Below are 42,860 nucleotides of genomic sequence, written 5' to 3' on the forward strand. Positions count from 1 at the left end.
GGCCGGCGGGTGGCGCGGTGCCCCGCGTGTCGGGGTGACGGGGCCCGGGTGCGGACGGGTGGGCGGGCGGATCGGCTCGGGCGCCGTGCCGGGCGCGACGCACCGGCCGGTCGAGGGCTCACGGGTGCCGGGTGTGCGCGGGGACGGCGCCGGCCCGCGGGCTGGGGAACGTCGCCCTCCCGGGTCACTCCTCGGGGCGCTCTCGCGGGGCCGGGTCCGGCGCTGACAGTCCTTGGCGCACCCGTGTGTGCAGGCATACCGTCAGCAGGTCGGTGGGCAGCAGCTCCCGGCCCGGTGCGGGTGGCTCCGCCCGCCGGACCACGGCCCGTACCCGCGTGGCGAAGCCGGAGTCGCCGGCCGTGAGCCGGGCGAGCGGGAACATCCCGGCCAGCGTCCGGAGGCCCGGCGTGTCCGAGGCGGCGGGCAGTACCGCGCACACGCCTTTGTCCGTCGCGGCGACCAGCACCGGCCCCAGGGACGACGACGCGACGGTGTGCCGGATCGTGACCCCTGGGCCGCCGGAGCGGAACTCCTGCGGCGTCATGCCGAGGATCGTGGGGGAAGCGGCGTAGAACCGGCCGTTGGAGCTGAAGCCGGCGCTGTAGATGGCGTCGGAGACGGTGCGCGCGTGGGCCAGTTCGTGACGGACGCGGTGAGCCCGTACCCCTGACAGGTAGGCGTGCGGCGTCACCCCGGTGAGGGTCTTGAACATCCGGTGGAAGTGGAAGCGGCTGTAGCCCGCGGTGTGTGCCAGCTCCTGCAGGCTCAGCGGAGCCGCCGACTCGTCCATCAGCCGGCAGGCCCGGGCCACGGCGAGGGCGTGGAGCCGGTCGGGGTCCGGGGCGTCGGGCCGGCAGCGGCGGCACGAGCGGTAGCCGCCGGCGCGCGCCTCCTGCGTGGTCGACAGGAACGTGACGTCCTCGCGTCGCGCGGGCCGCAGCACGCACGACGGTCTGCTGTAGAGGCCCGTGGTGCGTACCGCGTAGTAGAAGTGGCCGTCCGCGTCCCGGTCGTTGTCCCGTAGTGCCTGCCAGCGCTCTTCGTCGCTGGTGTAGTTCCTGGTGACGTCACGTGCGTACGTAGCGGCGCCTGCCATGGTCGCTCTCGTTTCTCTTGTCGTCGCCCGGACGCCGCGGGGCGGGGCGGGTGAACCAGCCGTGGTCGTGCAGCCAGGCACGGTCGCGCAGCACCTTGCCGCTGACCGTGCGGGGAAGTTCGGGGACCAGGTGGAGGCAGGGCAGGGCCCGGGCGGGGTCCAGGAAACGGCGGCACCAGGCGTCCAGCTCGGTGCGGGTCAGCCCCTGGGCGCACGCCACCAGCGCTTGCGGAGGATCGGCCCCGAGCACCACCGCGTCGGTGACGTCCCGGTGGGCGCGGAGCACGGCCTCGATCCGCAGCGCGTCGACAGCGCCCGGCTCGCAGCTGTCGACCCGGCCCCGCAGGTACAGCACGCCGGTCGCCGGGTCACGGGTCACCAGGTCCTGGGTCGCCAGCCAGCCGTCGTGCGGACCACCGTGGTGCACGTACGGCGGCTCGGCGAGACGGACACCGAGGACACCTCCCAGGATGCGGGTGCGGACACCGGGCACCGGGGTGCCGATCGACCCCGGGCCCGCCGCGCCGGACAGGTCCGTCGACACGATGCCGGTCTCCGTCATGCCGTACCCCTGACCCACCAGGACCCCGTAACGGCGTGCGAAGGCCCCGGCAACGGCGGTGTCCAGCACGTCCCCGCCCGACACGGCCAGGCGCAGGTCGGGCAGGCGGGTCCCTTCCTCGGCACGGGCCAGCGCCGCGAAGTGCCGGGGCCCGCCGATCACCACGTGCGAGCGGCGGGCCGCCTCCACGAGGTCCTGCGGCGCCTGCGTCGCGGGAAAGACCACGGTCGCTCCCGCGCCGAGCGCGTGGAGAACACCCGCGACCAGGGCGAAGGAGTGCGCGAGCGGGCCCAGTACCGCGACCCGTTCCCCCTCACGGGGCATCTGTGGCAGCAACCGCAGCCGGCCCAGTTCGGTCAGCAGCGACTGCGCGGTACGGCCCGCCGCTTTGGGCCGGCCCGTGGTACCCGAGGAGAACTGCACAAGGCAGTGAGCGGTGCGCGCCGGGCGGCCGGGGCGCCTGCGGCGCACGAGGACCTCGCACTCGCCCACGAAGAGGTCCTCCCTCTCGTACAGTTCCCCGATGGTCACGACGAACTGCGGCGCGCACAGCTCCAGCAGGGCTTCGCGCTCGGCCCGCGCCGACCGCGGCTCCAACAGGACCACCTGGGCGTTCAGCGACCACAACGCGAACAGCGACCACAGCTGGGTGTAACTGGGCACACCGTGCAGTGCGACGGTGCTGCCCGGCCGGATCCCGTAGCAGCGAAAGGTACGCGCGAGGCGATCCCGGTGCTCCTGGAGCGTGGCCGCGTCGACTTCCGTGCCAGGTCTGGACGCCTGGGCCCAGACCGGACCCCGGGCATGGTCCGGTAGTGACCACAGCTCCTGCCAAGGCTGTCGCGACATCGTCCCTCCCCTCTATCTTTTGCGGGCCCGGTGACCGGCCCACGGCTCCCTCTGCCAACATCCCGGACAGCCGCGACCCAAGGGCGCCGACGCACCCGGCCCCGGACAACACCCGCCCCGCCAGGGGGGGCAGGAACGCGGTCGCCGGCCACGTGAACCACCGCAGCGGACACCACACCACCGGCCCGCGCGCAACGCAGCGCCTCCACAGCGCAGGCCCGCCCCCGCACCCGGCCCCCCACCCGCCCCGCGCGGCATCCCGCACCGTGACCCGGAACGCTCCGCCGCCCAACGAGCGAGAACGCCTGCCGGTAGGAGGCGCGTGCCACAGCCCGACCTCCGAGCCGCGCGCAGCGTCAGTGGCCGGCATACCTCCTCAGGCGCCCGGCGGCGGTCCGCGCGCTCCCCGAGCCGCGCCCGGGATCGGGGGCAGGTACGGACGCCGATCGGCCGCCGGGCCTGGCCGATTCCGGTTGCGGAAGGTCGGCGCGGCCCCACCGGGAGGAGCACGGCCCCCGGGCGGGGCCCTGTGGCCGGGCCCGGGGGCCGTGCTCCGGGCCGCGCCCGGCGGCGGTCCGCCCGCTCCCCGAGCCGCGCCCCAACCTCACAGGTTCTTGCGTACACCCTTGAGCCCCTCGAACGAGTCGAGGTCGGGCACGGTCCAGCCGTCCAGGTCGTACTCCGCCAGGCACTGCTCCGCGAAGCCCTTGTAGGCCGCCACCTGGCCACTGGCCTCCTGCGCCTGGAGGATGTCGGTGCGCACCGCCTCGTGGTTACCCGAGTAGTTGCGCTCGTACAGCTCGTGGCGACCACCGAACTCGGTGCCGACCGCGTCCCACAGCAGTTTCATGAGTTTGACGCGGCTCACCGCGTCGTGCCCGCCCGAACCGCGCAGGTACGTGTCCAGGTACGGCCGCATCTCGGGGTTCTTGAAGTCCTCGGCGCTGGAGGTGGTGTAGATGAGGCCGCTGGCGACGTCCTGCTCGATGATCTCCTTGATACGCGGGTAGCCGATCGTCATGAACCAGCGGTAGGCCATGCCGTAGTCCAGCCGCGGCAGCAGAGCCCCGTTCTTCCACTCCTGCGGGTTGCGGGCGGCCGCGTCGCTCAGGGCCCAGAACATGTTCCGCCACGCCAGGACCTCGCCAACCCGGGACCGGACACCCCGGAAGTCGCTGACACCAGTCATCTCGACCGCCTTGAGCAGCAGCCCGGCGATGAAGTCGATCTTCACGGCGAGACGGATCGAGCCGTGGAAGGTGAGGCGCTCCAGGAAACCGGACTGCGGCGCGAACCCGTTGACCTTGTCCACGTCCCCGTACAGGAAGACGTTCTCCCAGGGGATCAGGACCTTGTCCATGACGAAGATGGTGTCGTTCTCGTCCAGGCGGCTGGAGAGCGGATGGTCGAACGGGCTGCCCATGACGGCAGCCGTCGCGGCGTACGACGGCCGGCAGATCAGCTTCAGGCCCGGCGACTCCATCGGAACCGTCGCGACCAGCGCGAACTCCTTGTCCTTCAGAGGAAGACCGTAATGCGAGATGAAGTTGAAGTGCGTGATCGCCGAGCCGGTGGCCACTACCTTCGCCCCGCTGACGATCAGCCCGTTGTCAGTCTCCTTCTCCACGTGGACGAAGACGTCCCGGACCTCCTCCGCGGGCCGGTCACGATCGACAGGCGGGTGGATGATCGCATGGTTCCAGAAGAGCACCTTCTCCTGGGACTCCCTGTACCAGCGCTCGGCGTTCTCCCGGTACGGCGCGTAGTACTCGCTGTTGGCGCCCAGAGTCCCCAGGAACGCCGCCTTGTAGTCGGGACTGCGGCCCATCCAGCCGTACGTCATCCTCGCCCACTCCGCGATCGCCTCACGGTCGTGGACCAGGTCCTGCACGGAGCGAGGCGTCCGGAAGAACGCGTGCGTGTAGCCGTCGCTGCCGGTGTCGGTGCGGGTGGTGAGCACACCGCGCCTGGCCGGGTCGTGGAGGGCGTCGTAGAGCCGCGCGGTCATCAGCGCCGAATTGCGGAACGCCGGGTGTGCGGTCACGTCCTTGACCCGGTCACCGTAGAGGTAGACACCCCGGCCGTCGCGCAGGGACTCCAGGTACTCGTCACCGGTCAGCGGGCGTGTCACCCGTGCCGCGGAGCCCGTGCCCGCGGCCTCTGCAGCCGCACCTGCCGTCTCACCCTGCTTGAGCGTCATGTTCGTTTCCTTGTCCGGTCGATGGCCCCACGAGGGCCAGTGGTGAGAGGAAGCCCGGGGATCAGCGACCGCCGGCGCCGAGTGCCGCAGCCCCGCGCAGGGCGTGGAAGGCGCCGCCGTGAAACACCAGCGGCTCGCCGCCCGGGGCGTCGAAGCCCAGCACCTCGCCGATGTACAGCACATGGTCACCACCGTCGTGGGCGGCCCACGGCGCGCAGGTGAAGTGAGCGACAGCCCCGGCCAGCCGCGGCGCGGGGCCGCCGTCCTGCCACTCGACGTCCTCGTCGACCGGGCCGCCCCTGCCCGCGAAGCGGAGCGCAAGCCGGCTCTGGCCCGCTGCCAGGACGTTCACCCCGAACGGCCCGCCCGCCAGAAGCGCGCTCAGCCTGCTGCGCCGATCCAGCGACACCATGACCAGCGGCGGCCGCAGCGAGACGGAGGTGAAGGAGCTGACGGTGGCACCGTGCACCGCCCCTCCGTCGCCGCACCGGGTCGTGACGACGGTGACACCGGACGCGAACTGCCCCAGGCAGTCCCGGAGATTCCGCTCGCCTGCGCTCACGAGAATTCCTCCACCTCGGGGACCCCCACAACAGATAGCGACATCGAATGCGGAAGCGCCGGCACCCCGAAGGGCCAATAACCTCTTCGCATTCAGGTGACGATGCGACCAGTGTCGCAGGGGTTCCTGAAGAATCAATCAAGAAAACACCGGAGCCATTCCCGCTTGACAGGCATGCATGCCGCCGTTCTAATCGTTGTGCCATCAGAGGTTATTTCGCGTAAATGCATGCCCGTGGGTGTGGGCACATCATCGAGGGGATCCAGCATGAGAATTCAGGTCGAGCTGAGCGACGCCGTGCAGGACTATGTCGCCGACGTCTCCCTGCGCGAGCCGGACCTGCTGCTCGAACTGAGGGAGGAGACCTCCCAACTCCCCCTGCACCTGATGCAGATATCGCCCGAGCAGGGCCAGTTCCTGGCGCTTCTCGTGAAAGCGACCGGAGCCCGGCGCACACTCGAGATCGGCGTCTTCACGGGCTACAGCCTGCTCGCCACCGCGCTGGCCCTGCCCGACGACGGCTCCGTCGTGGCCCTCGACCTCAACGAGGAATGGGCAACGACAGCGATGGAGTTCTGCACACGGGCGGGAGTGGCCGACAAGGTCGACCTGCGGATCGGCGACGCACGTGAGACCCTCGCCGGCCTGCTCCGCGAGCCCGGCGCGCCGGGCTCGTTCGATTTCGTGTTCATCGACGCCGACAAGGAAGGCTACGCCTCGTACTACGAGGCGGCCCTCAAGCTCCTTCGTCCCGGCGGCCTCGTCGTGGTCGACAACGTGTTGTGGCACGGGGCCGTCGTCGACCACGAGGCGCAGGACTCGGAGACGCGGGCACTGCGTGAGTTCAACGCCAAACTGCGTGACGACAAGCGGGTGGACCTGAGCCTGCTGCCGTTTGCGGACGGCCTCACCTTTGCCCTGAAACGCTGATACGCCGACGCTGCTGCGTGCGCCGGCCCCATCGGCGCGCACGCAGCAGCGTTTCACGTGATCGATCAGGACGGCAGCCGGACGGACTGCCGGTGCCGGAAGAAGTCTTTCGGGTCGTACGCTTTCTTGACCTGCTGAAGACGCGCGTAGTTGCCCTTGTAGTACAGCTCGTGCCAAGGGACCGCGGAGGTGTTGCGCCGCGCATCGCCGAGGTCGACATCCGGGTAGTTCACATAGCAGCCGTCGGTGACGCCGTTGGGCACCGGGACGCCGCCGGTATCGGCATACAGATCCTCGTAGAACTCCCGCAGCCAGCCCACCGACCGGGCCTCGTCCGCCGGGTCGGTCCACCAGATCATCCAGGCCATCTTGAACAGCGCGCTGCGGTGGGGGAAGGCGGTCGCATTGGCGGGAACAGCGTTGGCCCGGCCGCCGTGGGAGCTCAGCATCAAAGAAGCGGTCGGGTTGTCGAGGTCCCCACGCGACAGGTGCTCGTACAGGACACGCAGATGCCGCTCCGGGAACGAAGCACGCATGTACGCGGACTTGAAGTCACCCTTCAACGTCGGGTTGTTGGTCGTCGCGTTGGCGGTCCCGATGTACTGGGTCGCCTGCATCCACGGCAGGCGCTGCGGCTGCGCGAACTCCGGCATCGCCGCGAACTCGCCCATCTGCGTGGTGACGGGCCCGGTCCGGGCCCGCACACCCTTCGTCACCGCTGCCATGAACTCCGCGTGCAGCCCCTCGGCGTCACGCACGGACGCGTCGACCTGGGTGACGATACCGACAGCCCCGTTGGAACGGTGATTGAGGGAGAGGAGGCTGCAGATCGCGGTACGCGGATCGTCCGGCTCACCGTGGGCCACGTGCCAGTTCGCGAAGTTCTTCACCAGACGGACGAAGTCCGCTTCCCCGAGATCGTCCCAGGCCCACGAAGCGGCGCTGATCAACACCTCGGCCGGCGGCTGCGGCAGCAGGCTCTCCGGCCTCCTGCCGGGCCTGCCGGGGCTGCGGAACCAGTACCGGGTCACGACGCCGAAATTGCCGCCACCACCACCGGTGTGAGCCCACCACAGCTCACGGTTCGGGTCGTTCTTCTCCCGCGTGGCCACCACCGTACGCACCTTGCCGGAGGCACCGACGACCACGACCTCGACCGCGTACAGGTGGTCGACCACCAGGCCGTCCCTGCGCAACAGCATCCCCCAGCCGCCGCCGCTGACGTGCCCGCCCACCCCCACGGAGTAACAGGTACCGGCAGGGATCGTGACGCCCCACATCCGGTACAGCCGCTCGTACACATCCAGCAGACGCGCCCCGCCCTCCACCGAGAACGCGTGCAACCCCGGGTCGTAGCGCACCGCCGCCATCTCCGACATGTCGACGACGACATCGACCTCCGGGTTGAAGACGAAGTCCTCCCAGCAGTGACCACCCCCCCTGACTGTCAGTCGCTTGCCACGGTCGGCCGCCAGCTGCACGACACGCGCCACTTCCGCGGCCGACCTCACCACATAGACGGCCTCCGGCGCGCCGACCCACCGCTGGTTCCAGCCCCGCACCAGGTCGAGATAGCGCCTGTCGCCCGGAGTGACCGCCACCGGCGCAGCGGACCGGGCCGTCGACGGCGCGTTCGCGACCGCCGCCGACCCGGCCGCGGTAGCCGCCCCCGCGGCCACCGTGCCCCCGACCGCAGCGGCCCCCGCCGCTGCCGCACCGGCCGCCAAGAACCTACGCCGTTCAAAGCCGCTTGTATCGCGCACTCGTCGAACCCCTTTCTGCACGTCAGTGCGGACAACGCTAGGTGCCGCACCGGCCCGCGGGATCTCCGATTATTGCGGTCTTCCATGAGGCGCGGGACGAAATCAGAGATCTCCCCGAACCAAAACCGATGGCACCCGCCGGCGAACGCGCAAACAAGCCCAGAAGCAGGCCGTTCCCCTGGCGCAAGGAACAGGAACCGACCTCGGCACGCCCTCCCCACCTCCGCCGGAACCACCGCCGGCCCCGTTGACCACAACGATCACTCGGAACAACTCAAAGAGAACCGAGTACCACCTCCCAGACGTCACGGAATCGAGCAACCGCCTGAACCGGAACAGTTCACGACGGGAGTCGAATAGCCCTTGACAGGCACCGGCCCCCTGGCTCTAATTATCGCCACGTCGGCCGAAAAGTGACACGCTCTCACCGGCCCCGCACCTCAAGGGCTCCGGCGACGCGCCTGCACCACCAGCGTCACACAAACGCAGGCGAACACACACAAGCAAACGACTCGATACGACGTGCCATCGTCGGTATCTCGCCGTGGGGGGACGGCATAGGGGGGACGGCCACCGCGCACCGTCAACAAAAACGCGCGCATCATCGGGAAACATCCCCGGTCCACAGAAGACCGGTCTTGTTTCTCCACGCTCCGAGAGTTCCTCCGGCATGCGCGAAAACAGACCGCGCACCACTGCGGAACCACCGAGCGCGTCGAGGCGTCCCCCAGGAATCACAGCAATTGCTTCGACTTCGAAAAGGAATGAACATGATGCAGCGCGCAGCGGGTCTCGGGCGGCGAAAGTTCCTGACCGGCGCCGCAGCCGGACTCGGTGGAACGGCGTTGGCGGCGGCCGGCGGACCAGCCGTCGGGGCCAACCGCAACCCCGCGACCGGCGCGGCGGCCCCGTCCATCGGCCCGGTCACCGTCACCCCGGCCGACCAGCAGTACCCGGACGTGGTCAGGGCCATGAACGCCCGATACGTCGCCCGGCCGGGGTCGGTGCATTTCGTGGACGCTCCGGAACAGATACCGGCGATCGTGGAGCGAGCAGTCAGAGAACGAAAGCGCCTTACCGTACGCAGCGGCGGGCACTGCCTGGAGGACTTCGTCTACAACTCCACCGTGCAGACCGTCCTCGACGTCTCACACATGAACGCCGTCTACTACGACTCCACCCACCGCGCAGTCGCGGTGGAGTCCGGCGCCACACTGCTCGACCTCTACGAGACGCTCTACCAGGCATGGGGAACAAGCATCCCCGGCGGGATCTGCTACTCCGTAGGCGTGGGCGGCCACGTCAGCGGCGGCGGCTGGGGCATGCTCGCCCGCCGCGACGGCCTGGTCGTCGACCACCTCTACGCGGTCGAGGTGGTGGTGGTCGACACCGCAGGCACCGCCAGGACGGTGCTCGCCACCCGCGACAAGGGCGACCCCAACCGCGAACTCTGGTGGGCCCACACCGGCGGCGGCGGCGGCAACTTCGGCGTCGTCACCCGCTACCTCTTCCGCTCACCGGACGCCCGCGGGAACGACCCGCGGACCCTGCTGCCCAAACCGCCGGCCGAAGTCCTGCTGAGCGCGGTCTCCTGGCCATGGAGCCGAATCACCAAGAACGACTTCGCACGACTCGCCCAGAACTACGCCTCCTGGCACGTCGCTCACAGCGCGGCACACAGCCCGCAGCGATTCCTCTCCAGCTTCCTCCTGCTCAACCACCAGGCCAACGGCCAGATCGGCCTGGTCACCCAGGTCGACGCATCAGCCCCCCGGGCACAGCAGATGCTCAAGGACTACCTCACCTACATGAGCACAGGCGTCACCACCCAGCAGAGCGCCCTCACCCTGCAGATGGGGGACATCGGCCCCATGCCGCAGTTCGCCGCTCCCCGCCGACTGCCCTGGCTGCAGGCCACCCGCTTCGTGGGCACGACCAACCCGCTGCTGAACGACCCCACGCTGCGCGCCGAGTACAAGTCCGCGTACATGCGTGCCGCGTTCCCCCGGCCGCACCTCGACGCCATGTACAAGCACCTCACACGGACCGATGTCGCGAGCCCCAACCTGAACATCCAGCTCACGCCGTTCGGGGGAGCGGTCCGCAAGGTCGGACCGTACGACACCGCCGCCGTGCACCGGGCAGCCGCGTTCAAGATGCTGTGGTCGGCCCAGTGGAACGACCCGGCCGACGATGCCAAGTACGTGGCCTGGGCCAGGGAGAGCTACCGGGAGGTGTACGCCGGGACGGGCGGCGTGCCGGTGCCCGACAACGTCACCGACGGCTGCTACGTGAACTACCCGGACGCCGACCTCAGCGACCCCAGGCACAACAGGTCCGGCGTTCCCTGGCACACGCTCTACTACAAGGACGCCTACCCGCGGCTGCAACGGGTGAAGAAGAAATACGACCCCAGGAACGTCTTCCGGCACCGGCAGTCCGTGGAACTCCCCGGCTGACCGCCCCCGGGGCCGCGAGCGTGCCCGTGTCCGGCGCCCCGGACACGGGCACGCTCGGACAGGACCGGCGCACACCTCAGCGCGTGTGTGAGACCCCACGCCGGGCCCGCGACGCCGGCTACGGCCATCTGCTGCGTTGTCAGGAACACCCGACTACAACCCGGTATGAGGGTGCCCCTCCGCCGTGCAGCTGACCGCATCTGGCGCCGCGAGCCGATCCGACGTGGGGTCTCAAACACGCTCTGAGTGAGCGTTTGGTTCGCATATAGCAGGCTTTGCTGCGGTCTCACGAGTCCATTCCCCGGCGGAACGTATCCGGTTTGCCCCGACATGACACCAACGGCGCTGAGCGGCCACCCGCCGGGCGTGACGCTTTGCCCGGAAGTACGCCGTCTCATTTAGCGATGCCCCAGCCCGCCCCGATACCTCCACCACATCCCGTGCGCCCTGCCCACCAACGAATCCCTGCCGTATCCCGGCAGTATGCAACCGCGACGACGCTATCCCAGCGACCTGTCCGACGCCCGGTGGGAGCTGATCCGCCCCACCCTGGAAACCTGGCGGGCGGCCCGGGCCGGCATCCGCCGCCCCACCCACGACCTCCGCGACCTGATGGACGCCATCCTCTACGTCGACCGCACCGGCATCCCCTGGCGCTACCTCCCGCACGACTTCCCACCCTGGCAGAGCGTCTACGGCTACTTCGCCACCTGGCAGAAGGACGGCGTATTCGACCGGCTCACCGGTCTGCTGCGTCGCCTGGCCCGCGAAGCCGAAGGCCGCAGCGCCGAGCCCAGCGCCTGCCTGCTGGACTCCCAGACGGTGAAGACCTCCGCCACCGTCCACCTCGCCGACCAAGGCTTCGACGCGGCCAAGAAGATCGCCGGGCGCAAACGGCACCTCGCCACCGACACCCTCGGTCTGCTCCTGACCGTGCTCGTCACCGCCGCCGGCGTCCACGACTCCACCGGCGGCGGCCACCTCCTGGACCACCTCGCCACCCACCACCGAACCATCACCAAGGCCTGGGCCGACGCCGGCTACAAGAACACCGTCATCGAGCACGCCGCCACCCGCGGCATCGACCTCGAAGTCGTCCACCGCACCACCCACAGCCGCACCTTCACCATCCAGCCCCGCCGCTGGGTCATCGAACGCACCCTGGGCCGGCTCATGCACCACCGCCGCCCGGCCCGCGACTACGAAACCCTGCCCGCCCGCTCCGAAGCCATGATCCACATAGCAGCCATCGACCTCATGAGCCGCCGCCTCACCGGCGAAGCCACCCCCAACTGGCGCGGCACCTGAACCACAAACCAAACGGACAACCCAGAACCAAACGCTCACTCAGAGGTGGCCCTGGACGGAGGTGCCCCCGTGAAGACGCGACAGGACCTCCCCGGGAAGCTCCTCCAGCTCTGCCGTCTCCCACGGGCGCCGCTGAAGATATTCGGGATTGCATCCGCGGTAGCCGAGAAGCCGGGCCACGGGGGCGAGGGCGCCGTTGATCATCCGCTGCACCGGCCAGGGCCGGTCGCTGAACCGGAGCACGTCGGAGAACTCGCGCATGGTAATGGCGCTCTGCAGCAGGTTGGGGCGCCCCTCCTCGTTCGTCTTGCCGTCCTGGGCGAGACCGAAGAGCTGCCGGCAGATCAGTTGCTCGAAACGGTCCGCCTTGTTGCTCAGCTCCACCACCACGAACGTCTCCTCGGTGTCGCTGTGGGCGAACCAGCGGTGCACGGTCCCGGGAGGAACGAGAACGCTCTGCCCCAGCTTGTCGAGTACGACATCCCTGCCCGCGATGTGCACCCGCAGCTCTCCGCGCACGAGAACGAACAGCTCCGAGCTGTACGGGTGGGTGTGATATCCCGCCGCGAATCCGCCGGGCTCCACATACATGTCCATCACGGCGCGTTCCCCACCCGTATGGGAAGCCGGCGTCCTGATGACCAGTTTCTCCCGGCACAGAGGGTTGTAGTAGGCCTCGCCCGAACGGACAGTCATGACGTTTCCTCCCGCGGATTCGATATCCGGTCCCTGACGTGGAGTCGGTTCTCCCACGCGCTCCGAACAACGAGGGTCTCGTACCCGCCCTCCCCTCGGCACCGCCGTTATTTGCTCTCCTCCTGATCCTCCGCCCGCTGCACCAGGCGGGCCGCTACATTCGAGTCCCGCCGCTGACGTCGATGTGCTGACCGGTGATCCAGCGCCCCGAATCCGACGCGAGGAGAGCCACCGCGTCGCCGATGTCCTCGGGCTCCCCGACCCGTCCGAAAACGGACTTCGCCGCGGTCTCCTCCCACGCGTTCTCGTCATGGCGCAACCAGTCGGCGTTCGAGTCTGTGTCCACGTACCCGGGCGCGACCACATTGACGGTGATCCCCCGAGGCCCCAGCACCTTGGCCAGAATCCGGCTGAAGCTGTCGAGCGCCCCCTTGGACGCACCGTAGGCGATGACCTCGGGAAGACCGAGGCGGGTTACAGCCGAGGATATGTTGATGACGCGCCCGCCGTCCCGAAGCCGGCCGAGAGCATGCTGCACGATGAAGAAAGGCGCACGGATGTTCACCGCCATCATCCGGTCGAAATCGGCAGACGTCGCATCCTCGAACTGGTCCCGCAGCGCCACCGCGACATTGTTCACCAGAATGTCCACCCCGGTGTCCCCGTCGTCGGAGAACGCACGCCTCTGCACATCGAACTCCGCCCAGAACCTCTCGGCGTCGCCCTCGCCGCCCAGCTCGGCACCGAACGCGAAAGCCTGGCCGTCCGCCTTCCTGATGGTGTCGACCACGTCCTGCGCGGACGCGGCGTCCCTCGCGTAATGAACCGCCACCAGGGCACCCCGGGCGGCCAGCCGCTCGGCGATACCACGGCCGATACTGCGACTGCTCCCGGTGACGACGGCGGTCCTGCCCTGCAGCGTTTCCATGCGCGGTCTCCACTCACATCGCTGGGACCCCGAGCGGGCGCCGCCCGGGGCAGTGGGTACGGTGCGGGACGCGGTGGGCGGCAACGCCCGGCAGGCCGTCGACGCGGCCCGTGTCCGGCACGCCGCGCGCCTCACCACTCCCGCACCGCGAGAACTCAGACGCCCTTGAGGAACCCGCCGTCGACGGCGAAGTCGGCGCCGGTCGTGCTCGCCGAACGCGGCGAGGCGAGCAGGAGGATCGCGTCGGCGACCTCCTCCGGGGCGACCAGCCGCTTGGTGACCAGGTTCATCATGGCGGGCGCCACGTTGTCCATCACGTTGTCCCGGTCCGTTCCTGCCATGGTCGCGATCACGTCGGCCGCGCCGCCCTCGTCGGTCCACCACGCGGTGAGCACCGGGCCGGGGGAGACCGTGTTCACACGGATGCCCTGGGGACCGAACTCCTCGGACAGGACCTTGGTGAGGTTGGTCAACCCCGCCTTCGCCGCACCGTACTCGGGGTTGGCGGGCGCCGGCTGATGGGCCAGCCCGGTCGAGACGTTGATGATGGAACCCTCGCCCTGCTGGAGCATCTGCGGGATCGCCGCGCGGACCGCCCGGACGACGGCGAACAGGTTGAACTCGAAGATCGCGCGCCACTCCGCGTCGTCCGCGTCGAAGAAGCCCGTCCGAGGCAGCGTGACCCCGGGCGGCGGGCCTCCCGCGTTGTTGACGAGGATGTCGAGGCGACCGAACTCGGAGATCGCGCGCTCCACCACCTGGCCGGGGGCCTCGGGGTCCATCAGGTCCACCGTGGCGTGGACGAGGTTCGGGCCGGCGAGCTTCTCGAGCTCCGGAGTGCTCGTACGGGAGGCGGCCACCACGCGTGCGCCCTCCTCGAGCAGCGAGCGGGTGACGGCCAGGCCGATGCCCTTCGACGCTCCGGTGACCACAGCGACACGGCCGGAAAGCTTCAGATCCATGAAAGTTCCCTCGAGTGATGGACTCACGCCCGCAATCCCGGGCGGAGCCGTTCCTTGCACTTCCGCTGGTTTCAACACCGCTCGCCGTCGAACGGTTGCACTCCCGGGCGGCACGGGGCAGCACCGGCCGGGCCCCTCACACGGCCCCCCGGGGGCAGCTCGCCGAACCACGGTGCGACCCCCGGCCACGCCGTGGCCCCCGGGCCACGACGCAGCCCGCAGGTATCGCCCGGACACACCGGCACGCACCACGGCCGGTCATGCCCGCACCCGGGCACGACCCCTGAGCCCGGCCGCCGGCCGATACCGGGCGGCCCCCTGGGCCACCGGATACGGCGCGAGCAGGTCCAGCGACAACCGCCACTGCGGCGTCGACGGCGACTCAAGACGCGGATGCGCAGCCAGAACATCGGTGTTCAGCTGCTGGATAGGGGCCGACGGCGAGGCCCCGTGCTCGTCGCGCAACGCGTACCGCAGCCGGTGGAACACAGCCAGCGCATCCGCCCGGCGCCCCGACCGGTACAGAGCCAGCATCAACTGGGCAGCGAGATCCTCGTCGGCCGGATGCGCATGCGACAGCGAACTCAACTCACCGATCAACGCGTGATGACGCCCCAGATCGAGCTCGGCAGATATCCGTCTGCTGACAGCGTCGAGCCGATTGCGTTCGACGACCGCGATCCCCGCGTGGAGCAGCGGCCCTGTCGGCACATCGACCAGGATCTGCCCCCGCCATCGCTGCTGAGCCGCACGCAGCTCCCGAACGCCGCGGCTCAGCGCGCCGTGCTCGAGGGCGTTCCGGGCCCGGCGGACCTCGTCCTCGTACACATCCAGATCCAGCTCGGCCGGCCTGACCTGCAGGGCATAGCCGTGATCACGGGTCGTCAGCCGACCCGGCCTCGACTGCCCCGACGCGCCGGTGCCGGACCGGTCGCCAAGAGTGCGGCGCAACTGCATGACATAGGTGTGCACCGCAGCGACGGCACTGGACGGCGGGCTGTACTCCCACAGCTCCTCGACGAACTGGGACATCGACACGACATGGTTGGCGTTCATCAGCAGAAGGGCCAGCATCTGACGCTGCTTCGGAGCCGTGGGAGTCCGGTCGATTCCCTCGTCGCGTACGGAAAGCGGGCCAAGTACACCGAAGTCCATTGATCCTCATCCCATTGGAGCTGCCGAGAGCCTTCATCCGGCTCCCGTCCCGGGGAGGCATCCGAGTCGGTTGCCCCGACACCCCCCTGCGATCTCTCCTCTTCCTTCAGCCCCCCGACCCCGAACGCCGGGTCAGCGCGAGCCGGCACGAGGCCTCGGAAGCCGCCGCACCGCCGTGCCCCGGCGACCCCCCGCCTCGTGACCCGTCACCAGATCCACCACGGCCCCAGGATCGGCGGGCTGGCCCTCACCGCGCCACGCCACGTGCCCGTCGGGCCGCACGAGGACCAGCCCGGCCCCGTACAGCTCGCACGCCGCGACATCGGGCAGCTCCAGCACCGCGACCGGCACACCCCTGTCCTGCGCGGCGGCCGACAGGGCCCGGGCGCTCGGAGCACGATCACCCCCGACCCTCACCAGGGTGAACCCCGTCCCGAACCGGTCGAACAACGAGCTGCCGGGGCCACGGGCGTCGTCGAGCCACAGGTGCGGTGCCCGCCCGCCCGGCACAACGGAGGGCGTGTACGACGTGAACGAGTCCGGCGGAGGAACGCCGCCCCCCGCGTCGACGACCGGAGAACCGTCGTAGCGCGCACCGAGCTGGACACCCAGGGTGTCGAGCGTGAGCCGCCCGTACGCGGCGAGCGCCCGCCCCGTCCTCTCCCGCGCAGCCCGACCCTCGACCGAATCGTCCTCCAGGACGGCCGGCCGCTCGATCGCGCCGAGCCCGGCGCCCATCGCACGGGCGGCAGCGGTGTTGCGCAGCGCGACCGGTCGCCGTTCCGCCTCGTAGGAGCCCAGGAGCTGTGCGCCGCCCCAACCCTGTACCGCAGCAGCCAGCTTCCACGCGAGGTTGGCGGCGTCATCCGCCCCCGTGTTCATGCCGAAGCCGCCATTGGGCGTGAACAGGTGCGCGGCATCGCCGACCAGGAACACACGGCCCTCGCCGAACCGTTCGGCAACCAGAGCAGCCCCCGCGGTCCACAGGCGGTGGCTGATCACCTCCACCGGCAGGTCCGCGCCCGCCCCCCGACGCACGAGCCGCACCAGAGCCGAGGCATCCACCGCGTCGGGCTCCACCGAACTGGTCAACAGGAAGAACTCGTCCACACCGTTGAGCGCGATCAGATTGAACGCGAGCTCCTCGTTGAAGACCCAGTTGCTCCAGGCAGCACGTCCCCCGAGGAAATCCCTGCAGAGCGTCGGAACGCGCACATGCGCGGCTGTCGCCCGACGTCCGAGGACATCCTGGTCCAGCCCCCCCTGCCCGCGGTACGAGATACCCAGGCCGCGGCGGACGAAGCTGCGCCCACCGTCCGCGCCCACCACGTACCGGGCGTGCCAGGTACGCCTACCCGACGCGCCCTCGGCCGTCACCACGACGCGACCGACGTGCTGCGTCACCCCGGTTGCCCGAGAGCCGAACTCCAGCGCGATACGAGGGCGCGTCCGGGCGTGCCGGAACAACAGCTGCTCCACATACATCTGGTTGGCCCGGTGCATCGGCTCCGGCACCTGGTCCGTGCGGCCCGCGGACGCGACCCGAGCCCGCGCCCGCGCCGGGCCCGGCCACGGCAGCCTGCTCAGACTGTGACCGCCGTACCGGGTGGAGAAGGAGATCCCGGCGTCGTGCCCGGCGGGAAGGCCCAAGGCCCGCACCCGGCCGGCCAGGCCCAGGCTGCGGTAGTGCTCCATCGTGCGGGCGTTGTGCGTGCTGCCCCGCGGCGTGTCCGGCACCGAGTCCTCGGAATCGAGCACCACCGAACCGACCCCGTACCGGTCGAGGAACAGCGCGAGCAGAAGCCCGACGGGACCGCCTCCCACAATGACGACCGGAGTCGTCGACGACCGCTCCATCCGACAAGTCTCCAGCCGTAGTCCCGGTACGTCCGGCGAATGAGCCGCACGAATACGCCCTTGCCGACAACTGTGCGCGGAGATCACTGCGCAGTTGCTGCAGGGAGACTCCCAGCGACGTCTGAAGGATGGAGCGAGAACACTCGACACCAGCGCCGACAAATAGGTGACGACCTGCGGAACCACGTCCGTGGAGCGAGGCTATAGGCGGATCTCACAGACTTCCCGGGGCTGAGACAACGTTCGCCGAGCACACCGGAATTGTCACCCTTCCACCGTTCTCCCTGCGGAGCGTGAGGTAGTTCTATGTTCCTCTTCGGTACACACCGGTCCGTGGCGCAGCGCCTGCGGCTTTTCACCGAACGTGGACTGGGCGCCGGGAACTTCTTCTGGCACGCCTGGAAAGTCGCCTCCGACCGCGACCGCCCGCTGCTCTTCCACCCCGACGTCGACTCACCGACCTGGGAGGAGGAGAAGCTGGAAGGCCTCTCCCTCGACGACATCCGCGTCACCGTGATCCGATACGCCCACTGGTACCGCGAACACGGCGTGACCACCGGCAGCCACGTCGGCGTCATCACCCGGCACGGACTGTTCGGACTCCTCCACCACATCGCTGTGACCAGCCTGGGCGCGACAGCCGTCCACTGCAACCCCCGGATGGCACCGGCCACCGCGGCGGAGTACTTCCTGCGCACCGAAACCCGGCTCGTCATCGGCGACGACACACTGCTGGAGGCCTGCACCCAGGCATGGACGACAGCCGGGAAGAAGGACACCCCCCGCCTCCAGGACATCCACGCACTGGACGCCGACGCCCGCGCCCCCCGGCGGCCACTGCCAGGCTTCCCTCACCCGCACTCCACCGACGACCTCATCATGATCTCCCACTCGTCCGGGACCACCGGACGACCCAAAGCCCCGGTTTTCCACCACGGTTCGTTCTTCAGAGGCAAACGCGAACGCCTGTGGACCTTTCCGTCCCGGCGCACCGACCGACTCCTCACCGCCCTTCCCCACAGCCACTCAGCCGGCATCAGCTACCTGAGCATGGCGATTCTGCTCGGTATTCCCACACTGATCCTGGACGACGCCGACGGCGAAAAGACCGTCCGGGCCATCAACGTCTTCCACCCCACCACGGTGCTCGGCTTTCCGCTGACCCTCGCCGAGATCGACCCCGGCAAGATCCTGCCCGAAGCCGCCCAGGACATCCACACCTGGAACGGCATGGGAGACGCCTCGCACGAACGCCACGTCCGCCCACTGGTGGCGCTCGGCCGCCGGGGACACGGAGCCAAGAAGACCCCCGGATCCGTCTACCTCGACGGACTCGGCTCCTCCGAGATGGGAATGGTGCTCTTCAAACAGGCATACACGACGCAGACCTCGAACTACGGACGGCTGATCGGCACGCCCGCCCGAGTGGTACGCAGCGCGGCGGTCCTGGACGCATCAGGCCGACACGCCCCCGCCGGACAGGCCGGACGCCTGGGCGTACGCACCCCCAGCGTCACCCCCGGCTACTGGGACGACCCGCAACTGAACCAGGACTCGCTCGTCAACGGATACTTCCTGACCGGCGACATCGTGCGGCGGGACACCGAGGGCCGCTGGTACCACCTGGACCGCACCACCGACGTCATCAACTCCGCCACCGGCGAGATCTACAGCCTTCCCCTGGAAGAGGTCGTGCTGATGACCACCGGAGCTCTGGACGCCGCAGTGGTGGCCGTCGACGGCCCCGGCACGTCGACCACCCAGGTCCCCGCCGCCGTCGTGCACTACGCGGACGACACCGAGCGCACCCCCGCAGAGGTGCTGCTGGCCTGCAACGCAGCCCTCGACCGGGCGGGCCTGGCCCGGCTCCACGCGCTGGTCCTCACCGCAGCCCGAGCCGAGCTGCCGGTCGGCGTGACAGGAAAGGTCCTCAAGCGCCAACTGCGCGAGACCCACCGCCGCCTGCTCCACGAACCGACCACCGACGCCGTGGCCATCACCGTCCCCGACGGACCGCCACGCACCGCCTGAACCCGCCACCCGGCCCCTCACCAGCCCATCCTCGCAGGAAGGCTCTCATGGTCGACCAGAGCGCAGCCCGCCGGGTCGTCGACATCGTCACCGGCGCCTGGCAGTCCCAAGCCCTGTACGCCGCCGTCGCCCTGGGCCTCCCCGACCACATCGCCGCCGGACACACCACGGACGAGAAGCTGGCCGTCGCCACCAGAGCCAGCGAGGACGGCATCGCCCGACTGATGCGGCTGCTCACCGCCATGGAGGTCTTCGACGGCACCGGCCGCGACGGCTACCGCCAGACCGCCGTCAGCGAGTTGCTGCGCGAAGGCGCAGACCAGTCGATGCACGACATGGTCCGCCTCTACGGCGAGGAGTTCCACCAGGCCTGGGGCGCAGTGGCCCCCGCCATCCGCACCGGCACCTCCGGATTCACCCACGCCTTCGGCACCACCCTGCACGCCTACCTGCGCACACAGCCGGACGCAGGCCCGAAGTTCCAACGGGCCATGAACGCGGGCAACGTGTTCTTCCCCGACGTCCTCGACGCCTTCGACTTCAGCCGGCTGCGCACCGTCGTGGACGTTGCAGGGGGCAGCGGCGCGCTCCTCGCGACCATCCTGCGGGCACACCCCCACGTGTACGGCGTCCTCTTCGACCAACCGCACATGCTGCCGACCGCCGGACGCCACCTCGCCACCGCAGCCGACCCCGACCGCTACGAGACGCGGGGCGGCGACATCTTTCGCGAGGTACCCGGCGGCGCCGACGCGTATCTGCTCTCCCGAGTCCTCCAGGACTGGGACGACGAACGCTGCGTGCAGTTGCTCACCACGGTCCGCCGGGCCACCCCCGACACCTCCCGCCTGCTGATCCTGGAACGCGTCATCACCGAGGACGGCTCGCACCTACTGCCGCTGCTGTGGGACCTCCACCTGCTCATGGCCGCCGGCGGCCGCGAACGAACCGGCCCGCAGTACGAGGCCGTACTCCACAAGGCCGGGTTCCACCTGGAGTCCACGCACCCCCTCGCACTGGAGACCAGCCTTCTGGTCGCCGCACCGACCTGAGGGACGGTCCGACACATCCGCGCGCAACCGCGACGCCCGACGCGACGCCCCCCGAGGCGCCCCGCACGAGCAGGACGGCCCGCGCGGCCCCTGCCGCAGACCGCCGCAGGCCGGTGCGCCCACGACCGCACAGGACCTGGACGACGGCTGTGCCCCCCCTTCGAGACGTAACGGAGAACCCAGATGAGCAGCGGGGACCTCACAGTCTGCATCGTCGGGGCCGGTCCCCGGGGCCTGTCCGTACTGGAGCGGATCTGCGCCAACGAACGGAAAGAACCCTCCCGCGCGGCAGTGACCGTCCATGTCGTGGACAGCGCCCGCCCCGGGGCGGGCCGGGTCTGGCGAACCGACCAGCCGCCCCAGCTGCTGATGAACACGGTGGCCTCGCAGGTCACCGTCTACACCGACGCCAGCGTGACGATGCACGGCCCCGTCGAGACCGGCCCCAGCCTCCACGAATGGGCCGTGTCCCTCTCCGAAGAAAGCAGCACACGGCCGAACCCCTCCGGCCACGAGCGCGCCTTCCTCACCGAAGCGGCCTCACTCGGCCCGGACTCCTACCCCAGCCGGGCCCTTTACGGCCGCTACCTCGAAGAGGCATTCGACCGCGCGGCAGCCACGGCCCCCACCCACATCCACCTCGTGGAACACCGCTCCCACGCCATCGCGCTCGACGACGACCCACTCACCGGAGAACAGACCCTCACCCTCACGAACGGCACCCGGATCACCGGCCTGGACGCCGTCATCCTCGCCCAGGGCCACGTGCCCGCCAGGACCTCACCCGACGAGGAGCGACTGACCCGCGAAGCGAACGCTCACGGCCTTCTCCACATCCTCCCGGCCAACCCCGCCGACGTGGACCTCTCCGCAGTCCGCCCCGGCGAAGCCGTCCTGCTGCGCGGACTCGGACTGAACTTCTTCGACCACATGGCTCTCCTCACCCTCGGACGGGGCGGACGCTTCGAACGCTCCGGCGACCGCCTGGTCTACAGGCCCTCGACCCGCGAACCGCGACTGTACGCAGGCTCCCGCCGCGGTATCCCCTACCACGCACGCGGCGAGAACGAGAAGGGCCCGCACGGCCGCCACCTTCCGGCCCTCCTCACCCAGGAGACGATCGAGCGCCTCCACCGGAACTCCCCGAACGGCGAGCGCCTCCACTTCGGAAGGGACCTGTGGCCGCTGATCGCCAAGGAGGTCGAGAGCGTGTACTACACCGCCCTTCTGAAGGCGCGGGTCGACCACCCCGCTCTCCAGGACTTCACCGAGCGCTACCTGGCGGCACCCGCCGGCACAGCCGAACAGGACCTGCTCGACGAGTACGCCCTCACCCCCGGCGAACGATGGAACTGGGAAGAGATCTCCCGCCCCTACGGCAGCCGAGTGTTCGCCCACCGGGACGACTTCCGCGACTGGCTCCTCGCGCATCTGGAACAGGACGTCGCCCAAGCCCGCTCGGGCAACGTCAACGGCCCGCTGAAAGCCGCCCTCGACGTACTGCGGGACGTGCGCAACGAGGTACGGCTCGCAGTGGACCACGGCCGCATCGAGGGCAACTCCTACCGCGACGACCTGCAAGGCTGGTACACACCGCTCAACGCCTTCCTGTCGATCGGCCCACCGGTCTCACGCATCGAAGAGATGGCCGCACTGATGGAAGCCGGCGTCCTGGAAGTACTGGGACCGGGAATGAACGTGCACATCGACACCGCAGGCCGAGCGGCCTTCGTCGCAACATCCGACCGAGTGGGCGGGCCACCGGTACACGCCTCCGTGCTCATCGAGGCCCGACTGCCCGAACCGGACGTACGGCGGGCCGCCGATCCGCTGCTGACCTACCTGCTGGCCACCGGCCAGGCACGTTCCTACCGTATCGCCGGCGACTGCGGCACGAGCTACGAGACAGGCGGCCTGGCCGTCACCGAGCGGCCCTACCGCGTAATCGACGCCGCCGGACGGCCCCACCCGCGCCGGTTCGCCTACGGCGTGCCCACCGAAGCCGTCCACTGGGCCACCGCGGCCGGTATCCGGCCGGGCGTCGACTCGGTGACCCTGGGCGACTCCGACGCCCTCGCCCGGACAGTGCTGCGCCTGGAACCCGCCGCCGCGGTGACAGACCTACGGGCCACGGAGGACAGCGGATTCTCCGAGGCGATGGCATGACGACGCCCGCACAGCCCGGACCGGACGCCGGACTGCTCTCCCCGATCCGCGCCGGCACCCCCGCCGAAGCCGCAGTCGACGACCGCGCATGGCTGCAGGCCATGCTCGACGCCGAAGCAGCCCTGGCCCGTGCCCAGGCATCGCTCGGCACCGTGCCGCCCGCCGCCGCGGCCACCATCACCGAGACGGCCCGCGCCGAACTGTTCGACCTACGTGCACTGGCGCTGGCGGCACGCGAGGCGGCGAACCCCGTCGTGGCCCTGGTACGCGAACTCACCCGCCTGGTGGCGCGCGCCGAACCCACCGCAGCCGCATACGTGCACCGCGGTTCGACCAGCCAGGACGTCTTCGACACCGCCGCGATGCTCGTGTCCGCCCGCGTGGCCCGCCTGCTCCTGACCGACCTGCGGCGTACCGCCGCCGCGCTGTACACGCTTGCCGCCGACCACCGAGACACTCCCATGGCCGCCCGGACCCTGACCCTGCACGCCGTACCCACCACCTTCGGCCTCAAGGCCGCCGGCTGGCGCGACCTGGTCCTGGACGCGGCCGACCGAGTGGAGCGGGTACTGGAGAGCGGACTGTGCGTCTCCCTGGGCGGCGCGGCGGGCACGGCAGCCGGCTACCTCGAGTACGCGGCGATCGCGGCAGCGGACCGCGCGCCCACCAGAGCCGACCACGGCACGTACCTCAGCGACCTCAACACCGCGTTCGCCGCGGAGACCGGGCTGGCACCGCAGAGGACGCCCTGGCACTCCCTACGGACACCGATCGCCGACCTGGCCGCTGCCTTCGCCCTCACCACCGGCGCACTCGGGAAGATCGCCGTCGACGTGCAGTCCATGCTCCGCACCGAAGTCGGCGAAGTCGGCGAACCAGCCGCCGCCGGCCGAGGCCGCTCCTCGGCCATGCCGCACAAACGCAATCCTGTACTCACCACCCTGATCCGCAGCGCCGCCCTGCAAGTCCCGCTGCTGACAACCGGACTGACCCAATGCATGCTCGCCGAGGACGAACGCTCCGCGGGCGTCTGGCACGCGGAGTGGCAACTGCTGCGCGAATGCCTACGGTTGACCGGCGGCGCGGCCCACACCGCCGCCGAGCTCACCGAAGGGCTCCTCGTCAACCCCGAACGCATGCGCACAAACCTGAAGTTGACCGGCAGCCAACTGGTGTCCGAACGCATCGCCGCCGTGCTGGCCTCCGGACTGGGCCGCACCCGCGCCCAGGACCTCTTGGCGGAGACCTCCTCGACCGCCCGGCGCACCGGCCGCCCACTCGCCGCGGTCCTCGCCGACATCCCCGCCGTCGCCGCACACCTGGGCAGCGAGGAGCTGTCGGCCCTGCTGGACCCGGCCGGCTACACCGGAGCGGCCGGCACACTGGTCGACCGGATGCTGGAGCGCCCCACCGAACCAGACGTCCAGCCACGCCCGCACGACCCGGGGAGGTGACGCGCCGCAACGTCACCCCTCCTCTGCCCGGCACACCCGAGACGCCTGCACACGGCCCACCGGCCAAGCCCCCCGGCTGCTGCACCCCCCCGCCGCGCACGCACGCCCCTCCCCGGGGCTACGACGCCGCCGGGCCGGCCGACACTCCGGCGCCGATCGACTCGTGCACACCGAACTCCCGCAGCTCCGCGACTACGAGACGCCCCGGCGTCCGGTGGACAAGAACCACCCGACCACCGCACACACCGCCGATTCGACCCCGCGCACCGCTCACCCTCCCGGGCCGACCACGGCGACCGCCCGGCGGCCCCGCGCACCGCGGCAACCGGCAACGCCCCGCCCTGCGCCGCGAGCGGCCCCCACCCCCTCCACCCGTGCCACCTCCAAGCCGCCGGCCTCGGCGCCTCGACCGCCCCCCGGACGTCGCCCGGGAAAGCACGGACCGCGTGGACGCACGGGAACCCCCGGCCGAAACGCCCTGGGCGCCTCGCCGCCCCGTACCGCGAAGGAGAAACCGCCGTGCGCATCGCCGTGACCGGTTCCATCGCCATCGACCAGCTGATGGTCTTCCCCGGACGATTCGCCGACCATCTGATCGCCGACCGGCTGGACCGCATCTCGCTGTCCTTTCTCGCCGACTCGTCGGAGATCCGCAGAGGAGGAGCCGCCGCCAACATCGCCATCGGACTCGGCCGGCTGGGGCTCGACCCCTTGCTCGCCGGCGCCGTCGGCACCGACTTCGCCGACTACCGGGACTGGCTTCACGACAACGGAGTGGACACCGCACTGGTGCGGGTCAGCGCATCGCTCCACACCGCGCGCTTCGTATGCACCACGGACGCCGACCACAACCAGATCGCCACCTTCTACTCCGGGGCGATGGCCGAGGCCCGGGAGATCAGCCTCGTCTCCACCGCCCGCCAGGTCGAAGGGATCGACCTGGTGGTGATCGCGCCGAACGACCCCGAGGCGATGCGCCGCCACACCGAGGAGTGCCGCCGACTCGGGCTCGACTTCGCCGCCGATCCCTCCCAGCAACTCGCCCGCCTGAACAGCAAGCAGACCTGCGAGCTCGTGGAGGGCGCCCGCTTCCTCTTCACCAACGAGTACGAGGCCGCACTGCTCCAGAAACGCAGCGGCTGGTCCCACCACGACGTCCTCCAACGGGTCGGCACCTGGATCACCACTCTCGGCGCGAACGGCGTCACCGTCGCACGCGCGGGCCGGCCGGACCTGCGGATCCCCGCAGTCCCCACTGCCGAGCCCGCCGACCCGACCGGCGCCGGCGACTCCTTCCGCGCCGGCTTCCTGGCCGGTGCGGCCTGGAACTGGCCGCACGAGCGCGCCGCCCAGCTCGGCTGCGCGATGGCCACCGCGGTCCTCGAATCGGTGGGCACGCAGGAACACACACTCCGCAAGGACGACCTACTCCACCGGATCGAGAACACGTACGGAACGGCAGCCGCGCTGGAGATCGCACCACGCCTGACCGGCTGACCCCGCACGGCCCCGAGCGACCCCCACCCCCGCCCACGGAGAGACACCGACATGTGGTCACCACCCCGGCGCAGCCACCTCCCCGACCTCCTCGGCAGGGGCGAACGCTCGTACTCCTTCGAATTCTTCCCTCCCCGGACCGCTGCCGGCGAACGCGCGCTCTGGGAGGCAGTCCGCCGCGTCGAGGCCGTCTCCCCGACCTTCGTCTCGGTGACCTACGGAGCCGGGGGGTCCTCGCGCGACCGCACGATCACCGCCGTCGAGCGCCTGGCCACCGAGACGACGCTGCGCCCCGTCGCCCACCTCACCGCCGTCGGCCACTCGGTCGCAGAATTGCGGAACCTGATCGGGCAGTACGCGAACTCCGGCATACATGATGTTCTCGTACTGCGCGGCGATCCGCCCGGAGACCCGAACGGCCCCTGGACCCCACACCCCCAGGGCTTCCGTCACGCCTGCGAACTCGTCTCACTGGTCAAGGAAACAGGTGACTTCAGCGTGGGCGTGGCCGCCTTCCCCGAGCGCCACCCCCGCTCCGGCGACTGGGAGAGCGACACCCGGCACTTCGTGGAGAAGTGCCGGGCAGGCGCGGACTACGCCATCACCCAGATGTTCTTCGACGCCGAGCTGTATCTCAGGCTGCGCGACCGGGTCGCGGCCGCGGGCTGCGACACCCCCGTCATCCCGGAGATCATGCCTGCCACCGACGTACGCCAGATCAGCCGGTTCGCCCGGCTGAGCGGCGCCACCTTCCCCGACGACCTGGCCCACCGGTTGCAGGCCGCCCAGGACGACCCGTCCGCCGCGTACCGCATCGGAGTCGAACACGCCACAGCCATGGCGGAGCGGCTGCTCGACGAAGGCGCCCCCGGGCTGCACTACATCACTCTCAACCGATCCACCGCGGCCCTGGACATCCATCGCGCCCTCCGGAGCTCGAGAAGCCTGCCTGCCGGCTGACGTCACGAGAAACGACGTTCCACCGACCCCACGGCCACCGGCTCGCCTCGGGCACAAGAGGGCCACCTCCTTCGTGGACGAAACCCCCGTTTCCGCGACCACACCCGGACAGGCGGCCACCCCGCATCCCACAGGTGTGACTCGGTGTCAGCCGTGGGCCGGCGCACATGGCCACGGCACGCCGGCACGACGAACCAAGGACGGGGAGACCCGTCTGCCAGGAGCGCCCCGACGGAGTCGCGAACACGCGCCCCGGGACCCTGGAACGCCCCGCGGGAGCGGGTGGGCATTCGGGATTCCGGGGCAAGCGTCGCAGCGGCCCGAGCCGCCTGCGACAACCCTCCGCGTTGCGAAGAGGCTCATTACGCCTCGCCTGTGTCGCCGAAGAACTGCCGCGGTGATTCATGGGGGAGGGGCGGACCAGGCCAGCGCTGAATCGATTCAAATCGGTCGGTCACGGCTTCTTCCGTAAGACCGGACCCCGGGCTTGCGGCGCCCCGATGACAGCAGCTCGGCAGGGACGGCCCCGACCTGCGTCGGGCCGTCGCGTTCGCGGCGCGGATTCGATGCGGTGAAAAGTGTGGCCGCCACCGGTGCGGTCACGTGACTTCGGGTCGCTCGCCAAGGGAGCCGCCTGGTGGAATTCGCCCCGGCGATTCCGTCCACCGCGCCACCGGAGCGGCCTCTCCAGTTACCTTCTCGTCGCCATCCGACCGCATCCGGGGCTACCGCGCGACGGGCCGCACCAGTCGATCTCCCCGCAACGGAAGCTCGCCCACTGGACGCCACGACTCCGGCCACAACCACGGGAACAAGCCGAGGCAGGCCAATCAAATCACGAAAGCCGAGCCGTGGCCGCGGATCGAGGTTAATGTCGACTTCGGTGGAACCGGAATCTTTCCGAAGGATACGGAGGAGGCAATGGAAATGGGTGTACTGGGCCCCTTATTGCTGCTGAAAAATGAAACCGACCTGACTCCGAGTGCCCCGAAACCGCGCCAACTGCTCGCCTTCCTGATGCTCAACGCGAACCAGATGGTACGCGCGAGTGAATGTATCAAGGAGTTATGGGACTCCCACCCTCCCAAGAGCTCGATGTCCACCCTGCAGACGTACGTGCTCCACATACGGCAGGCTCTTCGCTGCACCGCAGCGGACGTCCACGACCAGACCCTCGTCACCCAGAACCACGGCTACCAGCTGAAGGTGGCTCCTCCCTCCTTCGACCGCTTCCGCTTCGAGCGCATGGACCGGCTCGGCCAGGAAGCCGCAGCGGCCGGCCGCTTTCAGCAGGCCTCCGAGTATTTCGCCGCAGCCCTGGCCCTGTGGCGTGGCCCCGCCCTCGCAGACGTGCAGACAGGCCCCCTCAGCAGGGCCCACCTGGTCGAGCTGGAGGAGACACGCAAAGGCGTGCTCGAACGCCGCATCGAAGCGGACCTGCGGATCGGCAGGCACCGAGAGCTTCTGGACGAACTCGCCGCCCTGGCCGTGCAGCTCCCCACCCACGAGAACATCCACGCCCAGTACATGCTCGCGCTGCACCGATCGGGCGAGCGTCGCCGCGCGCTCACCGTCCACCACACGCTGGGGCGTGTGCTGCGGGACACCCTGGGCATCGAACCCACGCCGCGCCTGCAGTTCCTCTACGAGGCCATCAAGTCGGGCGATCCCGTGCTCGACGTGCCTGCGGCCACCGCCCGGACGAAGTAGACCCCGCGCACCGCCCCGACCGCGCACCCCTGCAACCCGATGCATCGAGACGGTGTTTCCCCGATGATGGACGACGAGACGGAGCAGCTGACCGAGTTACTCGCGGCGGACCTGGACGACGGTTTCACAGAGCTGGTCCGGGTCCACGCGCGCGGCGTTCACGCCTTCCTGCTGCGTGTGGCGGGCTCCGCCGCGGAGGCGGACGACCTGGGTCAGGAAACGTTCTTGCGTGCCTACACCGCGCTGCGGGGCTACTCCGGTGACCGTCGTCGGGCCCTGCGGCCCCGCGCATGGTTGCTGACGATTGCAGCCAACGTCTGGCGCAACCACGTGCGCACCAGCGTGCGACGCCCGGTGTCGGCCATGCGGGTGGAGGACGCGGAAGACATGTGGAGCGACGCGAGGCCGGGCCCCGAGGAACGGGCCACCGCGGTCGAGGACCGCCACCGGCTCGTCGCGGCGCTGTCGCAGCTGCCGGAGCTGTACCGGGTGCCGGTGGTGCTGCGGCATGTGGTGGGCCTGAGCTACGCCGAATTGGCCGAGGTACAGGACTGCCCGGTGGGCACGGCCAAGGCGCAGGTGTCCCGCGGTCTCGGCCATCTGCGGCGACTGCTCGGACCGCACGAGGCGGAGCGGAAGAAGGTGGCGATGTGAAACCGGACGGTGAGCAGACATCCCGGTCGCCCGGCCCCCTGGAATCCCGACTGGCAGAGCTGGGCCAGGGAGGAGCGACCACCGCGGAGCACTTCGCCCTGCGCGTCCTGCGGCGTACGGGCATTCCGCACACCCGCTACGACACGTACGTGCGGCTGGAGACCGCGGCCGGCGGACTGTACGTGGCATTCAATTCGCACGCGATCACGATGTCCGTACTGGAGTCCGATTCCAGGCAGGGGCAGAGGCCCGTGACGGCGGAGCGGTTCGAGGAACTGCACCGCCGACGCGTCGGCCGCTCCGCGATCCCCACCGAAAAGCCACTGGCCGGCCTGCGGCCCGCGCTGCGGACCGGCCGCTCCCGGCACCTGCCGATCGACCTCTCGACGCTCCCCGCGGCCGAACGCGCCGTGCTGGAGGCGGTACGCGCCATCCCCCCCGGCCAGCTGCGTCCGGCCTCCTGGATCGCCCGGGAAGCCGCGCAGCAGATGCGAGCGGAGGCGGTGATCGGTGTCCTCGCGCACAACCCCGTGACCGTCCTGGTCCCGTGCCACCGCGCCACCGACGACAACGGCGCCCCGTGCGACGCCGCATACCCGCACGAGACAGGGGACGCACTGCGCCACGCGGAAGGCATGGACCCGGCCGCGGTGCGGCAGTGGGCGCAGGGTGACGCCACGCTCCTCGGCAGCACCACCACCCGCATCTACTGCCACCCCACCTGCGCCCACGCTCGCAGAATCACCCCGGCGCGCCGCGTTCCCTTCCGCACCCCCGGCGACGCCCGCCGCGCGGGCTACCGCGCCTGCAAGAGCTGCCGCCCGGCCGCTGCCTGACCGCAGCGACCGGATCTGGCCGTCCCCTCCCGCCCTCGACGTACGGAGCCATCCCATGCCCAGTAACGGCACCCCCACCGCCGGACGGGACGACACGACAGCCGTCTCGCTCGCGCGCGTCCCGACGCCTCTCGGCGACCTGAACCTCGCCGCCACCGCGGACGCACTGATCTACTGCGGTTTCCAGCCGCTGGACGAGGTACGCGGCCGTCTTGCACGCTCAGGCCTGCGTGAAGTCGACGATCCCGAGCGCCGAGCCGTCCTCGAGACGACCTCCGCCCAGTTGGACGCGTACCTCCAAGGCAGGATCCGCTCCTTCACCGTCCCGGTCGATCTGCGCCTGGCCACTCCCTTCAGCCGGCGGACCGTCTCGAGACTGGACGCGCTCGTACCGTACGGGAGCACAGCGACCTACGGTGCGCTGGCCCGCGCGCTCGACCGTCCGCGTGCCGCCCGAGCGGTGGGCGCCGCGCTCGGGGCGAACCCGCTGTGCGTGGTTCTGCCCTGCCACCGCATCGTGGGATCGACCGGAGCACTCACCGGATACGCCGGCGGCGTGGACGCCAAGAAGTACCTCCTCGCGCTGGAGACACGCGAGCGCCTCGGCGCCGACGCGAACGCCCCTGCGGAGGCCCCACCCACGCCCGGACCCCGCGTCAGCCGACGACCCCGGTGCGCGTGACAGGGCGGGAGTACGCCCTGACCGCCCCAGGGCGGACGGGAAGCGGCCGGACCCGTACCACGACCCCACGCCGTGCTCACCATCTGCCCGCGCCCGCCGGCGCGAGAAGGGCGCGCAGCAACTACCCCCTCGAAAAGCTCCCGTGCACCGGCGCCGCAGCTGCTGCTCCGCCGACCACGATGCAGCTACCTGCTGCGGCGCCCCGACCGGCGGCCCCCCAACCGCACCCCGGCGGCGCGCCGTGGCGGCCCTCGCGCTCGTCCGCAACCACCCGACCACCAACGCCTCACCCCCAAGAGCCGGGGGTGCGATCCCGAACGACCAGCGCCTGCCGAGGGCCCTTCGCACCACAGGACTCGCGCTCCGCAATCACCGCGCCCCGGGCGGACACGGGCGACGCCGCGTCGGGGCACCGCTCACGCCGCGGGGGCTGCGAGTCCTCACCCGGGCACCGCTGCGGGACCCCGGCGCCCCGGACGGCTGCCACCCCCTCGCAGAACGGAAAGCGGCCCCCACCACCCGGAGGATCACCGGGCAGCAAGCGCCGCTTCTCGTGCTCCCGAGCCGTCAGACCGTCACCGGCTCCGCCGACGACTTGATCTCCACCTCTATCCCGGCCGACACGGACAGCGCCTCGATCAGCTTGCGGACCATCAGCCTCGTGCCGTCCGGGTTGAGCGCCATCGCCGCCTGAACCGCATCAGGGCTGAGCTTCTTCGCGACCCGGGCCAGCCCCTGGTAAGGGTCCTTGGTCACGGACAGCGGCACGTTCCCGTCGACGCCTGCCAGGTACGCCAGAACCGCGTCCTCGGTGGCGCTCTTCTCCCCGACCGCCTCCGGGGGGAGCGCCTGGACCGCTCCCCTCACCATGGCAGACGTGACACCCAGCCGTTTCACCCGGATCAGTGCCACATAGAGCAGCGCCGCCGCATCGACGCCGTGCTTCTCCGTGAGGGACACCAACTCCCTGGCCTGGGCAATGCCCAGCCTCTTGGAAACCACGGTTTCCAAGCCGTTCGAATCCGTGCGCACTGAATCGAACAATCTCTCGGCAATCCTCCAGGTCTTGATCAGTTGGTTCGCGTACTGCGGTGTGATGTCCCACAGCTCGTGGCAGTACTCCTCGAACGTTCCGTGCGTCGCCCTGTAGAGCTTTCCGTCCCGCACCACCTGGAGCGCCTTGCCCGCAGCCCAGTAAGCGATCCGCAGGTTCTCCAGGGCCGCCTCGCACCGCGCCAACAGTTCACGCTCCTGGACGATGAGCACCGGCGCGTCGGACAGCTGCTTCGCCGGTAAGTGGCCGATGGCCCGGGCCAGGGCCGCCGCGGTGTCCGACGTGCCCGCCCCGGCGAGACCACACCTGTCGACCTGGTGCCCCATCAGGACACCCGCTCCGCCGCCGGAGTACCGCACCGGGAGCCCTCACGCGCCGCCGGCGCGGCGGCTTCGGCCCTCAGCCCCGTCCCGACGACGGCAAGCGTCGCCCGACTGCTGGGGACTGCGACCCCACCGCCCCGAAGTACAGCTGTCGAATGAGCCATCAGACGTTCCTTCCAGAAAACAGTCGGAGTTCACCAGCCAGTACAGCTACGCGGCACAGGGCGCGGCACGTCGGCAACCCCGGACGAAGCACCCGACCGTTGCCCCGGAACGCTACGCCCAGCATGCTCAGAACAATCTGATCAGCCATTTCACCAACGACACCTCGTCAAGACCCACCGAAGAAATACCGGAAGTCACCGGGGGAACGCCCCGGCGACGATCGACCAACAGGCCGAACCCCCCCCTGAACCCATGAGCTCCTCGGAACCCATTGGCCACACACCTCTTCCGGCTCGAACAGGCTACGGGATTCACGCCGGACTCGCGGTGTCTCTATACAAGACCCTGACCGGTTCACAGTGAAATCCTGCGGCGGGACGCCTCTGAACCATCTGTGTTGCACAGGCCACGGCGCCCCCAGCCGTCACACGGGCATAACTCGCTACGGATGACCCGCCGCCCCGGGGTCCCGATTCCTTACCGAACGGTCCGCACGAGACTGTCGGTTGCCGGTCCGGCCACAACAAGGACAAGCATGACCTCTGGTCAGACGCATTACCGGCGCGGCCTTCAACGCGTCCTTTGCGAGCCGGCCGCCCGCGTGAACGAAACGCTCCACTCTCGTCGCATATCAGGGAAGCGCGATGTCCGAAAACCGCCAGCATCCGGTCGATGCCGCGGGGACGATCGTTGACGGCCAGGCGACTCGTCCCGCCCCGCCCCGCGCGTGTCAGCACCACAGAACCACGAAAGACCCTCATGAACCAGCACACCCACGAGGCCGGCACCCTGTTCCCCGCCGATACGACGCCGGCCTACCCGGTGCCGCACGTCCAAGCGACGGACGGCCTGCCCGGGCTCGACGCACTCGACTGGAACCAGCTGCACGCCCAGCTGAACGCCGAGGGTGTAGCCCTCACGCCGCCAGTGCTTTCGCAGGCGCAGTGCCAGGAAATCACCGACACCTTCGACAAACCCGAACTGTTCCGCTCCACGGTCGTCATGCAGCGCCACCAGTTCGGCCGCGGCACCTACAAGTACTACGCCGACACAGCCGCGGTGCCGCTGATCCGGATTCTCCGCGAGCAGCTTTACCCGCCGATGGCGTGGATCGCCAACCAGTGGGCGGACCAGCTGAACGAGCGAACCTTCCCACCCTCCCTCGAGGAACTGCTCGCCGAGTGCGCGGACCGCGGGCAGCGCCGCTCCACTCCGCTGATCCTGCGTTACGGGCCCGGCGACTACGCCTGCCTGCACCAGGACATCTACGGCGACATCGTTTTCCCGCTGCAGATCGCGATCATGCTCAACCAACCGGGCACGGACTTCACCGGCGGTGAGAACGTATTCGTCGAGCAGCGGCCCCGCGCCCAGTCCCGTGCGATCGTGGTCAAGCCCGAACGCGGCCAGGGCATGATCTTCCCCGTGCGACACCGCCCGACCCGCGGTGACAACGGCTTCCGACGCCACCCCATGCGGCACGGCACCAACACCGTGACGTCCGGACAGCGCAACACGCTCGGCCTCATCTTCCACAACGCCCGCTGACCGGTCGCCAGGCCCGCGACACACGGGCAGCAGTCCGCATCGGCCCGCACCCGTCCTCGGACGATCCACGCGACCTGAGCCGGACATCCCGGACGGCGCCGCACCGGCCCGTACCCAGAGAGGCGACGATGACCGCCTGGACGACGATTCCCAGCCCACTGGGCGACCTGCTGCTCCTGGGCGAGGGGAGCACCGACAGCTTCGCCCTGACCTCCCTGTCCATGCCCGGACAAAGCAACGCCCCGGCCCAACCCCCCGAACGGCAGCGGAACGCAGAGCCGTTCACCGCCATCAGCCGACAGCTCGCGAGGTACTTCACCGGCGAACTCTCCCAGTTCGACATCCATGTCACCCCAGCCGGCACCGACTTCCAGCGACGCATCTGGAACGCGCTGGAAGAGATCCCCTACGGCACCACGACCACGTACGGGGCCCTCGCCGCCCGACTGGAGCTGCCGCGCGGGCAGGTCAGAGCACTCGGCGCCGCCATCGCCGCGAACCCGTTGCTGCTTCTGCGCCCCTGCCATCGCGTCATCGGTGCGGACGGCTCGATGCGCGGCTACGCCGGCGGCGTCGAACGCAAGGTGCGCCTGCTCACCCACGAAGGCGCCCTGCAGCCGACCCTCATCTGAGAGCGTGTGTGAGACCCCACGCCGGGCCCGCGACGCCGGCTACGGCCATCTGCTGCGTTGTCAGGAACACCCGAAGACAACGCGGCATGAGGGTGCCCCTCCGCCGTGCAACTGACCGCATCCGGCGCCGCGAGCCGATCCGACGTGGGGTCTCGAACACGCGCTGAGTTTCCCCGCCCGAGCACACCGTCAGTTCACGGCGGCTCCCCGCAGCCCCCCGCGGCGGGCCCTCGTGGGTCGGGACTCCCACCGAAGGACGACGGACAACCCGCCCGCTCAGTTCTCCGACCCTCACCGAGCTCACCGCCACCACCCCTTGCCCCACCACCGCGACAGGCCGGCTACCGCCACCGGCGACTCACACCCGGCAGCAGGCCGGCCCGCCCGGGACGACATCCGGCAACGGAGCAAGAGCGCTCCCCGTCGACGCCGCATCGCTGCGCCTCCGGCACGTGCGACCCGACTGCCCCGGCAGGCGGCCGGGCCGCACGCTGCACCTCTCGCTCGCCACGACACCCACCGGACCGGGCCACCCTGACTCCGGCGCCCCCGTACCGGAAGAGGCCGAGTGGCGCGACCCTCCTCACCCGACCAAGGAACCCATGACATGCCCGAGACCACCCCGCCCGCCGAGACAGTCGCACAGACCGACTGGGCCGCACTCACAGCAGAACTCGACACGCACGGCCACGCCTTGACCGGACAACTGATCACCCCCGCCGAGTGTCGTGACATCACCGCCCTCTACGACCACCAGCACCACTTCCGCACCACCGTGGACATGGCCCGCCACCGGTTCGGCTCCGGCCGGTACCGCTACTTCACCCACGACCTTCCCGACGTCGTACAGGCTCTGCGCGACGCTTTCTACCCCCGACTACTGCCCATCGCGCGGGAGTGGGCAGCCAAACTGGGCAAGCCCGCCCCCTGGCCCGACACCCTCGCCGAATGGCTGGAGAAGTGCCATGCGGCAGGGCAGCACAGATCCGCGCAGATCCTGCTGCGCTACGGGCCCGGGGACTGGAACGCCCTGCACCGCGACGTGTTCGGCGACATGCTCTTCCCCCTGCAGGTCGTCATCGGCCTCGACACCCCCGGCGCGGACTTCACCGGCGGAGAGTTCTTGATGACGGAACAGCGCCCCCGGGCCCAGTCCCGCGGCTCGGCGATCGCCCTCCCCCAAGGCCACGGCCTGGTCTTCACCACACGTGACCGCCCGGTCGCCACCAAACGCGGCTGGTCCAACGCACCGATGCGGCACGGTGTGAGCACCGTCCGATCCGGGCGCCGCCACACGCTCGGTCTCGTCTTCCACGACGCCGCATGACCCCCGACCGAGCAGGCGTCAGCACAACCTCGACACCCTGCCACAGCGGAGGACACCGCCACGACCACCGGCACGAGCGGCCGGACCGGCCCTGTCCGCTGCGGGCCTCCCGCCCACGGCCACTGGGGCGTCCGACCAACGGCCGACGCAGTGAGAGCACCGCCGTGGCCCGGCCCGGCACCGAGCGCCTGCCGTCCCCTTGCACCCGCCCGAGAGCCGAACGAGGGAGCACCGCCCGATGAACCCTCTCAGCGAACACGACACAGCCTCGCGATCACCCCTCATCACCCACGACGACCTCGCCGCCCACACGGACGAGCTGCCCCTGCCCCAGCCCCCCACGAACGCCGAACTCACCGCGATCCTCACCCTGCTGAGCCCTCCCGGACAGCGGACCGCAGCAGTCACTGTCGGACACAGCCGCGACGACGCCTCCCGCACGGCCGCCCAGGCATTCCACACCGCGTGGACGGCACGCGGAGGCCACGTCCTGGCAGTCGTCCACTGGCCCGAGAGGGCCGCCTCGTGGCTGCGCCCGGCACGACGGCTCACCGCCGAGACCCCCGACTCCTGGGTGATCGCCGCCGCCCCGCTGGGCTTCGCACAGCTCGCCCGCCGCCTGCGTGACTCCACCGGCTTCGATCCCGCCCGTACGGTCGCGTTCTCCTCGCTGAACACCGCACGGCTACCCGCACTGGCCGGTCCCGGCACACTGAGCGGAATGCGCGGCGCGAGCGCAGACGGCGGTACCTGGCACCTGCACGGCGCCCGGATCACTTCCCACCCGCCGGCGGAGACGAGCTCCGGTAGTGCCGGCGCAGGTCGATGAAGCAGGGTGTGTTCGGTGTCAGGTCGAATACACGATGCTCGCCTCGAGGGGTCTCCTGCGGACGGGGTCGGTGAAGCCCGGGCAGTAAGCGGCGGTGATGCGGCGGCAGGAGTCGGATGTGGCGGAGGCCGCCGGCGGCGCGGGGCGTGCGGTCGAGGTCACCGGCGCGAAGATCGGGGTGGAGAGCGCCGGCGTGGTGGACGCGATCTCGAACTGGTCGTTGATGTCCTCCCCGAAGGCCCTGTTCGCGCCGCAGGAGGTGCGGACCATCGCGGCCGACGTCAGGGGCCGGCTCAGATCGATGGTCGATGACGCCAGGGCGAGCGGCGACACGGAGACGCCTTGACGGTCAAGAGCATGCGAAACAGGCTTGGGACCTTGGCCAAGGCGTTGGCCGGGCTGGCGACCGGGTTGAACGCGACGGTGCGGAACGTGACCACCCACAGCCGTGATGAGCTGGACGAGCAGGAGGCGGTGGAGCGGTTGGCGGCCTACAGCTACCTCGCTCGGCTGCTGGGCTGCCGTGAGATACGCCGGGCGCCCTGGGCCGGCCCAGGCCGCTTTGAGCATGGCTGCGGGCCGCCCTGGGCGGGGGTGGCCCGCGGCGGGGGCGGTGGGGTGTTGACGTCAGCCGGTGGCGGGGAGGGGCAGTTCGGCCAGGAGGTGTCGGACGTGGTGTTCGATCTGGTCGCGGATGGTGCGGACGGCCTGGATGCCGGCTCCTGCGGGGTCGAGCAGGTGCCAGTCGAGGTACCGCTTGCCGGGGAAGATCGGGCAGGCGTCGCCGCAGCCCATGGTGATGACGTAGTCCGAGGCGCGGACGGTGTCGGGGGTGAGGAGTTTCGGGGTGGCGGTGGAGATGTCGATACCGGCCTCGCGCATGGCCTCCACCGCGACGGGGTTGACCTGGTGGCCGGGAAGGGAACCGGCGGAGCGGACCTCGACGCGGTCGCCGGCGAGGTGGGTGAGGAACCCGGCGGCCATCTGGGAGCGGCCGGCGTTGTGGACGCAGACGAACAGCACGGACGCCGGGGCTGCGGGGGACCGGTCAGACACGGGCGTTCTCCGTGGCGGGTGAGGGCGGCGCGGGGCCGGTGCCGTCAGCGGGTGGGAAGCGGTGGCGCAGCGCGAGCGCGAGGTAGACCAGGGCGATGAGGACGGGGACCTCGATGAGGGGGCCGACGACGCCGGCCAGGGCTTGTCCGCTGGTGGCGCCGAAGGTGGCGATGGTGACGGCGATGGCGAGTTCGAAGTTGTTGCCTGCGGCGGTGAAGGCGAGGGTGGTGGCCCGGGGGTAGTCCAGGCCGGCGGCGCGTCCTGCGGCCATCGCTCCGGCCCACATGAGGACGAAGTAGACCAGGAGCGGCAGCGCGATACGGGCGACGTCGAAGGGGCGGGAGGTGATGGCCTCGCCCTGGAGGGCGAAGAGCAGCACGATGGTGAACAGCAGTCCGTACAGGGCGAAGGGGCTGATGCGGGGGAGGAACCGTTCCTCGTACCAGGCGCGGCCCCGGATCTGTTCGCCCAGTCGGCGGCTGGCCCAGCCGGCGGCCAGGGGGATGCCGAGGAAGATCAGGACGCTGCGGGCGATCTCCCACACCGAGACGTCCAGGGTGGTCTGCTCCAGTCCGAGCCAGCCGGGTAGGACGGTGAGGTAGAACCAGCCCAGCGCTGCGAAGGCGAGGATCTGGAAGAGGCTGTTGAGGGCGACCAGAACGGCGGCGGCCTCCCGGTCCCCGCAGGCGAGGTCGTTCCAGATGATGACCATGGCGATGCAGCGGGCGAGTCCGACGATGATCAGGCCGGTGCGGTACTCGGGAAGGTCGGGCAGGAACAGCCACGCCAGCGCGAACATCAACGCCGGTCCGAGAAGCCAGTTCAGCGCCAGGGACAGCGCCAGCAGCCGACGGTCGCCGGTGACCGCGCCCAGCCGGTCGTAGCGGACCTTGGCCAGCGGCGGGTACATCATCACCAGTAGTCCCAGCGCGATCGGCAGGGACACCTCCGCGACGGTCACCCGCGCCAGCGCCCCACCGAGCCCGGGGACCGCGCGGCCCAGGGCGAGGCCGGCTGCCATGGCCGCCAGGATCCACACCGCCAGCCACCGGTCGGTGAACGACAACGCTCCCCGCGGCCCCGGCACGCCGGTCCCGGTCGCGCTCACCGGGCGGCCTCGGTGGTGTCGGCCGACGGCGCGCCGGCCGGGCGGGTCAGGACGCGGGCCAAGCGGTCAGTCGCCTCCGGCAGCAGCCAGTAGTAGACCCAGGTCCCGCGGCGCTCGCAGTCGATGAGCCCGGCCTGCCGCAGCAGTTTCAGGTGGTGGGAGATCGTCGGCTGGGAGAGGTCGAAGGCGGGGGTCAGGTCGCACACGCACACCTCGCCGCCCGACCGCGAGGCGATCATCGACAGCAACCGCAGCCTGACCGGGTCCCCCAGCGCCTTGAACACCTTCGCCACGGCCTCGGCCTGCTCTTCGTCCAGTGGGGCGGCCAGCAGCGCGGGGCAGCACTCCGCGACGTCCTGGCCCACGACCGGAAGCTCTTGTTTCGACATGCTTCTATCTTGACGTTCATCGAAACAAGGCGCAAGCTTGCATCGACAAACACCAATACAAGCAGCCCGGAGGCTCAGCATGTCCCGCATCCAACTCGCGCTCCGCGTCCCCGACCTCGAAGCCTCCATCACCTTCTACTCCAAACTCCTCGGCACCGAACCCGCCAAACGCCGCCCCGGCTACGCCAACTTCGCCCTCACCGAACCCCCACTCAAGCTCGTCCTCCTCGAAGGCGAACCCACCACCGACACCCACCTCGACCACCTCGGCATCGAAGTCGACACCACCGACACCGTCACCGCCGCCACCACCCGACTCACCGAAGCCGGCCTCGCCACCTTCGAAGAGAACGACATCACCTGCTGCTATGCCCTCCAGGACAAGGTCTGGGTCCACGGCCCCGGTAAGGAACCCTGGGAGATCTACGTCGTCAAGGCCGACGCCGACACCCTCGGTGAGAGCGACACCACCAACACCCCCGCCCCCACCCCCTGCTGCCCCACCTGACCCCCGCAGGCCCCGGCACCACCCGCCGGGGCCCACCCACAACCCTGTCGACAGCTCCAGTCCGGCGTCCTGCGCTGCCAGCGCCCCGAGCTCGGGCATGCCGACCGCCGCCCACCCCACCGTTCCGTGCCCGGCCCGTCCGGCGACGGCGACCGCGTCGGCGGCGAGGGTCAGGAGCAGCGGCACGTCCCCGTCCGCCGCCGCAGCGGTTCCCGGCCGGAGCCGCCCGCCGGGCAGCACCCCGGACAGCGGCCCGCGGGCGGGCCGCTCCGTGGCGCCGGTCAGGGGAGGCGGCGTCAGCATCGGCCCCGTCGTCGCTTCATAGATCATATGTTCGATTATGCCTGTACAGCACCGCCTGTTCCGGGCGGGCCGGGATCGGGCCCGGCGGGGGTCCGGAGCGCACCCCCGCCGAGCCTGGGGCCCGGGGCGCACTGCCACCACCTGCGAAAAGTACCCAGAACGCACCTAGGGTGTATTGTATGCACATGGTTAATGCTTCGAGTGGTCGCGCTGCTACGACCAGCACTGAAAGGGGGCTGCGGGATGCCGTCGCGGCCCTTTTGCGCGCGACGGGGGAAACGCAGGCCGATCTCGCCAAGGGAATCGGCCGGGACCGCACGCAGGTCACTCGGAAACAGGGTGGTGCGGGGTGGAGTATTCGCGATCTCCATTACCTCGCCGCGCATTACGAGATGGGCCCGGCGGATCTTCTGCGAGGGGTCGACCACGCTCTGGCGTGTCTGCCGGAGCGCCGCCGCGCGGAGACGGTCGGCGGCACGCAGACGACCATCCCCGCCGACCAGCCGAGCGCGAAGGGCAAGCGATGACCGACCCGATCGAGAACCTGCTCCGGCAGGCCGACCCGCTGCCCCCACCCGGCGAACGGCTCCGGCTGCGGGAGGCCGGCGGCCTCTCCCGTGCCCAGGTCGCCGCCGCGGTCGGCGTCACCTCCGACACGTTGCGCCGGTGGGAGGCGGGGGAGACCACCCCGGCCGGGGAGCACCGCGCCACCTACACCCGGCTGTTGCGTGGCCTCGCGGACCGCTACCCGGCCCCTGCCGCCCCGCAGGCCCCCGCTCCTGCGCAGGCCGCTCCGGTCGTCGCGCACTCGTCGGTGCCGGAGTCCCCGCAGGCCCGCGCCGCCCGCACCGCGCACCACCGCCACCAGGAGCAGCGCCGCACCCGCACCACCACAGCCGAGGAGACCCGCACCGGGCTGCGCGGCCGGATCGCGGCCGCCGTGGAAGCCGAGCTGGAGGCCGCCGGCGGGGACGCGGACGCCGCGACCGCCGCGCTGACGAAGCGGGCGATCCCCGACGTCATGGCGCTGTTCGCCCTGTCCCGGAAGGGCGCCCGGTACGAGCACACCTCCTACCCCGCGCTCCCGCCGATCTTCTCGAAGCCGTCGAAGCGGGAGGCGGACCTGATCTGGGAAGCCCGCCCGTCCTGGCGCCGCCCCGGGCTGCGCCGCACCCCCGACGGCGAGCTGACCGTGACCGCCCTGGACGTCAACGCCGCCTACCTCAGCGCGCTCAAGACCCACCTGCCGATCGGCCGTCTCGAACACGCGCGGGGCGGGGAGCACGACCGGAAGCGGGCGGGGGTGTACCTGATCGATCCTCCGGTCTGGCGGCATCCCACCGGGCCGAACCCGCTCGGGGACCGCGAGGAGGGCGGGCCGCTGTGGGTGACGGAGCCGACCATGCGGCTCCTGCTGCGGCTCGCCGGGCCGAAGTACCGTCTGTTCGCCGCCCCGCCGGTCGTCCACGAGTCGTGGACGTCCGGTTCCACGGAGACGATGCTCGACTCCCTGCGGCAGCTCCTCGCCGACGCACGCGCTGATGCGATCGCTGCCGGGGACGACGTCACCCTCACCTACGTCAAGCAGATGTACGCGAAGTTCGTCTCCACGATCGGGGAGTCCGCCCACAACCGTGAGATCGTCCGCCCGGACTGGGTCCACCTCATCCGGAGTCAGGCGTTCGCGAACCTCTGGGGCCGCGCCTACAAGGCCGCCACCGCAGGTCTGACCGTCGTCTCCATGGCGGGTACGGACGAGCTGCACGTCGCCGGTGACTGGCAGGCCGTGTTCGAGCAGGGCACCGGCCTGTCGGAGATGAAGGTCAAGACGGACCCGCGCACCGGTGAGCCCACCACCTACACCGCCACCATCACCGAGGAGGCCCGCTGATGGCCGACGACTCCCGCTGGGTCGACCTCGGCACGTTCGGCGCCGACGGCGTCCACGGCGCCAACGCGATCGGTGCCGGGATCGAGCGCATGGTCACCGGCATCGCTTCCTCCCCGGACTCCCGGCGAGGCGTGAACGCCCGGCTCAACTACCTCACCAAGTCTGCCGCCGGCCGCCAAGCCATCATGGACGCCGGGATCAGCCGGCGGGCCCTCGCGGCGTGGACTGCGGGGAAGCGTTCCCCGTCCCCGAAGAACCGGGCCCGCCTGGACGCCGCCTACTGGGCGCTGCGGCGCGAGCGGGTCGCCTCCCACCTCAAGCAGCGCCTCGCCAACGGCGGGCGGGGGACTCGGATCGAGATCGACCCCGTCGACCAGAGCGGCGTTCCGCTCAAGCACCGCCGGCACCTCTCCATCCGCTCCACCACCGTCCGGCCCCGTGTCTGGGAAGCCGCCGTCGACGCCTGGCTCACAGGCGACCTGGACGCCATGACCGACGTCTGGGAAGGAGTCATCCAGGACCTCGACTCCGGCTACGACGCCTACACCTTCGTCTCCTCCGTCGGCTGGGCCTCCTGACCTGACACCACCACACAGCAGCGGCCCGCCACCCTCCTCGGGGCGGGGCCGGGCCGCACCGCTGCCCCGGAGGCCCCTCACAGGCCCTCACACGCCCGCAGGGGTCCGCCGGTCCACCGGCCCGCCGACCGGCCGCCCCCGCCCAGCGCCACGGCCTTCTCCTTTCCTCCCGGTCTCGACTGGTTCTGCCCCCGGAATTCCCGCCCGCACCGAGCGGCGACATCCGCCCGAATTCAATTGACGCCGCATCAGGAGTAGGCCTGGCTCGCGAATTGGTCACTCGTCTCGCTGTAATGCAAAGAGAGATTCGGCACCACGGAATGCGAAAAGCCCGGAATTCACCCGACGCGGCGGCCTCGCCGGACGCTGCGCGCCCGAAGGTGGTGCCCGGATTCCGTCGCAGGCGACCCACCGTGTATCACGCTGAAGGCCGGGGGTGTTGCCTGGATTCGGGTAATCTCGACAGCGATGCATCACGCCCCGGGACCCCGGACGCGCCGCCGAGTGTAGGGCCGGGACCCAAAGTTCACACAGGTCAGACGCATGACGCACCGCCAGCCCCCACCTCGTAGCCCGCCACGCCTGAACCCCCGCCGCCCACCGGCCGCATGACCACTAGTCACTCCGCACCACCCCAAAACAGGTGGTGAATTGCGGAGCAATTCAAGTATTTCGCGGAGCGAAATACCAGCTATTCGCGTAGCGAATAGCGTCCCGAATTGCGCAGCAATTCGGGGTAACGGCCCGTAGGGCCGTGCGTCGTTCCTGCGGAGCAGGACG

General features: G+C 70.3%; 36 protein-coding genes and 1 pseudogene. 23 read left to right on the forward strand and 14 right to left on the reverse strand.

The window, feature by feature from the left end; translation table 11 throughout:
- Positions 1 to 184 precede the first annotated feature (184 nt).
- The 4 genes from HCJ92_RS04100 to HCJ92_RS04115 form a co-directional block, all read right to left on the reverse strand.
- Complete coding sequence (locus HCJ92_RS04100) at positions 185 to 1,096, reverse strand: bifunctional transcriptional activator/DNA repair enzyme AdaA (protein ID WP_167932018.1); 912 nt, start codon at positions 1,094 to 1,096, stop codon at positions 185 to 187.
- The gene (locus HCJ92_RS04105) at positions 1,068 to 2,507 is read right to left on the reverse strand and encodes a class I adenylate-forming enzyme family protein (RefSeq protein WP_245240569.1); all 1,440 of its coding nucleotides are present in this window, start codon (positions 2,505 to 2,507) and stop codon (positions 1,068 to 1,070) included. The genes HCJ92_RS04100 and HCJ92_RS04105 overlap by 29 nt, the downstream gene beginning before the upstream one ends.
- Positions 2,508 to 3,111: 604 nt before the next feature.
- A complete protein-coding gene (locus tag HCJ92_RS04110; RefSeq protein ID WP_209310704.1) occupies positions 3,112 to 4,707 on the reverse strand; it encodes a 4-hydroxyphenylacetate 3-hydroxylase family protein in 1,596 nt (531 codons plus the stop codon).
- Positions 4,708 to 4,768: 61 nt separating this feature from the next.
- The gene (locus HCJ92_RS04115; protein ID WP_167932019.1) at positions 4,769 to 5,269 is read right to left on the reverse strand and encodes a flavin reductase; all 501 of its coding nucleotides are present in this window, start codon (positions 5,267 to 5,269) and stop codon (positions 4,769 to 4,771) included.
- A 267-nt stretch (positions 5,270 to 5,536) separates the two neighbouring features.
- Here HCJ92_RS04115 and HCJ92_RS04120 point away from each other — a divergent pair, with 267 nt between their 5' ends.
- Entirely contained in the window at positions 5,537 to 6,199 is a 663-nt protein-coding gene (locus HCJ92_RS04120) for a class I SAM-dependent methyltransferase (RefSeq protein ID WP_167932020.1), read from the forward strand.
- Positions 6,200 to 6,264: 65 nt separating this feature from the next.
- On the opposite strand, the gene HCJ92_RS04125 is transcribed toward HCJ92_RS04120, so the two are convergent.
- Entirely contained in the window at positions 6,265 to 7,962 is a 1,698-nt protein-coding gene (locus HCJ92_RS04125; protein ID WP_338054016.1) for an FAD-binding oxidoreductase, read from the reverse strand.
- A 773-nt stretch (positions 7,963 to 8,735) separates the two neighbouring features.
- Here HCJ92_RS04125 and HCJ92_RS04130 point away from each other — a divergent pair.
- Both HCJ92_RS04130 and HCJ92_RS04135 read left to right on the forward strand, forming a co-directional pair.
- The gene (locus HCJ92_RS04130; RefSeq protein ID WP_209310706.1) at positions 8,736 to 10,421 is read left to right on the forward strand and encodes an FAD-binding oxidoreductase; all 1,686 of its coding nucleotides are present in this window, start codon (positions 8,736 to 8,738) and stop codon (positions 10,419 to 10,421) included.
- 483 nt (positions 10,422 to 10,904) lie between these two features.
- Positions 10,905 to 11,729 (forward strand): IS5 family transposase, encoded by an 825-nt coding sequence (locus HCJ92_RS04135; protein WP_167932021.1) that lies wholly within the window; start codon positions 10,905 to 10,907, stop codon positions 11,727 to 11,729.
- A 39-nt stretch (positions 11,730 to 11,768) separates the two neighbouring features.
- Here the strand turns inward: HCJ92_RS04135 and HCJ92_RS04140 are convergent, their stop codons facing one another.
- The 5 genes from HCJ92_RS04140 to HCJ92_RS04160 form a co-directional block, all read right to left on the reverse strand.
- Entirely contained in the window at positions 11,769 to 12,425 is a 657-nt protein-coding gene (locus HCJ92_RS04140; protein WP_167932022.1) for a cupin domain-containing protein, read from the reverse strand.
- 154 nt (positions 12,426 to 12,579) lie between these two features.
- Positions 12,580 to 13,353 (reverse strand): SDR family oxidoreductase, encoded by a 774-nt coding sequence (locus tag HCJ92_RS04145; protein ID WP_167932023.1) that lies wholly within the window; start codon positions 13,351 to 13,353, stop codon positions 12,580 to 12,582.
- Between the two features lie 155 nt (positions 13,354 to 13,508).
- Entirely contained in the window at positions 13,509 to 14,315 is an 807-nt protein-coding gene (locus HCJ92_RS04150) for an SDR family NAD(P)-dependent oxidoreductase (protein ID WP_167932024.1), read from the reverse strand.
- Positions 14,316 to 14,573: 258 nt separating this feature from the next.
- Positions 14,574 to 15,470 (reverse strand): AfsR/SARP family transcriptional regulator, encoded by an 897-nt coding sequence (locus tag HCJ92_RS04155; RefSeq protein ID WP_167932025.1) that lies wholly within the window; start codon positions 15,468 to 15,470, stop codon positions 14,574 to 14,576.
- A gap of 132 nt (positions 15,471 to 15,602) precedes the next feature.
- Positions 15,603 to 17,327: an FAD-dependent monooxygenase gene (locus tag HCJ92_RS04160; protein ID WP_167932026.1), complete on the reverse strand. Its 1,725-nt coding sequence runs from the start codon at positions 17,325 to 17,327 to the stop codon at positions 15,603 to 15,605.
- A gap of 333 nt (positions 17,328 to 17,660) precedes the next feature.
- On the opposite strand from HCJ92_RS04160, the gene HCJ92_RS04165 reads away from it, so the two are divergent.
- The 10 genes from HCJ92_RS04165 to HCJ92_RS04210 all read left to right on the forward strand — a co-directional run bounded on the left by HCJ92_RS04165 (position 17,661) and on the right by HCJ92_RS04210 (position 30,369).
- Positions 17,661 to 19,358 carry an AMP-binding protein gene (locus tag HCJ92_RS04165; RefSeq protein WP_338054013.1) on the forward strand — a complete coding sequence of 566 codons (1,698 nt, stop codon included), beginning with the start codon at positions 17,661 to 17,663 and terminating at the stop codon, positions 19,356 to 19,358.
- A gap of 47 nt (positions 19,359 to 19,405) precedes the next feature.
- Positions 19,406 to 20,410 (forward strand): methyltransferase, encoded by a 1,005-nt coding sequence (locus HCJ92_RS04170; protein ID WP_167932028.1) that lies wholly within the window; start codon positions 19,406 to 19,408, stop codon positions 20,408 to 20,410.
- A 183-nt stretch (positions 20,411 to 20,593) separates the two neighbouring features.
- Positions 20,594 to 22,576 carry an FAD/NAD(P)-binding protein gene (locus tag HCJ92_RS04175; RefSeq protein ID WP_167932029.1) on the forward strand — a complete coding sequence of 661 codons (1,983 nt, stop codon included), beginning with the start codon at positions 20,594 to 20,596 and terminating at the stop codon, positions 22,574 to 22,576.
- On the forward strand, positions 22,573 to 24,030 hold the full coding sequence (locus tag HCJ92_RS04180) for a nitrosuccinate lyase (RefSeq protein ID WP_167932030.1): 1,458 nt from the start codon (positions 22,573 to 22,575) through the stop codon (positions 24,028 to 24,030). The genes HCJ92_RS04175 and HCJ92_RS04180 overlap by 4 nt, the downstream gene beginning before the upstream one ends.
- 519 nt (positions 24,031 to 24,549) lie before the next feature.
- Entirely contained in the window at positions 24,550 to 25,527 is a 978-nt protein-coding gene (locus HCJ92_RS04185) for a PfkB family carbohydrate kinase (protein ID WP_167932031.1), read from the forward strand.
- Between the two features lie 51 nt (positions 25,528 to 25,578).
- Positions 25,579 to 26,487, forward strand: coding sequence for a methylenetetrahydrofolate reductase [NAD(P)H] (metF, locus tag HCJ92_RS04190; RefSeq protein WP_167932032.1), 909 nt, complete (start codon positions 25,579 to 25,581; stop codon positions 26,485 to 26,487).
- Positions 26,488 to 27,414: 927 nt separating this feature from the next.
- Positions 27,415 to 28,197 (forward strand): AfsR/SARP family transcriptional regulator, encoded by a 783-nt coding sequence (locus HCJ92_RS04195; RefSeq protein ID WP_245240573.1) that lies wholly within the window; start codon positions 27,415 to 27,417, stop codon positions 28,195 to 28,197.
- Positions 28,198 to 28,263: 66 nt separating this feature from the next.
- Positions 28,264 to 28,851, forward strand: a complete 588-nt coding sequence (locus tag HCJ92_RS04200) for an RNA polymerase sigma factor (RefSeq protein ID WP_167932048.1) — start codon at positions 28,264 to 28,266, stop codon at positions 28,849 to 28,851.
- Positions 28,848 to 29,687 (forward strand): MGMT family protein, encoded by an 840-nt coding sequence (locus HCJ92_RS04205; RefSeq protein WP_338054014.1) that lies wholly within the window; start codon positions 28,848 to 28,850, stop codon positions 29,685 to 29,687. The genes HCJ92_RS04200 and HCJ92_RS04205 overlap by 4 nt, the downstream gene beginning before the upstream one ends.
- 55 nt (positions 29,688 to 29,742) lie before the next feature.
- Positions 29,743 to 30,369, forward strand: a complete 627-nt coding sequence (locus tag HCJ92_RS04210) for a methylated-DNA--[protein]-cysteine S-methyltransferase (protein ID WP_167932034.1) — start codon at positions 29,743 to 29,745, stop codon at positions 30,367 to 30,369.
- A 567-nt stretch (positions 30,370 to 30,936) separates the two neighbouring features.
- On the opposite strand, the gene HCJ92_RS04215 is transcribed toward HCJ92_RS04210, so the two are convergent.
- Entirely contained in the window at positions 30,937 to 31,749 is an 813-nt protein-coding gene (locus HCJ92_RS04215) for a hypothetical protein (protein WP_167932035.1), read from the reverse strand.
- A gap of 921 nt (positions 31,750 to 32,670) precedes the next feature.
- Here HCJ92_RS04215 and HCJ92_RS04220 point away from each other — a divergent pair.
- The 6 genes and pseudogenes from HCJ92_RS04220 to HCJ92_RS24675 all read left to right on the forward strand — a co-directional run.
- A complete protein-coding gene (locus HCJ92_RS04220) occupies positions 32,671 to 33,459 on the forward strand; it encodes a 2OG-Fe(II) oxygenase (protein WP_167932036.1) in 789 nt (262 codons plus the stop codon).
- Between the two features lie 128 nt (positions 33,460 to 33,587).
- A complete protein-coding gene (locus tag HCJ92_RS04225) occupies positions 33,588 to 34,091 on the forward strand; it encodes a methylated-DNA--[protein]-cysteine S-methyltransferase (RefSeq protein ID WP_167932037.1) in 504 nt (167 codons plus the stop codon).
- Between the two features lie 607 nt (positions 34,092 to 34,698).
- On the forward strand, positions 34,699 to 35,418 hold the full coding sequence (locus HCJ92_RS04230) for a 2OG-Fe(II) oxygenase (protein ID WP_167932038.1): 720 nt from the start codon (positions 34,699 to 34,701) through the stop codon (positions 35,416 to 35,418).
- A 238-nt stretch (positions 35,419 to 35,656) separates the two neighbouring features.
- Positions 35,657 to 36,247 (forward strand): type 1 periplasmic-binding domain-containing protein, encoded by a 591-nt coding sequence (locus HCJ92_RS04235; RefSeq protein WP_167932039.1) that lies wholly within the window; start codon positions 35,657 to 35,659, stop codon positions 36,245 to 36,247.
- 118 nt (positions 36,248 to 36,365) lie between these two features.
- Entirely contained in the window at positions 36,366 to 36,593 is a 228-nt protein-coding gene (locus tag HCJ92_RS24670; RefSeq protein ID WP_245240570.1) for a hypothetical protein, read from the forward strand.
- Positions 36,594 to 36,604: 11 nt separating this feature from the next.
- Positions 36,605 to 36,703 (forward strand): annotated as a pseudogene (locus HCJ92_RS24675) (TIGR02391 family protein); the annotation flags it as partial.
- A 171-nt stretch (positions 36,704 to 36,874) separates the two neighbouring features.
- On the opposite strand, the gene HCJ92_RS04245 reads toward HCJ92_RS24675, so the two are convergent.
- The 3 genes from HCJ92_RS04245 to HCJ92_RS04255 are packed head-to-tail and all read right to left on the reverse strand — an operon-like array spanning position 36,875 to position 38,800.
- Positions 36,875 to 37,303: an arsenate reductase ArsC gene (locus tag HCJ92_RS04245; protein WP_338054015.1), complete on the reverse strand. Its 429-nt coding sequence runs from the start codon at positions 37,301 to 37,303 to the stop codon at positions 36,875 to 36,877.
- Positions 37,296 to 38,411 carry an ACR3 family arsenite efflux transporter gene (gene arsB / locus HCJ92_RS04250; RefSeq protein WP_167932040.1) on the reverse strand — a complete coding sequence of 372 codons (1,116 nt, stop codon included), beginning with the start codon at positions 38,409 to 38,411 and terminating at the stop codon, positions 37,296 to 37,298. Before arsB ends, HCJ92_RS04245 begins: the two co-directional genes overlap by 8 nt.
- Positions 38,408 to 38,800, reverse strand: coding sequence for an ArsR/SmtB family transcription factor (locus HCJ92_RS04255; RefSeq protein ID WP_167932041.1), 393 nt, complete (start codon positions 38,798 to 38,800; stop codon positions 38,408 to 38,410). The genes arsB and HCJ92_RS04255 overlap by 4 nt, the downstream gene beginning before the upstream one ends.
- A gap of 79 nt (positions 38,801 to 38,879) precedes the next feature.
- Between HCJ92_RS04255 and HCJ92_RS04260 the strand changes: the two genes are divergently transcribed.
- The 4 genes from HCJ92_RS04260 to HCJ92_RS04275 all read left to right on the forward strand — a co-directional run bounded on the left by HCJ92_RS04260 (position 38,880) and on the right by HCJ92_RS04275 (position 42,080).
- Entirely contained in the window at positions 38,880 to 39,308 is a 429-nt protein-coding gene (locus tag HCJ92_RS04260; RefSeq protein WP_167932042.1) for an ArsI/CadI family heavy metal resistance metalloenzyme, read from the forward strand.
- Positions 39,309 to 39,790: 482 nt separating this feature from the next.
- Entirely contained in the window at positions 39,791 to 40,138 is a 348-nt protein-coding gene (locus tag HCJ92_RS04265; protein WP_245240571.1) for an acyltransferase, read from the forward strand.
- Complete coding sequence (locus HCJ92_RS04270) at positions 40,135 to 41,502, forward strand: helix-turn-helix domain-containing protein (protein WP_167932043.1); 1,368 nt, start codon at positions 40,135 to 40,137, stop codon at positions 41,500 to 41,502. The genes HCJ92_RS04265 and HCJ92_RS04270 overlap by 4 nt, the downstream gene beginning before the upstream one ends.
- Positions 41,502 to 42,080, forward strand: coding sequence for a transcriptional regulator (locus HCJ92_RS04275; protein ID WP_167932044.1), 579 nt, complete (start codon positions 41,502 to 41,504; stop codon positions 42,078 to 42,080). The genes HCJ92_RS04270 and HCJ92_RS04275 overlap by 1 nt, the downstream gene beginning before the upstream one ends.
- The last annotated feature ends 780 nt before the right edge of the window (positions 42,081 to 42,860 follow it).

It is taken from the genome of Streptomyces spiramenti (genome assembly GCF_012034385.1).
In the GTDB taxonomy this organism is placed as follows: Bacteria; Actinomycetota; Actinomycetes; order Streptomycetales; family Streptomycetaceae; genus Streptomyces; species Streptomyces spiramenti.

Coding starts and splice junctions, on each gene's coding strand:
- HCJ92_RS04220 (WP_167932036.1), top strand. CDS start 32,671: ATGAACCAGCACACCCACGAGGCCGGCACCCTGTTCCCCGCCGATACG.
- HCJ92_RS04160 (WP_167932026.1), bottom strand. CDS start 17,327: ATGGAGCGGTCGTCGACGACTCCGGTCGTCATTGTGGGAGGCGGTCCC.
- HCJ92_RS04100 (WP_167932018.1), bottom strand. CDS start 1,096: ATGGCAGGCGCCGCTACGTACGCACGTGACGTCACCAGGAACTACACC.
- HCJ92_RS04235 (WP_167932039.1), top strand. CDS start 35,657: ATGAACCCTCTCAGCGAACACGACACAGCCTCGCGATCACCCCTCATC.
- HCJ92_RS04225 (WP_167932037.1), top strand. CDS start 33,588: ATGACCGCCTGGACGACGATTCCCAGCCCACTGGGCGACCTGCTGCTC.
- HCJ92_RS04120 (WP_167932020.1), top strand. CDS start 5,537: ATGAGAATTCAGGTCGAGCTGAGCGACGCCGTGCAGGACTATGTCGCC.
- HCJ92_RS04145 (WP_167932023.1), bottom strand. CDS start 13,353: ATGGAAACGCTGCAGGGCAGGACCGCCGTCGTCACCGGGAGCAGTCGC.
- HCJ92_RS04275 (WP_167932044.1), top strand. CDS start 41,502: ATGGCCGACGACTCCCGCTGGGTCGACCTCGGCACGTTCGGCGCCGAC.
- HCJ92_RS04150 (WP_167932024.1), bottom strand. CDS start 14,315: ATGGATCTGAAGCTTTCCGGCCGTGTCGCTGTGGTCACCGGAGCGTCG.
- HCJ92_RS04110 (WP_209310704.1), bottom strand. CDS start 4,707: ATGACGCTCAAGCAGGGTGAGACGGCAGGTGCGGCTGCAGAGGCCGCG.
- HCJ92_RS04130 (WP_209310706.1), top strand. CDS start 8,736: ATGCAGCGCGCAGCGGGTCTCGGGCGGCGAAAGTTCCTGACCGGCGCC.
- HCJ92_RS04180 (WP_167932030.1), top strand. CDS start 22,573: ATGACGACGCCCGCACAGCCCGGACCGGACGCCGGACTGCTCTCCCCG.
- HCJ92_RS04135 (WP_167932021.1), top strand. CDS start 10,905: ATGCAACCGCGACGACGCTATCCCAGCGACCTGTCCGACGCCCGGTGG.
- HCJ92_RS04105 (WP_245240569.1), bottom strand. CDS start 2,507: ATGTCGCGACAGCCTTGGCAGGAGCTGTGGTCACTACCGGACCATGCC.
- HCJ92_RS04140 (WP_167932022.1), bottom strand. CDS start 12,425: ATGACTGTCCGTTCGGGCGAGGCCTACTACAACCCTCTGTGCCGGGAG.
- HCJ92_RS04210 (WP_167932034.1), top strand. CDS start 29,743: ATGCCCAGTAACGGCACCCCCACCGCCGGACGGGACGACACGACAGCC.
- HCJ92_RS04170 (WP_167932028.1), top strand. CDS start 19,406: ATGGTCGACCAGAGCGCAGCCCGCCGGGTCGTCGACATCGTCACCGGC.
- HCJ92_RS04265 (WP_245240571.1), top strand. CDS start 39,791: ATGCACATGGTTAATGCTTCGAGTGGTCGCGCTGCTACGACCAGCACT.
- HCJ92_RS04175 (WP_167932029.1), top strand. CDS start 20,594: ATGAGCAGCGGGGACCTCACAGTCTGCATCGTCGGGGCCGGTCCCCGG.
- HCJ92_RS04195 (WP_245240573.1), top strand. CDS start 27,415: ATGGGTGTACTGGGCCCCTTATTGCTGCTGAAAAATGAAACCGACCTG.
- HCJ92_RS04255 (WP_167932041.1), bottom strand. CDS start 38,800: ATGTCGAAACAAGAGCTTCCGGTCGTGGGCCAGGACGTCGCGGAGTGC.
- HCJ92_RS04270 (WP_167932043.1), top strand. CDS start 40,135: ATGACCGACCCGATCGAGAACCTGCTCCGGCAGGCCGACCCGCTGCCC.
- HCJ92_RS04155 (WP_167932025.1), bottom strand. CDS start 15,470: ATGGACTTCGGTGTACTTGGCCCGCTTTCCGTACGCGACGAGGGAATC.
- metF (WP_167932032.1), top strand. CDS start 25,579: ATGTGGTCACCACCCCGGCGCAGCCACCTCCCCGACCTCCTCGGCAGG.
- HCJ92_RS04230 (WP_167932038.1), top strand. CDS start 34,699: ATGCCCGAGACCACCCCGCCCGCCGAGACAGTCGCACAGACCGACTGG.
- HCJ92_RS04200 (WP_167932048.1), top strand. CDS start 28,264: ATGGACGACGAGACGGAGCAGCTGACCGAGTTACTCGCGGCGGACCTG.
- HCJ92_RS04260 (WP_167932042.1), top strand. CDS start 38,880: ATGTCCCGCATCCAACTCGCGCTCCGCGTCCCCGACCTCGAAGCCTCC.
- HCJ92_RS04215 (WP_167932035.1), bottom strand. CDS start 31,749: ATGGGGCACCAGGTCGACAGGTGTGGTCTCGCCGGGGCGGGCACGTCG.